Here is a 55,961-nt window from a genome sequence, read left to right as displayed (position 1 = left end):
CGGTGCGGTGCGATGATCTGTCCGTCCGGCAGCAGCTCACCGGTGTCCTCGAAGAGCAGGACGCCGTTGCACAGCAGGCTCCAGCCCTGTTCCGGGTGGCTCGCCGTGAGGAGCGCGGCTTCCCGGTCGGCGGAGTCGGCTGTCGGGCACGGTGGTTGGTGCTGGCACATGGAAGGGTTCTTTCGCTGCGATGAGATGGCTGTGACGTCGGTCCTGTGGCTCGATGCGGTGTTCATAACCGCCCCCCGTTGTAGTCGGTCCGGTCCCAGTGTTGCCCTCCGCGCGTCAATCCGCAGGGATTTTGCCGCAGCGGTTCCTACTGCTTGAGGACGTATCACCCGCGCGGACGGTTCAGCTCAACTCCACTGTCTTTTCGGGTGGTTCGGCGTGGCCCGAGTGGGCTAGTCCACCTGGGTGGGCAGCGCTGTGCCCCGCGGCCGGGGCGGCGGGGCACAGTGCGGACGTACGGGCGACCTCGGCCGGGTGCCTCAGGCGGGCGAGCTCAGCAGGGGTGCCGGGGTCAGGCGGTGGTTGAGCATCGGAAGGAGCTCGGCGACGCGGTGCGGACGGTGGGCCGCGATGCCGGGCGGTGCGGGCGCCAGGGGTACGAGCAGGTCGGTGGCGGCCAGCGTCCCCTCGGCGCCGTCGTCCGTGCAGTCTCGGTGCAGCCAGAGCGTGAGCATATAGAGCTCCGGCACCGAAAGGAGCCGGGGCTGATAGGGCACCGGCATGGCCTCCGCGTGCCGCAGTGACCGCTCCGTGGAGGTGATGTAGGGCCCCTCGAAGAAGTGCGAGAACGCCCAGCCGTCCGGCGTGAGCATCGTGTCGGCCGCGGCGACGGAGCGCTCGCCGCAGCGGATCAGGAAGCGCCAGCCAAAGAGCCGGGTGGTGGGTGACGTCCCCTCGGGAGTGATGCGGTCCAACACGTGGACCGGCAGCGGGAGTTCGGGACTCGTCGGTCCCTGCGCGGCACGCAGGGACGGGGTGCGGGCCTCGCGTACGGCCGTGGGGGAACCGAGTGCCGCGAGGACGCTGCGCAGGGCGGGCGCGGGAGCCGGGGGGACATGCAGCGGCATGGTGGGTCGCCTCTCTCGTTCGACAGGCACGGTGGAGCGGGGGCGGGTGCGTGACGGCGCTGTCAGGCTCTGGGTCAGAGGGGCGGGGGCTGGATACCGCGAGCGCCAACTCTCTGCCTAGATTGCGGAGTTTATACGAGGTGTGTTCGGACGGTGTTTCACCTAGACGCAGTGGATATTGCGGACAAGGTGCAAATGCGCCGTCCTTGTGAGACGTTTATCCTGATTTCGCAGGGGCGCTGCCGCCGTGACCTCGGATTTCCGCCGGTACGCGGTCGGCCGATTCCTGCCGGTACTTTTGACCAGGTGGTTCGGAACGGAATCTTCACTGTGCCGCATGCCTGGTGAATGTGCCGGACGGCAAGGTGTGTCGAGCGTAGCGCCCGACGGCGGTGCGTGGGGCGTTATCGATCACATTGCCGGGGCATCATCCCCCGTACACAGCGGTCCGACCCACGGCCGCCCGCTTCAGGAGGGACGCTTCGATGGGGGAGAAGGTCGCGGCAGGCACGTTCGACCTGGCCGATCGGCACCACTACCGAGGCAAGCTCCGCGAGTGCCTTGCGGGGCTGGAGCGATTGCTGGCGGAGGAGCGATTCGACCGGCCCAAGAATCTGATGGGCATGGAGATCGAGCTGAATCTCGTCGGGCCCGACGGGCTGCCGAGGATGTTGAATGCGCAGGTACTGGAGCGCATCGCGAGCCGGGATTTCCAGACCGAACTCGGAATGTTCAATCTGGAAGTGAACATTGCCCCGCACCGGCTCGGCGGCCGGGTGCTCGACCGGCTCGCCGAAGAGCTCCGCACCGGCCTCAACTACGCCCACAGAAAAGCCAACGAGGTCGACGCCGGCATTGTCATGATCGGTATTCTGCCGACGCTGAACCGCGCCGATCTGGTCTCCGCGAACCTTTCCGACGTCGATCGCTACGCCCTGCTGAACGACCAGATCGTGGCGGCGCGCGGGGAGCGTTTCGTCCTGGACATCGAGGGCGTGGAGCGGCTGACCTGCACCTCGGCGTCGATCGCGCCGGAGGCGGCGTGCACGTCGGTGCAGCTGCATCTGCAGGTCACGCCGGGACGCTTCGCCGATGTGTGGAACGCGGCGCAGGCCATCGCCGCGGCGCAGGTCGCCGTCGGGGCCAACGCGCCGTTCCTGTTCGGTCGCGAGCTGTGGCGCGAGTCGCGGCCGCCGCTGTTCCTGCAGTCCACCGACACCCGGACGCCCGAGCTGCAGGCGCAGGGGGTGCGGCCGCGCACCTGGTTCGGGGAGCGGTGGATCACCGGGCCGCTGGAGCTCTTCGAGGAGAACCTGAAGTACTTCCCGGCGCTGCTGCCGCTGCTCGACGAGGAGATCCCGCGCGAGGTCCTGGACGCGGGCGGCGTGCCGCAGCTCGGCGAGCTGGTGCTGCACAACGGCACCGTCTACCGCTGGAACCGCCCGGTGTACGGCATCGCCGACGGCGTCCCGCACCTGCGGGTGGAGAACCGGGTGCTGCCCGCGGGGCCCACCATCACCGACGTCATCGCCAACGCCGCCTTCTACTACGGCCTGGTGCGGGCCCTCGCCGAGGAGGCGCGGCCCGTCTGGACCCGGCTGCCCTTCGAGGCCGCCGCCCGCAACTTCGACACCGCGTGCCGCGACGGCATCGACGCCACGCTGCAGTGGCCGCGGCGCGGCAGGCTCGGCGGCACGGCGGAGGTGGCGGCCGTGGACCTCGTACGCGACGAGCTGCTGCCGCTCGCGGCCGCGGGTCTGGACGCGTGGGGCGTGGAGGCCGCCGACCGGGATCTCTACCTCGGGGTGATCGAGGAGCGGTGCCGGCTGCGGGTCAACGGGGCGTCCTGGCAGGCGACGACGTACCACCGGGCGCTGGAGGCCGGGATGGCGAGGGAGGCGGCGCTGGCCGCGACCACGCAGCGGTACGGGGAGCTGATGCACACGGGGGAGCCGGTGCACACGTGGCCCGTGGGGCTCAGGCAGCCGGCGGTGCCGCTCGGCGGGTGACGCCGCGTGCGACCCGGTGGGTGACGCCATGTGTGACTCGGCGGGTGACGCCATGCGTGGCTCGGTGGTCAGCCCTGGTTGCTGCCCGCCTCCATGATCGCCTTGAGGATGACCGCGTGGATCTGCGCCGGGTCGTCGACCTGGTGGCCGGAGCCGCCGGTCGCCTCGGCGATCTGCTGGACCTCGTCCTTGTCGGCCTCAGGACCGACGGCGATCGCGATGACCGGCACCGGCCGCCGCGGATCGGCGAGCTCCTCCAGCCGCGAGATGAGGGCGCTGCGCGAGATGCTGTCCGGGTCCTGGTTGGCGCCGTCGGTCAGGATCACCAGGGCGTTGAACTTGCCGCGCGCGTACGTCGACCGGGCCTCTTTGTACGCGGCGAGCGTGGTGTCGTACAGGCCGGTCGCCCCGCCGGGTACGGGCTGCAACCCGTTGAAGGCCTCGGTCAGGCGGTCCCGGTGGGTGGCGCCGCCCTCGCGGCCGCCGAGGCGTTCGGCCGGCTCCAGCTCGCGGTAGTCACGGTTGCCGTCGAGACTGGTGGCGAACTCCCACAGGCCGATCTCGTCCTCGTCCGTGAAGCCCGCGAGGGCCCGCAGCAGCGAGGACTTGGTGACCTCCATGCGCGACTGGCCCCGGCCCGGCACCAGTTGGCGCATGGATTCCGAGGCGTCGACGACCGTGTTGAGCCGGGCGCTCTGCACGGTGATCGTCCACATGCCCAGGGTCTCCTGGAGCTGCTTGTCGGAGGGCGGGTCGAGGGACTCCGCCGCGTAGGGCTGCGGGGTGCGGCCCCCGGCGGCGGTGATCAGCCGGTCGGAGGGCCGCTCGAGGTCGGTCCTGAAGCCGTGGTCGGCCAGGATCTTCTGGCCCTTCTCGTCGCTGAACATCGTCATGAAGCGCAGTGCCGCACGGCTCGTGTCGGTGGACATCCGGTCGTCCTCGACGAGCGTGTACGGGTAGTCCAGCCGGGGTGAGCCGTCCTTGGGGTAGAAGAGGTCGAGGCCGTTCTCCTCGCCGGCGCTCTCGTTGTGCGCGAAGGCGGCCTGCTCGGAGATGATCAGGGCCTGGTTGCGGCGCGGGTTGCCCTGTTCGGTGCCGGAGCCGTCGGGGGCCAGGGTCTCCAGGAGCCGGCCGTCGTTGTCGGTGGTGCGGGCGGACAGCGACTTCGCCAGTGCGGCGGCCTGGGTGTCGCCCTCGTCGCCGCCCTGCTTCTTCGCGGACGCGCCCAGTTCGGCGAGGGCGAGCAGGCCGGTCGCGCTGCGTGCGGGATCGGCGGCGCCCAGCCGGAGTTTGTCGCTCTTCATGGCGGCCGCCGTCAACTTCGGCCAGTCGTACGTCTTCTTGGGCCAACCCAGGGACTCCGCGGCGGAGGGGATCACGCCGATGGCGACGGGGGACGAGGCGATGTTGCCCGCGGGGGATATCTTGTGCTGCTTCGCGCCGAGGCCCACGCGCCGGACCCACAGGCCGGAGTCCGGCACCCACACGTCGTACTCGGGTTCGCCCTTGCCGGCGCGGAGTTCGGTGGCGACGTCGTACGAGTCGCGGGCGCTCACCCGTACGTCGATGCAGTGGCCGTCGGAGGTGAGCTCCTCCTCGCGGGCGGTGGCGGCGGCCTTGCGCAGGGCCGGGGCGATGGCGGGCGCGGCGACGACGTCGAGGTCCACCGCGTCGTCCGCGCAGGACCCGCCGAAGGAGAGCAGTCCGCTGCCGACCGCCGCCGCCGTGCCGCCCGCGATCATCAGGACGAGCGCCGTGGCCAGGGCGACCGTGCGGCCGCGGGCACGCGGCCGGGGGTCGGACGCGGCCGTCCCGTGCTCATCGGGCAAGCTGTGACGTCCCATGGCGGTGGTGCCCCTCCTTGATCGATGAAGCAAGGAAAGAGGGGGCTGTACGCCCGAAACCGGCGTCCGTCCCCCTCGGCCTGTCGCGCACGATCTTCGTAACTTCTTTCGAGACCCTAGCGGGACGAGGATGGGGATGAGGCGGGATTACTCAACTGGAGGCGTCAGTGCAAGCGGAGCCGGGGCCGATGGCCGGTTCTTTTCCAGCGGACGGGCCCTCGCGGCGCACTCTCCGGGACGAGACGTTGCTCGTCCTGGCCCTCTCCCTCGGGGCGAGCGGAGTGTCCGCGCTGATCAGCTTTGTCGGCTCGGTCACCAAACCGGGGGGTCTCAAGGACCAGGCCGCCACGCTGAACAGTTCGGCGGCGCCGGGACGTCCCTGGCTGGATCTCGCGTGGCAATTGTTCGGAATCGCCACGGCGTTGGTGCCGGTGGCGCTGGTCGCGCACTTCCTGCTGCGGGAGAGGGCGGGGCTGCGGACGATCGGGTTCGACCGGACGCGGCCGTGGCCCGACCTGGGGCGCGGCGCCGCGGTCGCCGCGGTGATCGGCAGCACGGGCATCGCCTTCTACCTGGCGGCCCGCGGCCTCGGCTTCAACCTCACCGTGGTGCCCGAGGACTTGCCTGACGTGTGGTGGAAGTACCCCGTCCTCGTGCTGTCCGCGGTGCAGAACGCGGTCCTGGAGGAAGTGATCGTCGTCGGCTATCTGCTGCGCAGGCTCGGGCAGTTGGGGTGGACGCCGATGGCGGCGCTGGTGGGCAGTTCGGTGCTGCGGGGCTCGTACCACCTGTATCAGGGCATCGGCGGGTTCTTCGGGAACATGGCGATGGGCGTGGTGTTCGTGCTGCTCTACCGCAGGTGGGGGCGGGTCGGGCCCCTGGTGGTGGCGCACACGCTGCTGGATGTCGGGGCGTTCGTCGGGTACGCGCTGCTCGCGGGGAAGGTGGACTGGCTGCCAACGCCTGCGTGAGGCGGGGGCGCGCGGCGGATCGACGGTGTCGGTGGTGGGGACGTACGAGTCGCTCGTACGTCCCCACCACCGTGTCCGTCGTCCCCATCGCCGTGTCCGTGGGTGTGGTCAGGCGAAGAGCTCGCCCTCGATGACCGTGACCGCGCGGCCGCTCAGCAGGGTGCGGTCGCCGCGCAGCTCCGTGCGGACCAGGCCGGTGCGGGGCGAGGCCTGCAGGCCGGTGAGCCGGGCGCGGCCGATGCGCTCGGACCAGTAGGGGGCGAGGGCGGTGTGCGCGCTGCCCGTCACCGGGTCCTCGTCGATGCCGACGCGCGGGAAGAAGCAGCGCGAGACGAAGTCGTAGGCACCGGAGGGGTTCTCGGCCCTGGCCGTGGCGATGATGCCGCGCTCGGAGTGGTGGACGAGGGCCTTGTGGTCCGGGGTGAGCGACCGGACCGTCTTCTCGTCGGCGAGCTCGACCAGCAGGTCGCCGACCTGCCGGCCCGTGTCGTACGCGGTGAGCGGCGCGGCTCCCAGGGCCTGGGCGATGCCGTCGGGGACGGCGGCCTCGGTGAGCGGGGCGGTCGGAAAGTCCAGGGTGAGGGAGCCGTCCTCGTGCGCGGTCGCCGTGAGGACACCGCCGCGGGTGGCGAAGCGGACTGTGCCGGACGCGGCGCCCGTGGTGTGCAGGACGTGGGCCGTGGCCAAAGTGGCATGGCCGCAGAGGTCGACCTCGGTGGCGGGCGTGAACCAGCGCAGCGCCCAGTCGGCGTCGGCGCCATCGGGCAGCGGGTGGGCGAAGGCGGTCTCCGCGTGGTTGACCTCGGTGGCCACGTGCTGCAGCCAGGTGTCGTCGGGGAAGGCGTCGAGGAGCAGGACACCGGCCGGGTTGCCGGCGAAGGGGCGGTCCGTGAAGGCGTCGACGACGCGGATGCGGTGGGACGTCGGGGGCGGCGTCGTGGTCTGAGGCGGAGTCGGAGTCGGCATGGGGTCGACGGTAGAGGGCCGCGCGGCGGGGAGGGTAAGGCCAATTGCGTGTCACTGGACTTGTCTTCGGAGTGGATTGGCTCCTGCCGTCGAGGACGTCGCCGCACCTGGACGGCCGCAGGCTCAGTCCTGGATGCCCGCAGCGTGCAGGGCGTCGACGATGAGCGCGTACTTCTGTGCGGCCTCCGGGAACCGCTCGGCACCTGCGCGGGCCTCGCTCAACGCCTTCGCCGTTGGCGTCGCACCCAGGGCGAGCAGCTGGTGCGCCATCTGCACCTGCCCGAAGGCGGCCGTCCACTCAAGGGGCGTCTTGTCCTTCATCACTGCGTTGATGTCCGCTCCATGACGTAGGAGCAAGGCCACGGTCTGCGGGTGCCCCTGCTCCACGACCGTCGCTGCCAGCACCAGCGGTACGTGGTTCAACCTGCCCTGAGCGTCGGTGGGGGCGCCGGCGTCGAGCAGGATTCCCACCACTGCCGTGTGCCCGTGCATGGCCGCCAGGCAGAGCGGCGTCAACTCGCCGTACTCGCCTGCCCGTTGCCGCGGATCGGCTCCCGCGGCGAGGAGCAAGCGAACAGTCTCGGTGTGCCCCGCGTACACCGCGAGATCCAGCGGGGTACGCCCGGTCGTGCTCACGGCATCCACCTCGGCACCGGCGTGCAGCCACCGTGCCACCGCAGCCGCGTCTCCGTCCCGTGCCGCCTGTGCAAGCCCCTCCGCCATGTCCACACCTCGATCATGCCCGGTCGCAGAAGCGCAGGTCAGGCGGAGGGTTGTCAGACGAACTATTCCGATATATCGTTGAGGCATCGCGACAGGTTCGCGACTGATCAAAGATCGGATCGTCCGGTCGACCACATCAAGGAGTGATCGCTATGCGTTCCCACGGTTTTGAACACGAGCACGGACGCGGCCATGGACATGGCCGTCACGGCGGCCCCGAGGGCCGTGAAGGATTCGGCCGCGAAGGATTCGGCGGCTTCGGTGGCTTCGAGGGGCGACGCGGTGCGTTCGGTCCCTTCGGCCCCGGCTTCGGCGGACCCGGTGGCCCCGGCGGTCCCTGGGGCGGGCGCGGCGGGCGGGGCGGCCCTCGTGGGCGGGCTCGGCGCGGTGACGTACGCGCGTCGATCCTGGCCCTTCTGAAGGACCGGCCCATGCACGGTTACGAAATGATCCAGGAGATCGCCGAGCGCAGTGGCGGGGCGTGGAAGCCCAGCCCCGGCTCGGTCTACCCCACCCTCCAGCTCCTGGAGGACGAGGGCCTGATCAGCAGCGCGAGTGAGGGCGGCAAGAAGCTGTTCTCCCTCACGGACGCCGGCCGCGAGGCTGCCGCCGAAGGCCCGGAGGCGCCCTGGGAAGAGGCCGGGCGCGGCGTCGACTGGGAGACGCTGAACGAGATCCGGCAGGCCGGCTTCGGTCTGATGGAGGCGTTCGGTCAGGTCTGGAAGACCGGCAGCAAGGAGCAGCGCGAGAAGGCGGTCTCCGTCATCAACGACGCCCGCAAGAAGCTGTACCTGATCCTCGCCGATGAGGACTGACGTGGCCGGGGCCGATGGCCCCGCCGCGAAGAGGCGCCCCGCACGTATGGTGCGGGGCGCCTCTTTCGTTCTGCCGGTGGAGGTGGAGGTGGAGGTGGAGGTGGAGGTGCGGGTGGAGATGGGGAGGTCACGTCACCAGGCCGTCCAGCCTCCGCAGGGACTCGTTCAGGGCGGCGGTCGCCGAGTCCTTCAGTTTGCCCGCCATCAGGGAGACGGCGGCGCCGGTGAACTCGCCCTCGATGCGGACCACCGTGCCGGAGCCCTCGGGTGCGAGGGAGTAGCGGGTGGTGACGTTGACGCCCATCGGGCCCTTGCCGGCGATGGCCAGGGTGCGGGCTGTCTCCAGCTCCTCGATGGTCCAGTTGACCTCGGCGGGGAAGCCCATCAGCTTCATGTTCTCCACGAAGGTGCCGCCCGTCTCCAGGGTGGTGGGGCCACCCTGCGGAAAGCTGGTGTGCGTGGAGTTCCACTCGCCGTACGAGGAGAAGTCGGTGAGCTGGGCCCAGACCTTCTCGGCGGGCGCCTCGATCCGTGCTTCCGCGCTGACTTCGGCCATGCGGCCACCCCTTCCCGTCGGGCGCTGCGACGGCCGCAGCTACGGTGTCGCGGAACGTAGCCGCAGGGTCCGGAACATTCAATACTGATGAACCGTCAGCTTTGCTGGGCTGCGGGTCGGCGTCTGGCCATGGGGTAGTGTGCTGATGCCCTGTGAGGGACACAGGCGGCGCGCTTTGGAGGTGAGACCCATTACCGCAGTGACAGGTCGGGTGCTCCCCCTTCGCGACCGCGCGGTTCACCCGGCATAGGTGACCGAGGGAGCCCCGTCGGGATCCCGAAAGGTTTTCTCCGCATGTCGGTTCCAGCTTTTTTTTCGGCTCACCCCCTCTCTCTCCCCTCAGTGGACCGCTCCTCCGTCGTCGGCACGTTGCGCGCAGCGGGCTGTGTCTTCGCCGAGGACGAGGCCGAGTTGCTTCTCTCCGCCGCCCGCACCCCGGCCGAACTGGCCACCATGGTCGAGCGCCGCGCGGGCGGCCTTCCGCTCGAACACGTACTTGGCTGGGCGGAGTTCCGCGGTCTGCGGATCGCCGTGGACCCGGGGGTCTTCGTGCCGCGCCGCCGCACCGAGTTCCTCGTCGGGCAGGCCGTCGCGCTCGCCGGGCGCGAGCCCGTCGTCGTCGACCTGTGCTGCGGATCGGGCGCGCTCGGCGCCGCGCTCGCCGCCTCGCTCGGCCCGGTCGAGCTGCACGCGGCCGACATCGACCCGGCGGCGGTCCACTGCGCCCGTCGCAATGTCGCCGGCGCCGGGGGCGAGGTCCACGAGGGCGACCTCTACGACCCGTTGCCCGGCGCCCTCCGCGGCCGCGTCGGCATCCTGCTCGCCAACGTCCCCTACGTGCCGACCGGCGAGGTCGGACTGCTTCCCGCCGAGGCCCGCGTCCACGAGGCGCGGGTGGCGCTCGACGGCGGGGCGGACGGGCTCGACGTGCTGCGCCGGGTGACCAGGGAGGCGCCCGAGTGGCTCGCTCCCGGCGGCCACCTGCTCTTCGAGACGAGCGAACAGCAGGTGCCCGCCGCCGTCGACGCCGTAGAGCGGGCCGGGCTCGTGGCGCGCGTCGTCGAGGACGATGAGCTGTACGCGACGGTGGTGATCGGGACGCGGAGCGTCTGAGGGGCGCTCGAGGGCTCAGGGGCCCAGGGGCTGAGGTCTGAGGGCTGCGCGGCGGACGGGCCGGCCCGCCTCACCCCGCCCGCCTCACCCGGCCGCCTCAGCCCACCCGTCGTATCACCGCCGCGTCGAAGAGGTCCGACGCCCGCGGGTACGGGCTCTCGTCGTGGCAGTGCCAGGCCTCCCAGAACAGGTCGGCGGGCAGCGCGTCGTCGGGTGCGTACACCCGGTAGACGTACTGCCTGCCGTCGACCGCCGGCAGGGCGACCATCCAGCACCTGTGCCCCATGCCAGTAAGACGTGTGGCGCCGGGCCGTGGTTGCCGAGCGATGGGGGACGGGACGGCGCGGGGCAAGGCGGCGCGCGCCCCGGAGAGCGGCAGGTCGGATCTCATCCGTAAGGAGGACAACCAACGCACGCTTGCCCAACCTGTGTCGGACGCCAAGATGCTTCCCGCCGCCGATGCATATGCCGCCGGGGGTTGATGAGGTGGGAGAGTGCAAAGCCGTACCCCGCCCGGCGCCGAACCCGGCCCGACCCGAGCAGAATCCGACTCCAGACTCAGCGCGGAGCTGGCGTCCGTCGTGGCCGGCGCGCGCCGGCGCGCGGTGCGGGACGGGGACCGGCAGATCGACACCGCGCACCTGTTGCACTCCCTGATGGAGACCGACCCCGAGGTGCGCGCCGTCTTCGAGAGCGGTGCGCAGGCGGTGCGGGTCCTCGGCTACCTCGTCCAGCGCAGCATCGGCTACGGCCTGCGGTGGCAGGGGACGGTGGAGGACTCCGGCGCGGTGCCGGTGGTGCCCTCCGTGGCGGAGGCGGGCTGGTCCCCCGCGGCCGGTACGGCGATGGACGTGGCCCTGGAACGGGCCGAACTGCGCGGCGAGGCGCGGGCGCTCGGCATGGACCTGCTCGCCGGCCTCGTCGCCGACCCCGACTGCCGCGCCGTCGAGGTCCTCGGGCGGGCCCGGGTCGACGTCGACGTGCTGCTCGGGCGCATAGAGGCGGGGTGCCGTCAGTACGCGTCCGGCGGCCATGGGTTCGCCGGGGGCCGGGCGGAGCCCGAGGGGCGGGACTGCGGCTGCTGACCGCGGCCGCGGTGTGCGGGACTGGCGGCGGTGAAGTTTCAGGTGGATGAGGTCGGTCCTGGTGAGGGGCCGGCCTTTCGCGGGTTCGGGGGCGGCGGCGTCCGCACCGTGAGACAGGGGTCTAAGAGGGTGACGGTCATGACGCCGCCTGCCATGATGTGCCGGTGCAAGCGTCTGACGGGATACAGGAGAGCCGGGCGAGCCTGGGCAGCCACGACGGCCGAAGGGGCCAGGGCGGTACGGGCGACCGCAGCGGTGAACGGAGCAGTGGTCAACGGAGCGGCGGCCAGGGCAAGAGCGGCAGGGGCGTCGGCCTCGCGCTGGCCCTGGTCTCGGCCGTCGCCTTCGGAGGCTCCGGTGTCGCGGCGAAACCGCTGATCGAGGCGGGACTCGACCCGCTCCACGTGGTGTGGCTGCGGGTGGCGGGCGCCGCCCTGGTCATGCTGCCGGTGGCCTGGCGCCACCGCGGGTTGTTGCGGAGCAGGCCCGCGCTCCTCGTCGGGTTCGGCCTCCTCGCCGTCGCGGGCGTTCAGGCCTGCTACTTCGCGGCCCTCTCCCGTATCCCCGTCGGCGTCGCGCTGCTGATCGAATATCTCGCCCCCGCGCTCGTCCTCGGCTGGGTGCGCTTCGTGCAGCGCCGCCCCGTCACCCGGGCCGCCGCGCTCGGCGTCGTGCTCGCCGTCGGCGGGCTCGCGTGTGTCGTCGAGGTGTGGTCGGGGCTGAGCTTCGATGCCGTCGGGCTGCTGCTCGCGCTCGGCGCCGCCTGTTGCCAGGTCGGCTACTTCGTCCTGTCCGACCAGGGCAGCGACGCGGGGGCGGACGCCCCGGATCCGCTCGGCGTCATCGCGTACGGGCTGCTCGTCGGCACCGCCGTACTGACCGTCGTCGCACGGCCCTGGGGCATGGACTGGTCCGTGCTCGCGGGCGACGCCGACCTGGACGGCTCGTCGGTTCCGGCCTGGGCGCTGCTCGCCTGGATCGTGCTGATCGCCACGGTCGTCGCGTACGTCACCGGCGTGCTGTCCGTCCGCAGGCTCTCGCCCCAGGTGGCGGGCGTCGTCGCCTGCCTGGAAGCGGTGATCGCGACCGCGCTCGCCTGGGTCGTCCTCGGCGAGCACCTCTCCGCGCCGCAGGTCGTCGGCGGCGCGATCGTGCTCGTGGGCGCGTTCATCGCCCAGTCCTCGGCGCCGTCCGAACCGGTCGTGCCGGGCGTGGTCCCGGACTCCGAAACGGAGTTGTCGCGCAGCTCGGGCCCGGCCTAGGGTGCCGGACATGCATTCGCGCGCACTCGTTCTTCCGCCCCCCGCCGCTTAGCGCGGGGCGCTCACGGATCTCGCCCGGGCCTGTGACGGCCGGGGCGGAACGGTGCTGCCCGCAGACGGAGCCAGTCGTCCCTCTCTGCTGCGGAGAATTCACGTGTCACATCTGCCGAGCACGTCCGGCGTGCCTGTCGGTTCGCCTGCCGTATCACCTGTCTCGTCCGGCTCATCTACCTCGTCCGGCTCATCTGCCTCCTCCGGCTCATCCGGCGTGCCCGTCGCGCCCGGGCTGTCCGTCGGGCGGGGACTGCTCTTTCTGATCGTCGCCGGTACCGCGTGGGGCACCGCGGGTGCCGCGGCCGCGCTGGTCTTCGGGGCCGGCGACATGGGGCCGATCAGCCTCTCCTTCTGGCGTTGCGCGGGCGGGTTCGTCCTGCTGCTCGCGGCCCGCGCCGCCGGGAGGTGGGGGCGGCGGGGGCGGCGGGGGCCCGGGAGGGCGGAGCCGGGTGCGGCGGCCGCTCGGGTGCGCCAGGTCGTCGTGACGGGCGTGGCCCTCGCGGTGTTCCAGACCGCCTACTTCGCGTCCGTCGAGGCGACCGGCCTCGCGGTCGGCACCGTCGTCACGATGGGATCGGGTCCCGTCCTCATCGCGCTCGGCGCGCGGCTGACGCTGGGGGAGCGGCTCGGGGGCGGCGGTGCCGTCGCCGTCCTGGGCGCCCTCGCCGGTCTCGTCGTGCTGGTGCTCGGGGGCGGCGACGGGGCGGGCGCGACCGTGCGGCCGGTGGGCGTGGCCTGGGGGCTTCTCTCCGCCGCCGCGTACGCCGCGATGACGCTGCTCACGCGGCGGTGGGGACGGGCCGGCGGGGCCGACGCGTCCGAGACCACGGTCTGGGCGTTCGCCGTCGTCTCGCTGCTCCTGCTGCCGCTCGCCTCGGTCGAGGGGCTGTTGCCGCACACCGCCGAACCCCTGCGGGTGGGCGCCTGCTTGCTGTACATCGCCGCCGTACCGACGGCGGTCGCCTACGCGCTGTACTTCGCCGGGGCCGCCGTCGTGCGCTCCGCGACCGTCTCCGTGATCATGCTCCTCGAACCTGTGGGCGCGGCGGTCGTCGCGGTCGTCCTGCTCGGCGAGGCGCTGACGGCTGCGACCGTGGTCGGCACGGCGCTGATGCTGGCCGCGGTGACGGGCCTCGGCGTCGCGGAGACGCGGAGCGCGGTGGCGGAACGGCGAGGGGCCGCGCCCGCGTAGGGGAGGGGCAGTTGGGGCCGCGCCTCTCGCGACGGTGTGACGACGCGAGGGCGCGGCGCCCCCCAGGAGCCGGTCGGTGTCACCGCTCGGTCAGGTAGGGCGGTACCTCGATGTCCGGGGCGAGGTCCTCCGACGGGATCAGGGCGTCGTACCCCTTGCGGAGGGGGACGACGCCGGCCCAGTGCGGCAGATCCATGTCCTCCGGCTCGTCGTTCGGGCCGCCGGTGCGCGCCTTCGCCGAGACCTCGTCGAGGTCGAGGCGCAGGACGGCGGTGGCGGCGAGTTCCTTGGCGTCGGCCGGGCGCGAGTCGGCCGCGCGGCCCGGCACGACGTGGTCGACGAGGGCGTCCAGGGCGGCCCGCTTCTCCTCCGGGTCCGTGACCTGGTGGGCGGTGCCGTGGACCACCACGGAGCGGTAGTTGATGGAGTGGTGGAAGGCGGAGCGGGCGAGCACCAGACCGTCGACATGGGTGACCGTCAGGCACACCTGCAGCCCCGGGTCCTCCTGCTCGGCGGCGGGGGCGGCGCCCGCCATCCGCAGCGGCCGGGACCCCGTCGAGCCGTGCACGTAGAGACGGTCACCCACCCGCGCGTAGAGCGTCGGCAGCACGACGGGGGCGCCGTCACGGACGAACCCGAGGTGGCAGACGTAGGCCTCGTCGAGTATCGCGTGCACCGACGCGTGGTCGTACGCGGCGCGCTCCCGCGAGCGGGTGGGGACGGTGCGGTCGGTGGGCGTGTAAGCGGCGCTGTCCTCCGGTCCGGGGGCGGTGCTGCTCGGCGTCGACGTCTGCATGGTGCTCTCCCTGTACTGGTACTTCTTGCTGCTGCTGAAGCCGTTGCTCCCACCCTGGAGCCGGTACCGCGTGGTACTGCGCCCACTTGCGAGGAGCTATTGCATTAGTGCATAATCTGCTTTGTGCTAGGAGAGTATCGGATCGAAGGTCGGCGCGCAGCCGAGATTGCCGCCAGCGTCGAGCGGGCCGTGGGGGAAGGCGGCCTTGAACCGGGCCAACTCCTGCCGCCCATGCGGGAGTTGGCGGCCAAGCTCGGGGTGAATCCCAACACCGTGGCGGCCGCGTACCGCACCCTGCGTGAGCGGGGCGTCATCGAGACGGCCGGGCGGCGCGGCAGCCGGGTGCGCCCGAAGCCCGCCACCACCACGCGCGAGCTGATCCGGGTGGACGCACCACCCGGGGTGCGCAACATCTCCCAGGGCAATCCGGACCCCGAGCTCCTGCCCCCGCTCACCGCCGCCTTCACGGCCGCCGCGGCCCAGGCCGACCTCCACCCCGTCCTCTACGGAGAGGCCGCGGTGGACCCGGAACTCGAACGCCACGCGCGAGCCGCCTTCGACGCCGACGGGGTGCCCCGCGCGCCCCTCGCCGTCACCTCCGGATCGCTCGACGCCATCGAGCGGGTGCTCGCCGCCCACCTGAGGCCCGGCGACGTGGTGGCCCTGGAGGATCCGGGCTGGGGGAGCCTGCTCGACCTGGTCCCCGCGCTGGGGCTGCGCCCGGTCCCGGTGGGCGTGGACGACGACGGGCCGCTGCCCGCCGACCTGGAGCGGGCGCTGGCTTCGGGCGCGCGGGCGGCCATTGTGACGGACCGCGCGCAGAACCCCACGGGCGCCGCCGTCACCGCGTCACGCGCGCGTGCCCTGCGCGAGGTGTTCGCCGCGCACGCGGACGTGCTGCTCATCGAGGACGACCACGGCCACGGCATCGTCGACCTGCCGCTGCACCCGCTGGCCGGGGCGACCCGCAGCTGGGCCCTCACCCGCTCGACCGCCAAGGCGTACGGCCCCGACCTGCGGCTCGCCGTCCTGACCGGCGACCCCGTCACCGTCGACCGGGTGCAGGGGCGCCAGCGGCTCGGCCCCGGCTGGGTGAGCCGGTTGCAGCAGCGTGCCGTGGCGCGGCTCTGGGCCGAGGGCGCGGTCGACGCCCGCGTGGTGGCGGCGTCCTACGCGCGGCGCAGGGACGCGTTGATCGCCGCGCTCGCCGAGCGGGGCGTGGTCGCGTACGGGCGCAGCGGCATGAACGTGTGGGTGCCCGTGCCGGACGAGACGGGGGCGGTCGCGCGGCTGCTGCACGCCGGCTGGGCCGTGGCGCCGGGCGCGAGGTTCCGGCTCGGGACGCCGCCCGGGGTGCGGATCACCGTGGCGGCGCTCGGCGAACACGACATCATCGCGGTGGCGGATGCCGTCGCCTCCGCCACCGGGCCCGCCCCGGCGCGGCGCTACGACTGACGTGGGGCTGCCCGTTCGGTGGGGGTCACCTTGGTGCGCTCCCGCTCCCGCTCCCGCGCCCGCGGCCTGGACTGGGTGAGCGCCGCGCCCGCCAGGATGATGACCGCACCCACCGGCGTCGACCAGCTCAGCGACTCGCCGAGCACGACGACGCCCGCCGCGGTCGCGATGACCGGCACGAAGTACGTGACCATTTGGGCGGTGGTCGGGCCGACCTCGGCGACCAGCGCGTACTGCAGGAGGAAGGCGACCCCGGTGCCGAGGGCGCCGAGCGCAGCGATCGCCAGCAGCGGCACGACGGGGAAGTGCGTCGGGAAGCTCGTGAACAGCGGGGTCACGACGGCCAGTTCGACGGTCGCCACGAGGAGCTGGGCGCCGGCCAGCGCGAGGCTGGAGTGTCCGGAGCCGGCCAGCGTGCGGCGCACGTAGATCCAGCCGACCGGGTAGCTGAGCGAGGCGAGCAGCGCGAGTGCCGTACCGCGCAGATCCAGCCCGCTGAAGCCCTGCCACGCGCCGAGCACCGTGAGCACGCCCAGGAAGCCGATGCCGAGGCCCGCGACGCGACGCCGGGAAGGCCGGTCCTCGGAGAGCGCGACGACGGAGAGGGCCATGCCCCACAGCGGCGACGTCGCGTTGCAGATCCCGGCGAGCGTCGAGGGGATGGTGAGCTCCGCGTACGCGAACAGCGAGAACGGCAGGGCGTTGAGCAGGAGGGCCGCCACCGTCAGATGCAGCCAGGTCCGTGCGTCGCGCGGCAGGCCCTGCCGCTTCACCGCGAGCACGGCGACGATCACGACCGTGCCGAACGCCAGCCTTCCCAGGGTGACTTGGAAGGGCGCGTACCCCTCCGTGCCCACCTTGATCAGCAGGAAGCTGAAGCCCCAGATGAGGGAGAGGGCGCCGAAGCGGATGCGCCAGTCGAGGGCGGGGGAGGCGGGAGGCGCGGGGGCCGCGGAGACGTCGGCGGCTGCGGCTGCCGCTGCGGTTGGGGCCGTAGCTGCGGCTGGGGCTGTGGCGTGCGGCGATCGGGGTGACGGGGGCGCGGTGGTCATGCGTTCACGATGGACCCCGGCGATCTCGTAGCACAAGCGAGATTCCGTGCCCGGTATCCCGTAGCATCGCTTACATGTTGAATCTGGAGCGGCTGCGCACGCTCGACGCCCTCGCCCGGCACGGTTCCGTCAGCGGAGCGGCCGCGGGCCTGCACGTCACGACGTCTGCGGTCTCCCAGCAGATGACGAAGCTGGAGCGCGAGGTGGGGCAGCAACTCCTCGCGAAGAACGGCAGGGGAGTGCGGCTCACCGACGCCGGGCGGCTGCTCGCCGAGCACGCGGCACGCATCCTCTCGCAGGTCGAGCTGGCCCAGGCGGACCTGGAGGAGCAGCGCGGCAAGGTGGTCGGCGAGCTGCGGATCTCCGCGTTCCCCACTGCCATGCGGGGTCTGATGCCCGCCACGCTGTCCGCGCTGCGCGCCGAGCACCCCGGGCTGCGGGTGGGCTGCCACGAGATGGAGCCGACGCCGGCCGTCGCGGCCGTGGTGCGCGGTGACATCGACATGGCGATCGTCCTCGACTGGTACAACAAACCGTTGCCGATCCCGGACGGACTCGTCAAGGAGCCCCTCCTCGACGACCCCGCGGACGTCGCGATGCCCGCCGCGCACCCGCTCGCCGACCGCGCGGAGGTGGATCTGGAGGAGTTCGCGGACGACGAGTGGATCACCTGGGCCGAGGGCGAGTTCTGCCACGAGTGGCTGATGTTCACGCTGCGCGGCAAGGGCATCGAACCGCGTGTCGCGCACCGCGCGGAGGAGCACCACACGCAACTCGCGCTGGTGGCGGCCGGGTTGGGCGTGTGCATCGCGCCGCAGCTGGGCCGCGACCCGATGCCGGCGGGCGTCCGCACGGTCCCGGTGCGGCACCGGGTGCGGCGGCATGTGTACGTGGTGTGGCGCGCGGACGCGGACCGCCGCCCCTCGATCAGGGCGGCGGCGGAGGCGCTGAGGGGAGCGGGGGCCGGGTTGCGGTAGCCGGCGGGGGAGGGGGGAGGCCGGAAGGGTGGCCGCCGCACCGGGGTGCGCCTCAGCTCGTCCCGCCACCCCCGATGGCGGCCAGTTTCCGGAAGTCCCACGACGCGACGGCGTCCGGCGTCAGCCGGATCCACGCGTGGCGGCCGTCGTGCGGCATCTCGGTCAGGCCGAAGACCTTCTGGGCGAACATCCGCTCCGGCGCGTCGAGTTCGGGGCACGGCACGCCCGTGCGCGGTACCTCGCCGACGAACTCCACCGTGCCCGAGAGCTCCACGCCGCGCAGCTCCCCGTACTCCTCGCCGGTGTCGACCACCACCGCGATCCGCGGCTCCTTGCGCAGGTCGGACCAGCGCTTGCTGCGGGTGATGGAGTACAGCCACATCGAGGTGCCGTCCCACGCGAACCACAGGGTGCTGACGTGCGGGGCGCCGTCCGGGGACACGGTCGCCACCCGGCAGGTGCGTTCCGAGGCGAGGAAGGCGTCGAGCTCCTCCGGCGTCATCATGATCCTGCGGCCCCGGCGCTGCGTGACGGCCATGTGTCCTCCCAAGTCTCGGCTGTTGCAGGCGTGCTGACTGAGCGTCAGGAAAGGATGCGGGCTCTTCCTTCGTGACGCAATGGCCGTTAGCCTCGCGCGGATTCCGCGACCAGGAGGAGCCATGCCGTCGTACGAACAGCTCAGGGAACTCCTCGACCCCGCCACCACGGTCCTGCTGACCGTCGAATGCCAACAGGGCGTCGTCGGTACCGAGAGCGCCCTGCCCGAACTCGCCGCGGAGGCACGGTCGTCGGGCGCGCTCGGCAACGTCGCCCGGCTGGTGACCGCGGCCCACCAGAGCGGTGTCCAAGTCCTGCACGCCGTCGCCGAGCGGCGGCCCGACGGGCGGGGCGCCAACCACAACGCCCGCCTCTTCCGCGCCGCCGAACGGCTGCCCGTGCAGCAGCTCTCGGGCACCGCGGCCGTACGGATCGCGCCGCCGATCGACGTGGCCGACGAGGACTTCGTCGTACGCCGACTGCACGGGCTCTCGCCCCTCGCGGGCACCGACGTCGACCCCCTGCTGCGCAACCTCGGCTGCCGCACGCTGCTGGTCACCGGGGTCTCCGCCAACGTGGCGATCCCGAACGCCGTGTTCGACGCCGTGAACCTCGGCTACGCCGCGTGTGTGCCGTCCGATGCCATCGCCGGTGTCCCCGCCGACTACACACCCGTGCTGATTCGCAACACCCTCGCGCTCGTCGCCACCGTCACCACCACCGAGGAGGTGCTGGCCGCCTGGAAACGCCCGGGCCGGACCGGTTAGGCGCCAGCGAGAGGCGTCAGGCGTTACGCATGACGCACGGCGCATGACGCATCAGGGCAGCAGGCATCAGGCCAGCTTGATGGAGCCGCCCGCCACCGTGATCCGCGCGGCGGGCAGCGGCTTCGGGGCGGGCCCGTCCTTCACGCTGCCGTCGGCCACGTCGAACTTGCTGCCGTGGCACGGGCAGTTGACGGTGCCGTCCGAGACGCTCGACACCGGGCAGCCCTTGTGCGTGCACCGGTTCGAGAACGCCTTGAACTTGCCCGCGGTGGGCTGGGTGACCACCACGCCCGCGTCCTTGAAGATCTTGCCGCCGCTCACCGGGATGTCCGACGTCGCGGCGAGCACGGACCCTTCGCCGGCCGCGTCACCGTCCGGTTTCTGCGCGCCCGCGGGTTCGGAGGCGTCCTTGTCGTCGCCCGCTCCACAGGCCGTGAGGGCGGCGGCGAACCCCGCGGCGCCGAGCGTGGCCACGACGGTTCGGCGACAGGGACCGCAGGCCGTCTCTTCGGAAGTCGTCATGGCCATGGGTACGGAGCCGCGGGTCCCGATGTTCACCCGCTCACCCGCTGACTCAGATGTGCGTCCAGGAAGTCCCGTTCGAGCCGGAGCAGGTTCGCCACCTGGTCCTCGCCGCTCACCCGGTGGCTCGCGCCGGACAGCGGCAGCACCGTGTGCGGGCGCCCCGCGGCCAACAGCGCCGAGGAGAGGCGCAGCATGTGGACGGGGAAGACGTTGTCGTCGGACAGGCCGTGCACCAGCATCAGTGGCCTGCGCAGCCGGTGCGCGTGCGCGAGCAGCGAGCACCTCTCGTACGCGTCCGCCCGCACGTCGGGATGGCCGAGATAGCGCTCCTTCCAGTGCGTGTCGTAGAGGCGCAGGTCCGAGGGGGCCGCGCCCGCCACCGCCGCGTGGAAGACGTCGGGCCGGTGCAGCACCGCGCCCGCCGCCAGATAGCCGCCGAACGACCACCCCCGGATCCCCACCCGCGTCAGATCCAGGTCGGGGTACAGCTCCGCGGCGGCGTGCAGCGCGGCCACCTGGTCGTCGAGCACCGGCGTCAGCTGGTCGCCGTGCACGGACGTCTCCCAGTCGGCGCCGCGCCCCGGCGTCCCGCGCCCGTCCGTGGCGAGCACCGCGTACCCCTGCTCGGCGAACCACTGGGCCACGACCGTCCACCACGCGCGCGCGTGCACCACGATCTGCATCCCCGGACCCCCGTACGGGGAGAGCAGTACGGGCAGCTTCCCGGTGCCCGGCTCGTACCAGGACGGCAGATACAGCGCGCTGCGCAACTCCCGTTCGCCGAGCGTGAGATGGCGGGGGCGCGGGGTCACGACCGGTTGCTCGGCGTGCACGGCGATCCGTCCGACCAGCTCGCCCTCGCGCAGCACGGTCACCGTCTGCCCCTCGGGGGTCCTGCTGTCCAGGACCACGGTGCCGCCCCCGACGGCCGCCGTGTGCACGCCGGGCCCCTCACTGATCCGTCGCGGGACCCCGGTCTCCTGCGCCCCGCGCCCCAGGTCGAGCGTCCAGACGTGGACCTCCGTGGGCTCGGTCGACGCGGTGAACCAGAGGCGTTCGTCCGTGACGGCGAGCACCTCACGTATCTGCAGACCGCCGGGCGTCTCGGTCCCGCCGACCTGAAGACCACGCGTGCCGACCGCCACGTTCCGGGGCAGCACGAGATCGCCGCTTCCCAGGCGTACGGGCGTGCCGGGCAGCAACTCCAGCCAGGCGGGGTCGTGTCGGTCCCCGCACCGCCGGGTCTCGCCGGTCTCCGGGTCGACCGCCAGGACGTGGATCGTGCGCTGGTCGCGGGTCTGCGCCGTGATCAGCGGCCCGTGGCCGTCCCACTGCGCCGTCGGGACGTAGTCGAAGGAGTCGTCCGTCCAGGCGTCGTCCGACCGCGGATCGTCCGTGCGCGCATCATCCGGCCGCGCGTCGGCGCCGTGATCCGTGGCGCGCTCCGGGAGGTTCACCCGGACCCGGGTGCCCGCGCCGGTGCCCGCCGTCCGCACGATGTGCAGCGACGTCTCGGCGTTCGCGGTGCCCGCCGCCGGATAGCGGACCGCCCGCGGCGGCGACTGCGGCCGGGCCGGGTCCGAGAGCCACCAGACCTGGACCGGCGTGACGTCCACCCGCGCCACCAGCAGCGCGTCGCTCCCGGGCGACCACCAGAAGCCGCGCGACCTGCCCATCGACTCGGCGGCCACATGGTCGGCGAGCCCGTACGTGACCTCCGCGCTCTCCGGCTCCGCGAGCGCCCTGTCCCCCGTGCCGTCGACGCCGACCACACGCAGGGCGCCCCCGCAGACGTACGCGACCAGGGACCCGTCCGGCGCGGGGCGCGGGTCGACCACCTGGCCCGCCGTACGGATCCGGCGCGGCGCCCCGCCGTCCGTGTCCACCACCCACAGCGCGCCGCCCAACGCGAACGCGGCCACGCGTGCGTGCCGGTCGGTCGCGAAGGACGCGACTCCTTGTGACGCCTCCCGCGCCCGCTCCCTGCGGATCCGCTCCGCCTCGGGCACCGGCCCCGTCGCGCCCAGGGACAGCGGGTCGGCCAGCAGGCGCTCGACCCCGTCCTCGTACACCCACAGCCGGGCCACCGGATCGTCCCCCGCGGTCGACCGCAGGAACAGCACGCGGGCGCCGTCCGGCGAAACCGTGAAGCCGCGCGGCACGCCCAGCGAGAAGCGGCGCGTGCGCGCGAACTGACGAGGAAGATCCAAAGCGTCCATGGCGGGCACTGTAGGCAGCTCCGCGCGTGATCGAACAGGGTGGAACCCGCAGTAATCTGGGGCGATGCTCAGCGAAGTCACCGCGGTCCGCTACGTCACGCCCCTGCGGGAGGGCGGCTCGCTGCCGGGGGTCGTCGAAGCCGACGACCACGGCACGTACGGGACGTACGTCATCAAGTTCACCGGCGCGGGGCAGGGGCGCAAGACGCTCGTCGCGGAGGTGATCTGCGGCGAACTCGCCCGCAGGCTCGGTCTGCGGGTGCCGCGGCTGGTGGGGATCCGGCTCGACCCGGTCCTCGGGCTCGGTGAGCCCGACGAGCGCGTGCAGGAGCTCCTCAAGGCGAGCGGCGGCCTCAACCTCGGGATGGACTTCCTGTCGGGCGCCCTCGGCTTCGATCCGCTCGCCTTCCACGTCGGCCCCGCCGAAGCCGGCCGGATCGTCTGGTTCGACGCCCTGATCAACAACGTGGACCGCTCCTGGCGCAACCCCAACCTGCTGCGCCTGCACGGCGACCTGTGGCTCATCGACCATGGCGCGAGCATGATCTGGCACCACAACTGGCGCACCGCCGAGACCGCCGCCACCAAGCCGTACGACGCGTCGGACCACGTCCTCGTCCCCTACAGGCCCGACATCGAGGCCGCCGCGGCCGAACTCGCCCCCCTCGTCACCGAGGAGCTGCTCACCGAGGTCGTCGCCGAGGTGCCGGAGGAGTGGCTGGCCGATGAGCCCGGCTTCGACGGCCCGGACGAGGTGCGCCGGGCCTACGTGGCGGCCCTGCTGCCGCGCGCCGGGACCATCCACGAGCGGATCACCCTGCCGAAGACGGGGCCGGACGCAGGGCCGAAGAGCGAGCCGAAGACCGAGCCGAGGGGCGCCGCCAAGTGACCGAGCAGACCACGCCCGCACGGGACGTCTTCGAGTACGCGCTGGTGCGCGTCGTGCCGCGCGTGGAGCGCGGCGAACAGATCAACGCGGGGGTCGTGGTCTACTGCCGCGCCCACTCCTTCGTGGCCGCCCGCACCCACCTCGACGAGGCCAGGCTGCGCGCCCTCGACCCGGCGGCCGACGTGGCCGGGATCCGGGCCGCGCTCGGCGCCGTCGAGCGGATCTGCGCGGGCGGCGAGGGCGCGGGGCAGGCCGCGGGCGACGACGCCGGACGGCGCTTTCGGTGGCTGATCGCGCCGCGCTCCACGGTGGTGCAGCCCGGCCCCGTGCACACCGGCCTGACCGCGGATCCCGGGGCCGAGGTCGACCGTCTCCTCGACCTGCTCGTGAGGTAAAGCGTCACACCTGTCCGGTGGGCCGTTGACACCCGGTGCCAGGGCTTCTAGCGTCTCGTCCAGCTGAAGGTACTAAGCGGTCGCTCACCCTCTGGGCGTACCGTGGGTCGCACCCCAAGAGCCGTATCCAAGGGCGAGGAGAACCAGCATGTCCACCACTGAGCAGCGCGTCGCTGTCGTGACCGGTGCAGCGCGAGGCATCGGAGCGGCGACCGCCGTACGGCTCGCCGCCGAAGGCCGCGCCGTGGCCGTCATCGACCTCGACGAGGCCGCCTGCAAGGACACCGTCGCGCAGATCACCGCGGCCGGTGGCAAGGCGATCGCCGTCGGCTGCGACGTGTCCGACGAGGCCCAGGTCGAGGCCGCCGTCGCCCGCATCGCGGAGGAGCTCGGCGCGCCCACCATCCTCGTCAACAACGCCGGTGTGCTCCGCGACAACCTTCTCTTCAAGATGAGCGCGACCGACTGGGACACGGTCATGAACGTGCACCTGCGCGGTGCCTTCCTGATGTCCAAGGCGTGCCAGAAGCACATGGTGGACGCCAAGTTCGGCCGCATCGTGAACCTCTCCTCGTCCTCCGCGCTCGGCAACCGCGGCCAGGTCAACTACGCCGCCGCCAAGGCCGGCCTGCAGGGCTTCACCAAGACCCTCGCCAAGGAGCTCGGCAAGTTCGGTGTCACCGCCAACTCCGTCGCCCCCGGCTTCATCGTCACCGAGATGACGAAGGCCACCGCGGACCGCGTCGGCATGGGCTTCGAGGACTTCCAGGCCGCGGCCGCGACCCAGATCCCCGTGCAGCGCGTCGGCCGCCCCGAGGACATCGCCAACGCCATCGCCTTCTTCACGGGAGACGCGGCCGGCTTTGTCTCCGGGCAGGTCATGTACGTCGCCGGCGGCCCGCTCAACTGACCCGGAAAGCTGGAAGGCGAAGATCATGGCTGTGCAGGACAGTGGGAAGGTCGCGCTCATCACGGGCGCGAGCCGCGGCATCGGATACGGCGTCGCCGAGGCGCTGGTCGCCCGCGGCGACCGGGTCTGCATCACCGGGCGCAACGAGGACGCGCTCAAGGAGGCCGTCGAGAGGCTCGGCTCGGAGCGGGTCATCGGCGTCGCGGGCAAGGCCCACGACGAGGCCCACCAGGCCGTCGCCGTCGAGCGCACGATGGAGGCGTTCGGCCGGGTCGACTTCCTGGTCAACAACGCGGGCACGAACCCGGTCTTCGGCCCGATGGCCGACCTCGACCTGAACGTGGCCCGCAAGGTGTACGAGACCAACGTCATCTCCGCGCTCGGCTTCGCCCAGCAGACCTGGAAGGCCTGGCAGAGCGAGAACGGCGGCGCGATCGTCAACATCGCCTCCGTCGCCGGCGTCGCCCCCTCGCCGTTCATCGGGGCGTACGGCATGAGCAAGGCCGCCATGGTCAACCTCACCCTGCAGCTGGCGCACGAGTTCGCGCCGAAGGTACGCGTGAACGCCATCGCGCCCGCGGTCGTCAAGACCAAGTTCGCCCAGGCGCTCTACGAGGGCCGCGAGGAGGAGGCGGCCGCCGCCTACCCGCTCGGCCGGCTCGGTGTGCCGGAGGACATCGGGGGCGCCGCGGCGTTCCTCACGTCCGTCCAGTCCGACTGGATCACGGGCCAGACACTCGTGGTCGATGGCGGCATCTTCCTCAATGCGGGCGTCGGCTGACGAAGGCCCCACACCCGTCCAGTACGCCGCTTTCGGTGACGTACGCACACATCAAGTGCCCTGTCGGCGTCCGTAGTTGGGCCGGCGGGGCACTGCGATATTGTCTCCCGATTCCATGGCATGGCCGATCGAGGAGCGTGCGCGTGTTCAGTGAAGTTCCCGCAGCCAGGCGGACCAGGGGTCTGCGACCGGTGGCGGCGATCGCGTCCATATCCCTGCTGGCCGGTTGCGGTGTGCTGTCCTCCGAAGGATCGGACGACGAGGAACAGATCACCGTCGGCACGATGAGCGCGCCCAGCACCCTGGACCCGGCCAAGGCCTGGGACAGCTCCTGGGAGCTGTACAGGAATGTCTTCCAGACCCTCCTGAGCTTCCCCTCGGGGGCCACCGAGCCCGAGCCGGACGCCGCGGAGTCCTGCGAGTTCAAGGACGCCACCAGCACGGTCTACGTCTGTGAGCTGCGTGAGGGCCTGACCTTCTCCGACGGGGACAAGCTCGACGCGGCGGCCGTGAAGTACTCCTTCGACCGGATGCGGACCATCGCGGCCAAGGGCGGACCGACCGGACTGCTCGGCTCGCTCGACAAGGTCGCGACCAAGGGCGACCGGACCGTCGTCTTCCGCCTCAAGAAGGCGGACGCGACGTTCCCGTTCGTGCTCGCGACGCCGGCCATGTCGATCGTCGACCCGGGCGAGTACCCGGCGGACAAGCTCCGCGAGGGCGACGAGATCACCGGTTCCGGCCCGTACACCCTCCAGTCGTACTCCGCGAACGACAAGGCCGAGCTGGTCAGGAACGACCACTACGAGGGCGCGGCGGACATCAAGAACGACGCCGTCACCATCCGCTACTTCCAGAAGTCGTCGGCCATGATCGACGCCCTGAAGAACAAGCAGATCGACGTGACCTTCCGCGGCCTCGCCTCCGAGGACATCGTCGCGATGCAGGGACGCGGCCGCCGCGAACAGGACATCGAGCTCGTCGAGGGCTCGGGCACGGAGATCCGCTACCTGGTGTTCAACACCAAGGACCCCTGGGCGCGCAAGCTGCCGGTCCGGCGGGCCTTCGCGCAGCTCCTCGACCGGGGTGCCATCGCCCACAAGATCTACAAGGACACCGTCGAACCGCTGTACTCGATGGTCCCGCGCGGGCTCACGGGCCACGCCACCGGCTTCTTCGACAAGTACGGCAACCCCAGCGTCACCAAGGCGAAGAAGATCCTGAACGACGCCGGCATCCACCAGCCGGTGCCGCTCACCCTCTGGTACACCACCGACCGCTACGGCTCGGCGACCGAGCCGGAGTTCGCCGAGATCAAGCGGCAGCTGGAGAGCTCGGGCCTGTTCAGGATCACGCTCAAGAGCCGCCCGTGGACGCAGTTCCAGGAGGGGTACAGCAAGGGCGAGTACCCGGTGTTCGGCCGCGGCTGGTTCCCCGACTTCCCCGACGCGGACAACTTCATCACGCCGTTCGTGGGCCCGAAGAACGTCCTCAACACGCCCTACCCGTCCAAGGAGATCACCGACGAGGTGCTGCCGCGCGAGCGCAGGGAGGCCGACCGGAGCGCGGTGATCGACCAGTTCGAGCGGGCGCAGGAGATCCTCGTCGACGACGTCAGGCTGCTGCCGCTGTGGCAGGGCAAGCAGTACATCCTCTCCAGCGAGGAGATCGCGGGCGGCGAGCGCGCCCTCGACCCCTCGGCGATCATGATGATGTGGGAGCTGCAGCGCAAGACCAGCTGGTGACGGGAGGGTACGGGCGGGCGGCCGGGCCGGTTGTCAGTGGGCGCCGGTAGGTTCTGGGGTGAGAAGTGATCGCACCCCGGAGGTTGTTGACGTGACCGACATCGCCATGCTGCCCGCGTCCTGGCGCGGAGTCCTCGGCGAAGAGCTGCAGAAGCCCTACTTCAAGGAGCTCACCGACTTCGTCGAGGAGGAGCGGGCGAAGGGCCCCGTCTACCCTCCGCGCGAGGAGGTCTTCGCCGCCCTCGACGCGACGCCGTACGACCGGGTGAAGGTCCTGGTCCTCGGCCAGGACCCGTACCACGGCGAGGGCCAGGGGCACGGCCTCTGCTTCTCCGTGCGCCCCGGCGTGAAGACGCCGCCCTCGCTGCGGAACATCTACAAGGAGATGCGGGAGGAGCTCGGCCACCCCGTGCCGGACAACGGCTATCTGATGCCGTGGGCCGAACAGGGCGTCCTCCTGCTGAACGCGGTGCTCACCGTCCGCGCGGGCGAGGCCAACTCCCACAAGGGCAAGGGCTGGGAGAAGTTCACCGACGCGGTGATCAGGTCGGTGGCCGACCGCCCCGACCCGGCCGTCTTCGTGCTCTGGGGGAACTACGCGCAGAAGAAGCTCCCGCTCATCGACGAGGAGCGGCACATCGTGGTCAAGGGCGCGCACCCCTCGCCGCTCTCCGCGAAGAGGTTCTTCGGCTCGCGCCCCTTCACGCAGATCAACGACGCCGTCGCCGCGCAGGGGCACGAGCCGATCGACTGGCGGATCCCGGACCTCGGCTGATCCGCCCGTCACCGGCCTGGCCCAGCGGCACGCGTGGGCGCCCCGCCCCCGAACGAGCCTGACCGTGATTGTCGGCGGGGGCGGCTAGCGTCGTGGGGGAGGGGGCGATGGCCGTACGACCACGGAGGACCCGGTGACGGAGCAGCAGGAGCACACGGCGGAAGACGCGATGATGACCCGGATCGGGCAGGCGGTCATGCTGCACCACGGCGGCGACCGCGAGGAGGCGCAGGACCGCTTCCTCGGCCTGTGGGGGGAGATCGGCGAGGACGGCGACCCGCTGCACCGCTGCACGCTCGCGCACTACATGGCCGACACCCAGCTGGACCCCTCCGACGAACTGGCGTGGGACCTGCGGGCGTTGTCGGCGGCCGACGAGCTCACCGGCGCGCGGCTCACCGACGTGCGGCTCACCGAGCACCACGGGGCCCTCGCGGTGCGCGGGTTCTACCCCTCCCTGCACCTCAACCTCGCCGCGGACTACGTGAAGCTCGGCCGTCCGGAAGCGGCCCGCAGTCATCTGCGCCGGGCGCGCGGCGCGGTGGGCGCACTGGAGGACGACGGATACGGGCGGGGCATCAAGCAGGCCATCTCGCGCCTTGAGGGTGAGGTGGGGGAGGGCAGCGAGGAGGAGTAGAGGGGGGGGTGTGGGGCGGCGGTGTGGGGCGGGGGTGTCCCGTGCCGGGGGTCGCGCTGGTCAACGCCCGTAGCTGCTCAACGCCCGTAGGTTGTGCGGCAGATGACGGCCTGCGGGCTGTCGGCGTGCCACTTCCCGTACGCCTCCCCCAGCGCGCACACGTCGGCGCCCGACACGACGGGGGTCGTACGCGGTGCGGGGCGGGTGGCGCCCGCGTCCGGCCGGGGCGCGGGGGGTCTGCGCGCCGGTGCCGGAGGTGGGGGCGGGGACGGCGCGTGGTGGCCGAGGGCGGGGGCCTGGGTTGCCGGTGTGGCTTCGGGGGTGGTGGTGCGGTGGGCGGGGTCCCGGGGCGGGTCCATGCGCTCCAGAGCCTCGCGGGCCGGGGCCTGCACCGCGCGCGGTCGGCTGCTTCCCTCGGCGCGGGGCGCGGGAGGTGAGGCGGTGGCCGCGGCGGCCCCCGACCTCGTCGGACGCTCGACGCTCACACACCCGGAGGCGGTGGCCGCGACGGCGGCCGAGACGGCGACGGAGACGAGGAGCGCGGTGGTGGTCGATCGATGCACTCGCGCAACTCTGCTGTCTCCGGCTCACGTTGGCGTACGAAGAGCGTGAGGTTGCCCCGCACGGGTGAGGGCGGGGAGGGCGACGTGGACCCGCCGGGCGGGCGTCGGGGAGGGGGCCGGGAAGGGGCCGGCGTGGGCTCGGGCCGAGCGATGAGGGCGGGTCCGGAGAGGGCGGGGGTCGGCGGCGACCCTCGCCGATCGGGGGGTGGCGGGGCCGTGCCGCCCGGCGCGGCGGGGCTCAGTCGTCCAGCATCCCCCGCAGCAGCTCCCCCACCCCCCGCCGGAGCTCCTCCCGCGTCGGCACCGTGGAGTGGTACGACCCCGCCACGCACGAGAACATCAGGCCGTCGCACCACGCGACCAGCGAGAGCGTGTGCAGCTCGGGGGCGGCCGAGCCCGCGGCCCGGAGCAGGGCCTCCAGGGGCTGCCTGAACTGGGTGCCCGCCGCGTCGTAGTAGGCACGCAGCTCGGGCCTGCGGGTCGCCTCCAGCGCCAATTCGTAGCGCGCCACGAGAAGGCGCCGGTGGTCGCCGGTCAGATAGCGGTGCAGGGCGAGCGCCAGGCCGGCGGCCAGCTGGTCGCGGCCGGCCGCCGGGGCCGGCATCTCGGCGGGGTTCAGCACCTCCGCCTCGCGTTCGGCCAGGCGCCGTACCGCCGTCTCCAGGAGGGCGAGCCGGGTGCGCGCGTGGTTGGACGTGGAGCCCTGCGGCAGCCCCGCCGCCTCGTCGACGGCGCGGTGGGTGAGACCGCGCATGCCGCGCTCCGCGAGCAGGGCGAGGGCGGCGTCGGCGATGAGTTCGGTGCGGGGGGCTCCCGTGCTGCGTGCGGCCATGACGGAAACCCTACCTCCTTCACTACGGATGTAGTACGGTCGTTCCATCGCCCACTACAGTTGTAGTGAGCGCGTCTCGCGGGGCGCGCCGGGCGCGGCACGTCGGAGGAGGAGCCATGAACCAGCAACCCCACGCGGTCGTCATCGGCGGCGGCATCGGCGGGCTCACCGCGGCCATCGGACTGCACGAGTCCGGATGGTCCGTCACCGTCCTCGAACGCGCCGCCTCCCTGAAGCCGGTGGGCTCCGGCATCGGACTCGCGCCCAACGGCCAGCGCGCCCTCGACGTCCTCGGCCTCGGCGACCGGGTGCGCGCCCTGGCCGCCTGGCAGGGCGACGGCGGCATGCGGGCCCAGCACGGCCGCTGGCTGGTCCGCACGCGCGCCGACGACGCCGAGGCGGCACACGGCGGGACCCTGGTGATGCTGCACCGCGCCACCCTCGTCGACCTGCTGGTCGCCGCGCTGCCCGAGAAGGCGCTGCGCACCGGTGTCCGGGCCCGCCTGGTGGATCCCGGCACGACCACCCGGTGCGCCGTGGTCGGCACCGACGACGGCGACATCGAGGCGGACCTCGTCGTGGGCGCCGACGGCATCGACTCCGCGGTGCGCGCCGCCCTCTTCCCCGCCCATCCACGGCCCGTGTACGCGGGCTTCACCGCGTGGCGGTTCGTCGTGCCGGCCCCCGCCGAGCCGTTCGCGCCGCACGAGACGTGGGGCCGCGGCGGCGTATGGGGCACACAGCCGCTCAAGGACGGGCGGGTGTACGCGTACTGCACCGCGCGGCTGCCCGAGGGCGGCAGGGCGCCCGACAGCGAGAAGGCCGAACTGGAGCGGCGGTTCGGCGACTGGCACGACCCGATTCCCCGGCTGCTCGCCGCCGTGCGGGAGGAGGACATCCTGCGCAACGACGTCCGTCACCTGACGGCGCCCCTCGCCGCACACCACCGGGGCCGCGTCGTCCTGGTCGGCGACGCCGCGCACGCCATGACGCCGAGCCTCGGCCAGGGCGGCAACCAGGCGATCGAGGACGCCGTCGTCCTCGCCCACCACGTGGCCCCGGGCACCGACCTCGGCGCGGGGCTCGCCGCGTACAGCGCGGCACGGGTTCCGCGCACCACGGACATCGTCCGCAGGGCGGCGCGCGCCGCCCGCGTCACCCACCTGACCTCGGCCCCGATGATCGCCGCGCGCAACACCTTCGTCTCGACGGCGGCGAGGATCGCCCCGGGCTCCGTGCTGCGCAGTTTCTCCACCATCACGAACTGGCGTCCACCGCAGGCCTCTTGCGCTGCCCCTCGGGGCAAGGGGGTCTGCCCCGGGGTCTCCTGACGGGGTGGACGTGATCTTCTACGGTCGAGGCGTGAGCCTTTGGACCTCCCTGGAACCCGCCTCCTCGACCGTCGACCCCGGCAGCAGCACCACCGTGCAGCTGCGGGTGCGCAACACCGGTGACATCGTCGACGAGTACCGCTTCGAACCGGTCGGGGATCTCGCCCCCTGGGCCAGAGTGGAGCCGCCCCTGTTGCGGCTCTATCCGGGGACCACCGGTGCGGTGGAGGTGACGTTCGCGCCGCCGCGTACGCCGGACGCGGTCGCGGGCCCCCATCCGTACGCGATACGGATCACGCCGGCGGAGCACCGCAGCGCCGTCGTCGTGGCGGAGGGGAACGTCACCGTCACCCCCTTCACCGAGGTGCGCGCCGAGATGGTGCCGCCGACGGTGAAGGGCTGGTTCCGCGGGCGGCCGCAGCTGGCCGTGGACAACCTCGGCAACACTCAGGTGACCGCGTCGCTCAGCGGCAGCGACACCGGCGACCGGATCTCGTACGACCTGCAGCCGGGCAACGTCCAGATCGAGCCGGGCCGGGCCGCGTTCGTGAAGGCGACGCTGCGGCCCCGGCAGATCACCTGGTTCGGCTCCAAGCAGGAGCACCCCTACTCGGTGGCCGTGCGGCGCTCGGGCACCGAACCGCTCCCCGTGGACGGCACGTTCGTCCAGCGGGGGGTGCTGCCGGGGTGGCTGACCGCCGTCGTCAGCGTGCTCCTCGCCCTGACGATCGCGTTCGTGGCGATCTGGATGACGAACCGGCCGCAGATGCGCACCCAGGCACAGGAGAAGCTGGAACAGGGCGGAAAGCTCAAGCCGGACAGCCCGCCCCCGCCCAAGGAGAAGGCGCCGCCCGCCCCCGAGAAGTCGGAGGAGCCGCCCGCGGAGTCGGATGGGGACGGCGGCGGCGACGCGAACGGCGACGGTGGAGGCGGCGGCGAGGAGAAGCAGCCCGAGGAGAGGACCGCCGCCGACGCCGTGCGCGAGGTCTCCGAGGGCAGCGAGGACCGTCACATCTGCTATCGCGCCTACGTCGGAGACAGCTGGCAGGAACCCGTCTGCGACGGGGAGGAGGCGGGCGAGGCCGGTCAGGGCACGCCCATCAAGTCCCTCGACATCGCGGTGACCAACACCCAGGGCGTCACCGGCACCGGCGCCTTCGTGGGGGAGGGCTGGCGCGAGGAGATCCCGTGGTCGAACGCGGACGACGGCAAGGACATGTACTTCGGCAGCACCGAAGAGGCCGACCCCGCCCTGGAGGGGTTCACCTACAAGGTCTTCGACGGTGCCGTGTGCAGCGACACGTACGTACAGGACAAGCAGTGGCTGGGGGAGGTGTGCACCGACCCCGGGCAGTTCAAGTACCACGGGTCGCCCATGGAGTTGAACCTGCCGCTGGAGGCGGTGCGGCTCACCGTCTGACGGCGCGCCTCGCCGGGCGGCGGCCGGTTCTGTCGTACGCGCGGTCGTCCTCGCGGCGGGCGCCCGCCAGCAGATCGTCCGCGCCGACCGGCTCGTTGCGGCCGGCCGCGCGGTACACGGCGGTGGCCACCGCGCGACGGATCGCGCCGCCGGCCAGCTCGAACTCCCGGGCGAGCAGGCCGACATCGAGGTCTTCGGCGTGCGGTACGTGGGCGAGGCCGTGCCGCCACAGCGCGAGGCGCTGCTCCACCTCCGGGAAGGGGAAGTCGATCACCTGGCCGATGCGGCGGACGGCGCCGTCACCCAGGGCCGCGCGGCTCGGCGTGGACAGCAGCGCGACGCCGTCGAACGACGCCAGGCGCGGCAGGAAGGCGACGTCATGGAAGAGGAGCACCGCATCTGTGCGCCCGGCCTCCGCGAGGATCCCTTCGAGGTCCGTGTGACGGCTCTGCGGCCGCACCACGTGGAGCTCCACGCCGAGGTCCGCGGCGATCACCTCGGCGGACAGGGTCTTGCCGGTGCCGGGCCCGCCCGCGAACAGCCCGAGGACCCCGCGGGCGCCGAGGCGGGCCCGCAGGGTGAGGTCGTGCAGCCGGGCGAGGGGCGCGGCGGGCAGGACCAGGTCGTGCCAGTCCACCGAGGGCAGGATCCGGCGGACGTGCCCTGGGCCGGGCGCGAGGGGGCTCTGCCCGGGAACGCCGGCGCCCCGCGGCCGACCGGCCGCGGGGAAGGGGTCGAAGTGGTCCTCGTCGAGGAACGAGACGCTCACGGTCCGGCCCCCGTCGTCAGCGCGGAGAGCAGGAACCACAGGAAGGCGTGCGGACGGAGGGCTGCGGAACCGGGCATCTCAGATGTAGCCCTCGCGCAGCGCGTACGCCACGACGTGCGCCCGGTTGCGCAGGTGAAGGCGGGTGGTGAGGCCGTGCATCACGTTCTTGACGGTGCGTTCGGAGTACGAGAGCTTCGTCGCGATCTCCGAGGTGTCGAACCCCTCGGCGACCAGCCGGACGACGTCCACCTCGCGCTTGGTGAAGCTCAGGAAGAACCCCGGCTGCTCGTTGCCGCCCCGGTGCAGGCGCCGCACCTGGCCGATGAGCTGGCCCAGCAGGTCGGCGGGCAGCTCGCCGCCACCCTTCGCCGCGGTGAGCACGGCGTGCACCAGACGCTGGGCGGTGGCTTCGCGGCGCCAGACGATGGCGCCGACCCCGCACTCGATGACGTCAAGGAGTTCGTGCTCGCGGACCGAACCCGCGATGAGGACGGCCCGGGCCCCCTCGCTGCGCACGGTGCGGCGCAGCCGGGTGAGCGCGGCGTCGTCGAGCTGGTCCTCGATGATCAGGGCGACCGTGGCGGGACCCGAGTCCTCGCACAGTTCGACCTCCGGGTGCCGGCGAAGCTGGCTGAGGACACCCTCGCGGCTGATCGGATCGGGGGCGCTGACGGAGACCCGCACCCGGTTCGTCCTCGGTACGGGCGGTGCGACGGGCGCGGGGAGAGCGGCCGTCGCGGAGACGGGGGCGGTCAGGACGGCCGGAGACGAGCTGGGCAAGGGATCTTCCTTACTTCTGTGAGCCGGGCGCCGCCCTGTAACGGGGGTGGGCGGCGCCCGGCGGTCAGGTGGTCCTGAGAACCTGTCTTGGGTGCGGACGGCCTCGCGGTTCGCGCGGCGACGCGGTTCGTACGGCGACGCGGTCAGGAGCAGGACGAGAAGAAGTGCTTCCAGCCGTCGGCGGGCATGGCCGGCGGCTCGGCCGGGGTGCCCGTCTCGCCGTACTTCTGCTGGGCGTCCTGGTCGTAGCTCCCGGGGCCGTCGCCCTGCGCGGCCAGGCGTACGCCGCGCTCCCACACGCCGTCACCGGCGTTGCCGAGGAGCGCGAGGTCGGGGTAGGCGTCGCCGTCGTAGTCGGCGATCCGCAGCTCCTTGACCTCGCGGGCGTCGCCGATGTCCAGGTGGCGGGCGTGGGCCGAGCCGAGATCGGCGCGCTTGAGCGGGCCGGGGCGGAAGTCGGCGACGCGCGCGGTGTTGGGGTCGTCCACGCCGGACGGCTCGACGACGTCGACGACCATGTCCAGGGTGCCGTCGTGCCGGAAGTCGGCGACGGCGGCGGTGGCGACCTCGCCCCGCTTGGCGCCGAGCAGCTTGCCGACGGACTGCTTGGCGCCGAAGGTGCCGCTCGCGGTGCCCCACTGGACGGTCATCTTGGTGCCGGTGTGCCCGGGGTTCGCGATCCTGTCCGGGTTGCCGTCGCCGTCGAGGTCGCCGACCAGCGTCGTGGCGTCGGTCAGACACGGGCCGGTCGCACGGGCCGACGCTGCGGCGGATCCGGCGCCGTTCGAGTCTGCTGATCCGGCCGCGCTGGCCTGGTAGCCGGCGACCGTCAGGGTCAGGGCGACCGCCGCGACCGGTGCGGCGATCAGACGTGAGCGCTTGCGAAGCATCTGCGAACTCCAATGTCGTTGCTGCCGAGCCGTGCCCGAGGCCGGGCTCATCCGGCTCGCCCCATGCGGTGGTGCATGTCGCCGTGGGGCGCGGAGAGGTCCCCGGTGGGCACGGATCGAGCTTGTGGGCTGAGCCGTCCCCACGGCCAGGAAAGTCGGTGACTTGGGGACGCTGGAACGCGGGAACGGCCTCTGAACAGGGAGAACATCAGGTGCCTGGAACGCGGAACTGGAACGCGGAACTGGAGGGCGCCGGGTCACGGGAGCGCCGGGAGGACCGGGGAAGGACGCGCGCGGGCCGACGATCCGCCCGCTTCCCGTCGACGCTCGGCCCGCGCGGCACGGCCCGCACCGCACATGGCAGAGTTGCGTGAGAAGACCATAGCTCCGCGCAAAAAACGAATGACGAGGTCAAACCGGTGGATACCAGCGGCAAGCGGGCCCTGAAGGTCGGCTGCATCGGACTCGGCGACATCGCGCGGAAGGCGTACCTCCCCGTGCTCACCACGCAGCCCGGCGTCGAGCTGCACTTGCAGACGCGCACGCCGGCCACCCTCGCCCGGGTCGCGGCCACCCACCACATCCCGGACTCCTGCTGCCACACCGACCTGGACGCGCTGCTCGCCGAGGGCCTCGACGCCGCCTTCGTGCACGCGCCGACCACCGTGCACCCGGAGATCGTCACCCGGCTCCTGGAGGCGGGCGTCCCGACCTACGTCGACAAGCCCCTCGCGTACGAACTCGCCGACTCCGAGCGGCTCGTGGACCTCGCGGAAGAGCGCGGCGTCAGCCTGGCCGTCGGCTTCAACCGGCGCCACGCGCCCGCCGTCGCCCAGTGCGCCGAGCACCCGCGCGAGCTGATCCTCCTGCAGAAGAACCGCGTCGGCCTGCCCGAGGACCCGCGCACCCTGGTCCTTGACGACTTCATCCACGTCGTCGACACGCTGCGCTTCCTCGCGCCGGGACCGGTCGACCACGTCGGCGTGCGCGCCCGCGTCGTCGACGGCCTCATGGAACACGTGGTGCTGCAGCTCGCGGGCGACGGGTTCACCGCGGTCGGCATGATGAACCGGCTCAGCGGCTCGGCCGAGGAGATCCTGGAGGTCTCCGGCCAGGACACCAAGCGGCAGGTGTGCAACCTCGCCGACGTCGTCGACCACAAGGGCCAGCCCAGCGTGCGGCGGCGCGGCGACTGGGTGCCGGTGGCCCGTCAGCGCGGCATCGAGCAGGTCGTCCTGGCCTTCCTCGACGCGGTGCGCGCCGGCGAGGTGCTCAGCGCCCGGGACGCACTGGCGACCCATGAACTGTGCGAACGGGTGGTCCGAGCAGCCCAGGAGCAGGCCGCCTGAGCGCCCGCGCCCCCTCGACCGCGCACAGCGCCACGAGGACCAGGAGCGCCCCGTGCACCGGCCAGTCGCCCCATCTGACGTACGCCGTGGTGCCGGTGGCCAGCGGTACGTCGTACACCGCCGCGGCGCTCGCCGACGTGCCGAGCCACGAGCCGACCCGGGAGCCGTCCGGGCCGTAGACGGCGGAGACCCCGGTGAGCGTGGCGTGCACCATCGGGCGTCCCGACTCGGCGGCCCGTACGGCCGCGAGCGAGGCGTGCTGCGGGGGCGCCCAGCTGTGCTGGAAGGACGAGGTGGCCGACTGGGCGAGGAGCACCTGGGCGCCGTCGCGGGTGAGGCGGCGGCTCATGTCGGGGAACGCCGACTCGAAGCAGACCAGCGGGCCGATCCGCAGATCGCGTCCGACGTCCATCACCACGCGCCGGTCGCCGCGCCTGCGGTCCTCGCCCGCCGCCTTGCCGACCGACGTCGCCCAGCCGAGCAGGGAGCGCGCCGGTATGTACTCGCCGAAGGGCACGAGCCGCATCTTGTCGTAGCGGTCGCCGGTCGGCCCGTCCGGTCCCACCAGGACGGAACTCTTGTATATGCCGGGCCGGTCGGAGCGGCGCGCGTCGACGTTCACCAGGATGTCCGCGCCGACCTCCCGGGAGAGCGCGGCGATCCGGCGCGCCACGTCCGGCCGGTCGGCCAGGTCGAAGCCGACGCTGCTCTCGCCCCAGACGACGAGGTCGAGGTCCCGGCCCGCCAGCGTGCGGGTCAGCTCCTCCTCACGGGCCAGCCGCCGCTCGGGGCCCTTGACCCCGTCGATGACGCCGGGCTGTACGACGGCGATCCGGGTGCGGCCTGCGGCCTCGGGGCGCGGCGCCCACGCCCAGGCGGCCGTGGCGGCGGCCGCCACGGCGAGGATGCCCGCGACGGCGGGGACGGCGGCCGCGGCTGCGGTCCCACCGGGGGAGAGGGACGAGAAGCCGCGGGCCCCGGCCGGTCCGGTCACGGGCCGGGTGGCCGGACGCGGGCCCGGCACGGCCGAGCGCGAGCGGGCAGGGGCGGAACGGTGCCCCGCGAGCCACGGCGACGCGGAGACGGTCAGGAGTGATGTCGGTGTGCGCAGCGCCGTCCGGGACGTCGCGGCGCGCACGGCGACGACCAGCAGCGCGACCCCGGTGTTCACGATTACGACCGCCGCGCTGACCAGCCACACCCCGCCCACCGATGCGAGCCGCAGCGCGGGCGCCACCTGCCACTGGCTGGACCCGAGCAGACCCCACGGCCCGCCGAGCCCCTGCCAGGACCTGACCAACTCGACCATCAGCCAGGCCGACGGCAGCACCACGAGCGCGGCGGCGGCCCGCCGCCTGGACGTCGGCGCTCCGCCGATGAACCGTCGTACGAGCCACCCCCAGGGCGCCCACAACAGGCCGAGGAGCGCGGCTATGACGACCGTGAACACGTGCAGGCTCGGCAGCAGCCAGTGGTGCACGGCCACCATGAAGCCGAGGCCGCCGAGCCAGCCGTCGCGGGCGGCGATCCGGCCGGTCGGGGCCGACGCGGCAAGCAGCATCCAGGGCACCAGCGCCACATACCCGAACCACCACAACGACGGTGCGGGGAAGGCCAGGGCGGGCAGCGCGCCGGCCGCCACGGCGACGACACCGCGCCACCGGCCCGACGCGAGCAGCCGCGCGGCGCGCCGCCCGTGCCGCTCCCAGCGGTCGTCGCCGTACAGATCCATGCAGCGCTCCCTCGGTCCCCGAAACCGGTCGTGCCTCCAGGCCGGCCGTGCCTCCAGTGTGCGCGCCCCGGACGATCTAGGACAGTGGGTGGGAGCGGGAGCGGCCGCCGGGGTGAGGGGGAGTCACGCGCCGGAGGCCGGCTCCCGGCGTCGCTGCTCACCGGCCAGCCGGCGCCACTTCTCCGTGACGACCACCCGGCGCAGCCGCCAGCCCGTGTGCGTACGCAGGACCGTGAAGGCGTAGCGGCCGCCGCAGACGAAGTCCGGTGCCGTGGACGGCTCCCCCGAGGCGGAGGCGGAGGCAGGGGCCGCGCCGGGGCGTTCGGCGAACCGCATGGGGTTCACGTAGTCGGCCTGGACCCGTGCCGTGTCGCCGGTGTCCTGCTCCAGCGTGCCGAACTCCAGCCTGCGGTTGGTGATCAGGTGCTGGCGCATGGGGAACATCCGCATCGTCTCCGCCAGCCACGCGGAAATCTCCTCGGCCCCTCCCTCGATGCCGCCCGCGGAGCGGTAGTCGGCGTTGCCTCCGGGGGCGAAGAGCCGCCGGTAGGCGTCCCAGTCGCCGTCGTCGACGGTCACCGCGTACTCGGTGATGAGGGCATCGATGGCCAACCGGTCCATCACGGCGGCGAGTTCCACGCGCTGCGTCATCGGCTCAGTGTTGGGCACGGGCGGTGCCGAGCCAAGGGGCGTGCAGGGCCCGAAAGTCGTCTCGGCGGAATACGGCGTGTCCCTGCCTGTCCCCTTCGGTCACGATTGAGCACGCCTTCAATGAACCTGCACATCGAATGTGCACCGCAGTCACGGAATTCCGCCCGCGAGGCCCCGGAATTTCGATGCACGAACCATCGGGTGGGCTCTTTGGCGGTGGAGTGTCCGATTTGTTGGAGGGAGTCGCTCCGCTTCCTTGATTTCCTTCTGTGAATCTTGTGAAGGAGCTGCCGCCACGCGGTGAAATCGCCTGCACGCAGCGGTGATTCAACGCCGCAACCGTGACCGGGCGACGTGCCGTCGATTGGATGTACGAGCTGCGAACGTGCTTTGATCCTGGCCGACGCGGAATTCGCCCCCCGAGTTCCGCGGAGTTGGAAACACCTTTGCAACATTCATGAGAAGGGCAGCTCACACCATGAACCACACCCCCCAGGTCGAGACCCTCGAGATTTCCGACGCTGACCTCGACAACGTCTCCGGTGGCCTCGTCGCCGGCGTCACGAGCAACGTCACCAGCACCGTCGACTCCATCGCCCCCGTCTCGGGCGTCGTCGGCGGCGTCGTCGGCACGGTCGAGGGTGTCACCGGCCTCAACACCGGCGCCGTCACCGGCCTGGCCTCCGGCCTGACCGCCGGTCTCTGAGCCTCCCGCTCACCGAGACGCCATGATGCGTGAGCCCCGGAACCTCAGGTTCCGGGGCTCACGGACGCCCAGGCACAGTCGCCTCAGGCGCAGTTGCCCCAGGCACAGTAAGGGAAGCGTTCCGTGCAGTTCCGCCAACAGGCCCTGTCCAAGCTGCAGTCGCCCGAGGAACTCGACCTGCCGGTGCGCTACGCCCGCCCCCAGGGCCTGCTCGCCCTCGCCGTCACCCTCGTGGTCATGGCCGCCGCGGGCGTCTGGGCGGTGACCGGATCGGTCGCCTCGACGCTCCGGGCGCCCGGCATCCTCACCCACGGCCAGGGCAGTTACGTCCTGCAGAGCCCCGTCACCGGACAGGTGACAGCCGTCCTCGCCGAGGAGGGCAAGCGCCTGTCCGCGGGCGCCCCCGTCCTCAAGGTCCGTACCGAGCGCGGCGACAAGGTCGTGCGCGCCATCGCCGCGGGCCGGGTGACCGCACTCGTCGCCAGGATCGGGACCGTGGTCACCACCGGCGCCGACGTCGCGACCCTGGAGCGCGTGGCGGGCGCCGACGACCCCCTCCTCGCCATGCTCTACGTACCCGCCGACAGCGCGGCCGGCATCCCCGTCGGCGCTCAGGTCGACCTCACCGTCCAGTCCGTGCCCAGCCAGGAGTTCGGCACGCTGCGCGGACGCGTGAAGGCCGTCGGCCGGGCCGCGCAGACCCGGCAGAAGATCACCGGCTTCCTCGGCGACAAGGACCTGGCCGGGCGGTTCACGAAGGACGGGCCACCCGTGGCCGTGCTCGTACGACTGGAGAAGTCCGCGGCGAACAAGTCCGGTTACGCCTGGTCCACCGCCGGCGGACCGCCCTTCACACCCGACTCCATGACGCCGGCCGACGGCGCCCTGCACCTCGCCGAGCAGCACCCGATCGATTGGCTGCTCCCGTGAGCGCACCGCACCCCTCCCCGGCCCACCAGCAGCAACTGCCGCCCCCCGGCGGCCGCCGCAGGCACCGCCCCGAACCCCAGCGGCGCGGCCGCCGCAAGCCGCCGCCCCGCCCCGCCGCCAAGGGCGGACGCCCCGGCACCGTCCGCACCCCCACCGTCCTGCAGATGGAGGCCGTGGAGTGCGGCGCCGCCGCCCTCGCCATGGTCCTCGCCCACCACGGACGCCACGTCCCGCTGGAGGAGCTGCGCATCGCCTGCGGCGTCTCCCGCGACGGCTCACGGGCCAGCAACGTCCTGAAGGCGGCCCGGAGTTACGGCCTCACGGCCAAGGGCATGCAGATGGAGCCCGCCGCGCTCGCCGAGGTCAAGGCGCCCGCGATCCTGTTCTGGGAGTTCAACCACTACGTCGTGTACGACGGTTCGGGGCGCCGCCTCGGCCGCCGCGGCGTGTACATCAACGACCCGGACAAGGGCCGCCGCTTCGTGCCCGCCGAGGACTTCGACACCAGCTTCACCGGTGTCGTCCTGGTCCTCGAACCGGGCGAGGACTTCCGCCCCGGCGGCCGCAGGCCCGGCGTCATGAAGGCCCTACCGGCCCGGCTGCGCGGCACCACCGGCACGATGCTCGCCGCGCTCCTGGCCAGCCTGCTGCTCGTCGCCGTCGGCGCGGCGCTGCCCGCGCTGAGCCGGACGTACATCGACCTGTTCCTGGTCGGCCATCAGACCTCGCTCCTCGGCGCCCTGTTCACGTCGATGGGTGCGATGGTGGCGCTCACCGTGGTGCTGACCTGGCTGCAACAGGCGAACCTGCTGCGCGGCCGCATCATCTCCTCCACCCTCGGCAGCGCCCGCTTCCTGCGCCATCTGCTGCGCCTGCCCGTCACGTTCTACGCCCAGCGCAGCCCCGCCGACCTGGTGCAGCGTCTCGCCTCCAACGACGCCGTCGCCGAGACCCTGGCCCGCGACCTGACGGCCGCCGGCGTCGACGGCGTCGTCGTGCTGCTCTACGCGGCGCTGCTGTGGACGTACGATCCGCAGCTCACCCTCGTCGGCGTCGGCATCGCCCTGCTGAACATCGTCGCGATGCGCGTCGTCATCCGACTGCGCGCCACCGGCACCCAGAAGCTGCGCGCCGACAGCGCCAAGCTCACCAACACCTCGTACACCGGCCTGCAGTTGATCGAGACCATGAAGGCCACCGGCGGCGAGAACGGCTACTTCCGGCGCTGGGCCGGCCAGCACGCCACCACCCTGGAGGAGCAGCAGCGCCTCGGTGTGCCGAGCGCCTGGCTCGGCGTGGTCGCGCCGACCCTGGCCACTCTGAACAGCGCCCTGATCCTGTGGATCGGCGGCCTGCGCGCCGTTGAGGGCCACCTCTCCATCGGTCTGCTCGTCGCCTTCCAGGCACTGGTGACCCGGTTCACCGCACCGATCACCCGCCTCAACGGCGTCGCCGGACGCATCCAGGACTTCGCCGCCGACGTCGCCCGCCTCAAGGACGTCGAGAACTTCCCCGTCGACACGCTGTACTCCCGCCCCGAACCGGCCGCGAGCACCCGCCGCCTCAAGGGTCACGTCACCCTGGAGGACATCACCTTCGGCTACAGCCCCCTCGACAAGCCGCTCCTGACCGGCTTCTCGCTGTCGGTCGGGCCGGGACAGCAGGTGGCGCTCGTCGGTGGCTCGGGCAGCGGCAAGTCGACCGTCTCCCGGCTGATCTCGGGGCTCTACAGCCCCTGGGAGGGCACGATCCGCATCGACGGGCAGCGCCTGGAGGACATCCCGCGCGGCGCGCTCGCCGCCTCCGTCTCCTTCGTGGACCAGGACGTCTTCCTCTTCGAGGGCACCGTCCGCGACAACGTCGCCCTCTGGGACCCCTCGATCACCGACGACGCCGTGGTGGCCGCCCTCAAGGACGCCTGCCTGTACGAGGTGGTGGCCCGCAGGCCCGGCGGCATCCACGGCCGCGTCGAGCAGGACGGGCAGAACTTCTCCGGCGGCCAGCGCCAGCGCCTGGAGATCGCCCGCGCCCTGGTCCGCCGCCCGAGCATCCTCGTCCTCGACGAGGTCACCAGCGCCCTGGACGCCGAGACCGAGCAGGTCATCATCGACAACCTGCGCCGCCGCGGCTGCGCCTGCGTCGTCATCGCCCACCGTCTGAGCACCGTGCGCGACAGCGACGAGATCGTCGTCCTGGACCACGGCCAGGTCGTGGAGCGGGGACGCCACGAGCACCTCGTCGCCGCCGGCGGGCCCTACGCCGACCTGGTCAAGGAGCACTGAGGTGACCTCGGTACCGCAGAGCCACGGGTACTCCGCAGACACGGCCGACACGGTCGCCGCCGCGTTCGGCGCTCTCGGCACACCGGTGGACTGCGCGGGCCTGCGCAGCGTGCACCTGGAGGGCCCGCAGGTGCTGTGGCTCGTGGTGGCCGGGGCCCTCGACCTGTTCGCCGTCGACGCCGTGCAGCAGGGCCACTGGCACTACCTCGGCCGCCTGGAACCCGGCACGCTGCTCCTCGGCCCGGTCGAGGGCCCGCAGCACACCCTCGTCGGCCGCCCTCTACAGGGCTGTGTGCTGCGCCGCGTCCCGCTGCGCGAGCTGTACCGCCCCGACTACGGCGACACCTGGTCCTACGAGCAGCAGCACCCCACCGGGTACGACACCCAGGACGCCGCCCTCAGCATCCTGGAGCACGCCTTCGCGCTCGGCATCGGCCGCGGCCACCGAGTCCTGTTCGAGGCGCCGCTGGACGGCCGCACCGTGGGCGACGAGGTGGTGGCCGACGACGACATCCTCTGGATGCCGGTGGCGCCGGGCAGCGTGCAGTACGGGTCCGCCTACAGCGCGGAGGCCACCGGCGACCTGCTCGTCGACGCGGCCATGTGGCAGCGGATGGTCAACCAGCAGTACCGGCTGCTCGCCACCCTCGACCGCTGGATCGAACGCCTGGAGCGGGCCCACGAGGACCGTACGGCGGCCGGCATCAAGGCGGGCGAGAGCGTCCGCGAGCAGGCCGACCGGACCCTGATCGCCTCCATCGGCCGCTCCGGCAGGCGCGGTGCGCGGCGCGCGGAGGCCGCGGGACACGACGCGACGTACGCCGCGTGCCGGCTGGTCGCCGAGGCGGCGGGCATCACCCTGGCCGGACCGTCGGAGGGCGGCGCGGTGAGCGAGCGGATCGATCCGGTGGAGCAGGTGGCGGTGGCCTCACGGGTCCGCAGCCGCGCCATCCGGCTCGACGGCCGGTGGTGGCGCGAGAACGCGGGCCCGCTGGTCGGGCACCGTGCCGCGAGCGGCGCGCCGGTCGCGCTGCTGTGGCGGCGCGGCGGTTACGAGTCGGTGCACCCCACGTCCGGGCGGCGCACCCGCGTCGACGCCTCCAACGCCGACGAGTTCGAACCGCAGGCCGTCATGTTCTACCGGCCGCTGCCCGACCGGCCGTTGACGCCGTGGCGGTTGTTCCGCTTCAGCCTGCGGGGCACCGGCGGCGACGTGCGCAACCTCGTGCTCGCCGGTCTGGTGACCGTCGCGATCGGCGCCCTGGTGCCGATCGCGACGGGGCAGGTCCTTGGGGTGTTCGTGCCGAACGCCGAGAAGAGCCTCATCGTCCAGGTCTCCCTGGCCGTCATGATCACCAGCATCGTCTCGGCGGCGTTCATGCTGCTGCAGAACCTCACCGTGCTGCGGATGGAGGGCCGCATGGAGAGCGCCCTGCAACCCGCCGTCTGGGACCGCCTGCTGCGGCTTCCCACCCGCTTCTTCGCGTCCCGTTCGACCGGTGAGCTGGCGAGCGCGGCCATGGGGGTCAGCGCCATCCGCCGGGTCCTCTCGGGGATCGGCCCGGTGGCGCTGCAGGCCGGTTCGGTGGGCGCGATGAACCTGGTCCTGCTGATGGTCTACAGCGTCCCGCTGGCGCTGGCCGCGCTCGGCATGCTGGCCGTCATCGCCGCCGTGTTCCTCTCCCTCGGGCTGTGGGAACTGCGCTGGCAGCGACGGCTCGTGGAGCTCGGCAACAAGCTCAACAACCAGGCGTTCCAGACCCTGCGAGGGCTGCCCAAGCTCCGGGTGGCCGGGGCGGAGAGCTTCGCGTACGCGGCCTGGGCGGGGGAGTTCGCGCGCAGCAGGGAGCTGCAGCAGCGGGCCGGCCGCATCAAGAACCTCACCACCGTCCTCAACTCCGTCTATCTGCCGCTCTGCACGCTCGTCATGTTCGTCCTGCTCGCGGGCCCGGCCCGGGGCAGCCTGACCGCCGGCGAGTTCCTCACCTTCTCCACCGCCGTGACCATGCTCCTGACCTCCGTCACCCAGCTGACCGGAGCGCTCATCTCGGCGGCCGCGGTGCTCCCGATGTTCGAACAGATCAAGCCCGTCCTCGACGAGGCGCCGGAGGTGCGCGCGGGAAGCACCCAGCCGGGCGAGCTGCGGGGTGAGATCGAGGCCCGCTCCCTGTCCTTCCGCTACACCGACGACGGCCCGCTGGTCCTCGACGACGTGTCGCTGGCCATCCGGCCGGGCGAGTTCGTGGCGGTCGTCGGCCCCAGTGGCTGCGGCAAGTCGACGCTGCTCCGCCTTCTGATCGGCTTCGACGAGCCGGTCTCGGGCAGCGTCCTCTACGACGGCCAGGACCTGTCGGCCCTGGACCAGTCGGCGGTGCGCCGCCAGTGCGGTGTCGTCCTGCAGAACGCGCAGCCGCTCACCGGCTCGATCCTGGACTGCATCTGCGGCGCCGAGTCGTTCACGCAGGAGGAGGCGTGGGAGGCCGCCGCGATGGCGGGCCTCGCCGAGGACATCAAGCGCATGCCGATGGGCCTGCACACGATGATCTCCGGCGGGGGAGCGGTCTCCGGCGGCCAGCGCCAGCGCCTGATGATCGCCCAGGCGCTGATCCGCCGCCCCCGCGTCCTCTTCTTCGACGAGGCGACCAGCGCCCTGGACAACGAGACGCAGCGCACGGTCATCGACAGCACCCGCGCCCTGAACGCCACCCGCGTCGTGATCGCCCACCGCCTCTCCACCGTCATGGACGCCGACCGGGTGATCGTGATGTCGGAGGGCCGCGTCGTCCAACAGGGCCCGCCCGCACAGCTGTTGGCGGACACGGGGGGCCGGCTGCACGAGCTGGTGCGGCGCCAGATGAGCTGAGGAACCGGTCGGCCCCGAGGGGCTGATTCCGGCCGACTCGTCGGGCCGGTGGAGGCGGTTCCCAGCGCTTTCCGGCTATTTCGCCGACGGATAAACGGACGCGCGGCCTCGGGCGGTGGACACGACAAGATATCGTTGACGAGCCGTGACCAACTGGCTGCTTTCCGATGTCAGTTGGCCGAAAGTGTGCCATGCAAGCTCGCCGTGAACCGAGGGAAGCCAGAAAGTGCTGATGCGTACGGTCAGACAGGTCGGGCCTCGCGGGCTGCCCCGACGCGCCCGCCGGCGCGACGCCCCCGCGACGCCCCGCCCCCGGGCCCACCGCGTCCTTCGCCGCCCACCCGTGCGGCACCTCCCCTAGCCGGCGCGGGACCGCGACACGGCGGACCCCCCCGCCGGTCGCGCGACCCACGCGCCACCCCGGACGGGCGGGCGGCCGACCGCACCCCGCCCGCTCCCGCCGCAGTCACCCCGTCCAGCCGGCGGCACCAGCCGCCTCGCCCCCTTTGACACCTGTAGAGGACGTGATGACAGACCTGATACAGGCCACCAGCGTGGTGCCCTCGGTTCTGGCCCTGGCCGCCGGCGGTGCCGCCTGGCGGTTCTGGGACCAGTACCGCGGTGAGCGCGCCACCAGCGGCCGCCTCCGAGCCCAGGCCGAGGAGATCGCCCTCCGGCAGCGCGCCACCGAGGCCGTACTGGCGCAGCTCGCCGAGGGGGTGATCCCCCGCCTCGGCGCCGAGGCCGAGCGCCAGGGCACCGGCCACGGCGTCGACATCGAACTCCCCGAAGCCCTGGCCGGCACGGCGCTCGCGGGGCGGCTCGCGCAGCTCGCCGACTCCGCCGCGCACACGGTGCGCAAGGCCCAGTACGACACCCAGGCCACCATGACCGCCCAGGTCGCCGAGGCGCGGGAATCCGCGGCCGAGGAGGGCGCCCGCGCACGGCAGGCCGCCGAGGAGTCCACCCGTGCGGCCGTCCGTGCCGTCTCCTCCGCGATGGTCGGCATGGCCTCCAAGCTGAGCCAGCGGGTCAGCCACGGCGTGCGGCGGCACGAGGGCGACGAGGCGTACGAGACGCTGGTCGGCATCGACCACCCCACCCAGCAGATGCTGCTCGTCGCCCAGAACTACGTGGTCCTGTCCGGCGGCAAGCTGTCGCGCCGCTGGCCCGCCACACCGCTGACCGACGTGGTGCGGGCGGCCATGGGCAGCATCGAGGAGTACGAGCGGGTCGAGCACCAGGAGCTCGCCGTCACGGTGACCAGCCGGGCGGTCGGGCCCATCGTCCACGCCCTGGCGGTGCTCCTGGACAACGCGGTCCGCTACTCGCCGTCCTCCGCCCGGGTGCACGTGGCCTTCCAGGAGGGCCACCACGGCGTCTCGGTCATCGTGGACGACGCCGGACTGCGCATGAACGAGGAGCAACTGACCTGGGCCCGGCGCATTCTGACGGGCGACCAGCGGGACGACATCAACCAGCTCGGCGCGCACCCGCAGACCGGCCTGCGGGCGGCCGCCGCCCTCGCCGGCGACTACGGGTTCCGCATCGACCTGGAGGCCCCGAACCCCTTCGGCGGCACCCGCGTCTACATGTTCATCCCCAAGAGCCTGCTGACGACGTCGGCGCCGACGCCCGTCCCCCGGTCCACCCCGGCGCCCGCCCCGGCCCCGGCCCCCGCCGCCGAGCCGGCCCCCGCACGGCGCACCACCGCCAGCGGACTGACCGTCCGTTCGCGGGCGACTCCGGCCGCCGCGCCGGCCGGCCGTACGCCGGCGGCCCGCACCCCGGCCGCCGACGGCCAGGCCGCGCCGGGCCGCCCCTCGATCGCCGCCGCCTGGGCCAAGGGGACGCGCAGCGCCCGTACCGAAGACCCGACCCCCACGCACGAAGGAGCCTGACCGTGACCACCGGCAACGAACTTGGCTGGCTGCTGGACCAGTCACTGGGGTCCCTCGAAGGCGTCCGGCACGCGGTGCTGATGAGCTCCGACGGTCTGCTGCACTCCCGTACGGCCGGGATCGGACAGGACGACGCGGAGAAGTTCGCCGCGATCACCGCGGCCGTACGGGCAGCCGCCCTCGCCTACGACGAGGAGACCGGCGGCGGGGGCACCCGGCAGGCCCTGATCGAACTCACCAACCACGTGGGCCTGATCACCCAGGCCGGCGGCAACACCATGCTGTCGGTGCAGACCACAGGGCCCGACGCGGACATCGGCCTGATCACCCATCACATGCTGGAGCTGGCGCAGCGCGTCGGCCATGAGATGAAGGTCGCCCCGCGGCAGCCTTCCGGTCTCGGCCTGCCGACGACGTGAGCGGGCCGCGGCGAGACCCGGACCTGGTCAGACCCTACGTCCGTACCGACGGGCGGGTCCGCGCCGACCCGGACGTGCGCCTGGAGACCGTGGTGCTCGCCGCGAGCGGCCCGACCGAGGGCCTGGGCGCGGACGCCCGGCGCGTCATGGGCCTGTTCACCCACGCCCAGGGCGGCGGCCTGGCGGTCGCGGACATCGCGGCCGCCCTGGAGTTCCCTCCCTCCACGGTGCGCATCCTCGTCTCCTCCCTCATCGACGAGGGCCTGCTGGCCCGCCCGGTCGCCGCCGGTGACGACCAACCCCAAACCGATCTGCTCCAGGAGGTACTGCGTGGTCTCCGCGCCCTCGTCTGACGGCCTCATCTATGTGCCACCCGGCGTCACCCGGTCCGCGAAGATCGTGATCTCCGGGAGCTTCGGCGTCGGCAAGACGACGTTCGTCGGCAGCGCCTCGCAGATCCCGCCGCTGCGCATGGAGGAGCGGATCACCCAGGCCAGCGCGGGCGTCGACGACCTGGCGCGCACGCCGCGCAAGACCACCACGACCGTCGGCATGGACTTCGGGCGCCTGCACCTGAGCGACGCCCTCGTGCTCTACCTCTTCGGCACCCCCGGCCAGGGCCGGTTCCGCCCCATGTGGGCGGGGCTGACCGAGGGGGCGCTCGGCGCGCTGGTCCTGGTCGACACCCGCAACCTGGAGGCGTCCTTCGAGATCCTCGCGCTGCACGAGGAACAGGGCACCCCGTACGCGGTGGCGGTCAACCTCTTCGACGGGGCGCCCCGCTACGACCTCGACGAGATCCGCCAGGCCCTCGACCTGGACGCGCACACGCCGCTGACGACCTGTGACGCCCGCGAGGGCACCTCCAGCGTCCTGGCCCTGATCACCCTCTGCGAGTACCTGTCCGACCTGCACGCACCCGTCTTGGAGCCCCGCCCGTGACCAGCCCGACCACGACCGACGCGGCCCCCGAGCACCGGGTCGCCCTGTACGAAGCCGAGTTCGCGGCCGACCCGCACGCCGCCTACGCGCGGATGCGGGCCACGTACGGCCCGTTCGTCCCGGTGGACCTCATTCCCGACGTCCCGGCGACCCTCGTCATCGGATACGCCCAGGCCCGGCGCATCCTCAACGACCCGCTGCGGTTCCCCGCCGACCCGCGCACGTGGGAGCAGTCCGTCCCCGAGACCTGCCCGGTGCGCCCGATGATGGAGTACCGCCCCAACGCGCTGCGCTCGGCGGGCCCCGCGCACACCCGCTACCGCTCGGCGAACACCGCCGCGATCGACGGCGTGGACCAGCACGCGCTGCGCACGGTCGTCGAGCAGGTGGCCGACGCCACCATCGCCGAGTTCCGCGACGCCGAGGGCGCCGACCTGCTCACCCAGTACGCCTGGCCCATCGCGTTCCGCGTCCTGAGCGCCCTGCTCGGCTGCCCGGACGAGATGGGGCGCCGGATCGCCGACGGCATGGCGAAGATCTTCGAGGGAGTGGACGCGGCCAGCGGCAACCAGATCCTCTCCCAGGCCGTCGCCGACCTCGTGGCCCTGCGGCAGCGCCGGCCCGGCGACGACGTCACCTCCCGGCTCCTCGCGCACACGGCCGCCCTCGACGACGTGGAGATGGCCCACCAGCTCGTCACGCTCTACGGCGCCGGCATCGAACCGCTGACCAACCTCATCGCCAACACGGTCCTGCGGATCCTCACCGACGACCAGTTCTCCGGCGACCTGCACGCGGGCGGCTCCTCGGTCCGCGAAGCGCTCGACACGGTGCTCTACACCGACCCGCCGCTGGCCAACTACTGCATCAGCTACCCGCCGCACCCCGTCGACGTCGACGGATTCCTGCTGCCCGCACACCAGCCGGTCGTCATCTCCATGGCCGGCTGCAACAACGACCCCGCCCTCGGGGACCAGCGCATCGCCAGCAACCGCGCCCACCTGTCGTGGAGCACGGGACCGCACGCCTGCCCCGCCCGGCCGCACGCGTATCTCATCGCCGAGACGGCCATCACCCATCTGCTCGACGCGCTGCCCGAGATGGATCTCGCCACCGCTCCCGAGGACCTGGTCTGGCGCCCCGGACCCTTCCACCGGGCGCTGACCGCTCTGCCCGTCCAGTTCCCCACCGCCGCGTCCGTCTGAAGGGACCCGCACCATGGACCTGTCCACGAAGCCGATCATCCTCGACCCCACCGGCGCCCACGCCCACGACGAAGACCGCCGGCTGCGGGAGCACGGGCAGGCGGTCCGTGTCGACATCCTCGGCGTGACCGCCTGGTCCGTCACCGACCCCGTCCTCCTCAAGGAGCTGCTGACCAGCCCGAGCGTCTCCAAGGACGCCCGCGCCCACTGGCCGGAGTTCGCCGACGCGGTCCAGCGCTGGCCGCTCGCCCTGTGGGTCGCGGTGGAGAACATGTTCACGGCGTACGGCGCCGACCACCGGCGGCTGCGGCGCATGGTCGCCCCCGCCTTCAGCCACCGCCGCGTCACCGCGCTGCGGGCGAGCATAGACACGGTCGTCACCGACATCCTCGACCGGCTCGACGCCCTCCCGCCGGGCGAGACCGTGGACCTGCGCGAGCACCTCGCCTACCCGCTGCCCATCGCCGTCATCAGCCGGCTGATGGGCGTGCCCGCCGAGCGGCAGGAGTCCTTCCGCCGGGTCGTCGACGGCGTCTTCGACACCACCCTGACCGCCGAGCAGTCCGAGGCCAACACCAAGGCGCTGTATGCGGCCCTGCACCAGCTCATCGCCGACAAGCGCACCGAGCCCGGCGACGACATGACCTCGCTCCTCATCACCTCGCGCGACGAGGACGAGGAGGCCGGCCTGACCGAGGACGAGCTCCGCGACACCCTGCTGCTGATGATCAGCGCGGGATACGAGACCACCGTCAACGTCATCGACCAGGCCGTCACACAGCTGCTCACCCACCCCGAACAGCTCGCGCTGCTCCGCTCGGGCGAGGTGGACTGGGCCGACGCCGTCGAGGAGACGCTGCGCCTCGAACCGGCCGTACGGCACCTGCCGCTGCGCTTCGCGGTCACCGACATCAAGCTGGCGGATGGCCAGACCATCGCTCAAGGGGAGGCGATCCTCGCCTCCTACGCGGCCGCCAACCGCCACCCCGACTGGCACGGCGAGAGCGCGGACGCCTTCGACGTCACCCGTACGGTCAAGGAGCACCTCGCCTTTGGCCACGGGGTGCACTTCTGCCTCGGCGCGCCGCTGGCCCGTCTTGAGGTCAGCACGGCCCTGAGCCTGCTCTTCGAACGTTTCCCGCAGATGGAACTCGGGGTGCCCGCAGGGGAGTTGCAGCCCTTCGGCTCGCTGCTCAGCAACGGTCACCGGACCCTGCCGGTGCGGCTGCGGCCCGAGTCCGCCTGAGGGCGCCCGGGGCTGCCTGAGGGGGGCCGGGGGCTGTTTGAGGGGCCCCCGGTCTTCGCGGAAAGCCGCGGCTACGCGGCTTTCACCATCTCCTCGCGGACCGCGGCGGCCCACTCCGTCACCAGGTGCTCGTACTCCCGGCGTTGTTCAGGGGTGAGCCGGCCGCCGGTGCGCAGCCACAGGTCGCGGATCCGCTCGTTCAGTTCCACCGAAGACCGCGCGGAACCAGGGGGTGGAGGGGTTAAGGGCATGCCTCAACCCTAGGGGATGCCCACGACAATCGGAACTGTCAGCTACCACACACCTCCGCCACGTGATCATCGCGCCCGGTCGCCGGGCGCGGACCCCTGTGGAACGGTGGAAACCGGCAGGAATGGCCTGTTCTCCGCAGAAAGGGGTGGCGGTATGTCCTCGAAGCGACGCCGCAAGAAGAAGGCGCGCCGCAAGCACGCGGCCAACCACGGCAGCCGTCCGCAGTCCTGAGGCGACGCCGTGGGGCGCCGCCCGACGCACACCACACACCGGACACCGGCGCGCGGCTATGAGGCCGCCGCCGGTGTTCCGCGTGTCGCGCCGCCGCTCAGGCTCTCGTGGCCCGGGCCGGCCTCGGTGTAGACGACGAGCGTCAGTTCCGGCTGTTCGGCCAGGTGGAACGCGGTGTAGGCGAACTCGGTGACCGCACGCCCCGGTGGCCGCAGCCGTTTGCGTCCGCTCTGGCGGACCTGCACGTCGTACCGCGGCCACCAGTCACGTACGTACGCGCTGCCCGCGTGCAGTTCGTCGATCAGCCGCGCCCAGCGGGCGTCGCCCGGGTGGCGTCCGTGCAGCGTGCGCAGTCGGGCGAGCAGGCCGCGCGCCTCGGGCTCCCAGTCGACCACGACGTCCCGTGCGGCCGGTTCGAGGAAGACCCAACGGGCGAGGTTCGCGGGCCGGTCCGCGGTGGGGGCGAGGTCCGGGAACAGGTCGCTCGCCGCCCGGTTGCAGCTGAGCACGTCGTAGTCGCCCGCGATGAGGTAGGCGGGCCGTGGCTGGAGCAGGTGCGGGATCTCCGCCACCTCGGCGGCGAGCGGTGCGGGCTCGTGCGGCGCGGGCGCGGGGGAGTGGCCGGCGAGCCGGAGGAGGTGCTCGCGTTCGTGGCGGCCGAGCCGCAACGCCGACGCGAGGGCGCCGAGCACCTGCGGTGACGCGCGGATGTCCCGCCCCTGTTCGAGATACGTGTACCAGGTGGCGCTGATCCCGGCGATCAGTGCGAGCTCCTCCCGGCGCAGGCCCGGGGTCCGGCGGCGGCCGGTCGTCGGCAGCCCCACCTGCTCGGGCGTCAGCAGGGCCCTGCGGCTGCGCAGGAAGGCGCCCAGTTCACGGCGCTGCTCGGCTGTGTGCTGCGGCACGGGTACCACCTCCAGTTCCAGAATAAACCGGCTCTGTATACCAGGCTGAGAATCCCGCAGGCTGAACCGGCAGGCCGCGGGGATCCCCGAGCGGCCGATTGCGACAGGTACGACAGCCGAGGGAGAACGAGCCATGACCAGGACCGATGAGGCGCAGAGGAAGACGACGGACGGGGCGGGGGCGGGGGAGTCCGGGACCGTCCGCGGCAAGGTGGTCGCCGTGACCGGCGCGAGCAGCGGGATCGGCAGGGCCACCGCGCTGGCCCTGGCGGAACGCGGCGCGCGCGTCGTCCTCGGCGCACGGCGGCAGGACCGCGTGGAGGCGTTGGCCGCCGGGATACGTGAGCGGGGCGGCGAAGCCCTCGCCGTACCGACCGACGTACGGCGCCGCGCGGATCTGGTCCGGCTCCTCGACGCCGCGGTCACCGCGTTCGGCCGACTCGACGTGCTGGTCAACAACGCCGGCATCGGCCCCATCTCTCCTCTGGAGGAACTGCGGGTCGAGGAGTGGGACGACATGATCGACGTCAATCTGCGCGGTGTCCTGTACGGCGTCGCCGCGGCGCTGCCCGTCTTCCGCCGGCAGGGGGCCGGGCAGCTGGTCACGGTGGCGTCGACCGCCGCGTACCGCACCGTCCCCGGGCAGACGGTGTACGCGGCGACGAAGACGGCCGTGCGCACCGTCTGCGAGGGGCTGCGGCAGGAGGCGGACGACGTGCGCGTCACCGTCGTGTCGCCGGGCTTCGTGCACACGGACTTCGTCGAATCGGTGCCCGACCCGGACGCCCGTGCGGCGCTGCGGGCCCGCCGCGACGCCATGGCGCTGGACCCCGCATCGATCGCGGACGCCGTCGTGTACGCCATCGCCCAGCCCGACTCGGTGGACGTCAACGAGATCGTGGTCCGGCCCACGGCACAGTGCTGACGGCGATGCGTCCGGGCGGCTGAGCGGGCCGGCGGCGTTAACACCGGCGCACGTCACGTACCCCGTGCTGTGACACCCCGGGGGTCCGACGGCCCCCTGCCACAGGGCCGTTGGGACGATGGGACGGCCGTCGCGCTTCCGGTCGTCCACCGGGCGGCGGTGACCGGCGTCCGCGCGGGCGGTAACAATATGCGGGTGCCCTGCCCCCGCACGCCAGGAGTTCTCCGATGTCCGACAGTGTCAGCAGCCCCGACCCCTACGTGGAGCAGTATTCCAGGGACGGCAGTTGGGTCGTCGTCGCGCGCGGCGACCTCGACATGCACACCGTGCCGCCCCTGCGCCGCGCCATGGAGACGGCGGCGGTGGCCCTTCCGGTCCTGGTCCTCGACGTCGGCGAGGTGACCTTCGCCGACTCGTCCGCGCTGAACCTGCTCCTGGTGATCCATCAGTCCACGACGCTGCGCATCGCCGCCCCGCAACCGCAGCTGCTGCGCCTGCTCGAGACCACGGGGGCCGACCAGATCCTCGACGTCTACCCCTCCACGGACCACGCCTGCGCGGCGCCGGCGTCGTGACCCCGGCACCGGATGGACGCCGCGGCCTCACAACATGATGAGCAGCCGCGTATTCGGCTTGAGTTTCCTGTTCACCGAGCGGCTCTGCACGTACACCTCCAGCTTGGGATTGTTTCCCGCCTTGACCGAGACCGTGCCCTGAATTCCCGTACCGAAAAGGAGACTCCGTGCCGCGTCGCCCGTGTAGGCGCGGTCGGTGTCCTTTTCGACCACGATGACTTCCTTGTTGGGCTGGACCTGGGCGCGGGCGCCCAATTGGTAGTAGCAGGAGCCGCGTTCGTACGTCACACCCGGGTGTGAATCGACGAAGGGGCGGATCTCGGCCTCCTTGTCGACCTTCAGGAGCCGGTACTTGTTCGCCGGAATCGGTTCGAGATGGGACCGCACCTCGTCGATGGATATGTCCTGGCCGACGGCGAACAGATTCTTCGTGCCGCGCACGCCCTGCTCGCGGGCGCGCAGGAAGCTGGTGGCCGCCGCGCGCACCGTGCCGATGGCCTCCTCGACGCCCTCCTGGGAGTCCGCGTCCCAGATGGCGATGTTGCCCGCGGGGAAGCCGTAGTTCTGGGCGGTGCGCTTGGCCAGGGAGTTCGGCACGAGGATCGCGGACGTCCAGTGACCGGGGAGGCCGCCCATCTTCGCCGTGATCCGGTCGAGCCAGGGGCCGAGGATGGTCATGTCGCCGTCGTGCCTGCGGTCGCCGCCGGAGGCGTTCTCCTCGCCGTCCGTCACGACGATCTGCAGGAAGCTGTGCTCGCCGTACTCCTCCCATATGTGTCCCAGGTCGTCCAGGGACTTCAGGGAGGCCTCGATGAGAGCGGTCGCGCCGTTGTTGACCTGATACAGGCCCCGCATGGACGGGAGGTGTTTCACGTCCATGTCCCACACCAGGTTCTCTACCCGGTGGTCGAATGAGTAGAGGCTTATCCGGGTCTCGTGGCCGAGGCTGTCAGATTCGGCTTTGAGGCCCGCCACGAACTCGTCCACAACGCGCACGAGTTGGTGCTGATGCGGACGCATGGAACCCGAACAGTCCACGACCAGCGCGACGTGATTCACCTTGTGCTGGATCCTTTTGGCGGACATGCTTCTGCTCCTTCTCCCGAGGCTTGCCGAGTGATTTCACTCTATGGGGAGGCACTGACAACGGCCCTTGATGAGCCGTCATCGGCGCCTCCCCACCCGGCAGATGCCGCGGCGCGGGGGCGAGGCCGCGGAGCAGTACGCGAAGCGCGTACGAAGCCGCGCTAGGCGCGGTCGGAGTGGGAACCCGGCTGCAGGATCTCGTCGAGCACGACGCAGATCGAGCGGAAGACCCGTGCCTCGACGTCCGCGTCACCCGCCTCGGTCCGCCGGTCCTCCCTGCGCAGGGTCTCCGTCAGGGCGGTTTTCCGCTCCGCCTCGCGCGCCGCCCAGTCGCGGGCCCCACGCATGCGGGTCAACAGCTCGTCAGCGTCCACAGGTTGCGTCATGCGCGCTGTCTACCCCGACGATCCCCACCGCACCCTCAGCGACTTGCCCCTGGTCCCTGAACCAGCGGCGGGCGGCGAGGGCGACATGGACCAGGCCGATCAGCACCGGCACCTCGATCAGCGGACCGACGACACCGGCCAGGGCCTGTCCGGATGAGGCGCCGAACGTCGCGATGGCGACGGCGATGGCGAGCTCGAAGTTGTTGCCCGCGGCGGTGAACGCGAGGGTGGTGGCCCGGGGATGGTCCAGGCCGACGGCCCTGCCCAGGGCCATGGAGCCGGCCCACATGACGGCGAAGTACACCAGCAGCGGCAGCGCGATCCGCAGGACGTCCAGGGGCCGCGAAGTGATCGCGTCACCCTGCAGGGCGAACAGTACGACGACGGTGAACAGCAGTCCGTAGAGGGCGAACGGGCCGATCCTGGGGATCAGTTCCGCCTCGTACCAGGCACGGCCCTTGGCCTTCTCGCCCAGTTTGCGGGTGAGGAACCCGGCGGCCAGGGGGATGCCGAGGAAGATCAGCACGCTGCGGGCGATCTCCCACACCGACACGTTCAGGCCGGTCGTCGCCAGGCCGAGCCAGCCGGGCAGGACGGAGAGGTAGAACCAGCCGAGCAGGCTGAACGCCACGACCTGGAACAGGGAGTTGAGGGCGACCAGGAC

At 72.3% G+C, this 55,961-nt stretch carries 55 protein-coding genes and 1 pseudogene (2 of these 56 running past the window's edge); 32 read left to right on the top strand and 24 right to left on the bottom strand.

Annotated elements, in window-relative coordinates:
• Both ACFYO9_RS38035 and ACFYO9_RS38030 read right to left on the bottom strand, forming a co-directional pair.
• Positions 1-170, bottom strand: the 5' portion of a protein-coding gene (locus ACFYO9_RS38035) for a DUF5999 family protein (RefSeq protein ID WP_150219870.1). The gene continues 37 nt to the left of window position 1, outside the view; 170 of the gene's 207 nt are visible here — the first part of the coding sequence; it begins with the start codon at positions 168-170; its stop codon lies beyond the left edge, outside the window.
• 318 nt (positions 171-488) lie between these two features.
• Positions 489-1,076: a hypothetical protein gene (locus tag ACFYO9_RS38030; RefSeq protein WP_358708061.1), complete on the bottom strand. Its 588-nt coding sequence runs from the start codon at positions 1,074-1,076 to the stop codon at positions 489-491.
• A 485-nt stretch (positions 1,077-1,561) separates the two neighbouring features.
• Between ACFYO9_RS38030 and ACFYO9_RS38025 the strand changes: the two genes are divergently transcribed.
• Positions 1,562-3,085 (top strand): glutamate--cysteine ligase, encoded by a 1,524-nt coding sequence (locus tag ACFYO9_RS38025; protein ID WP_355814840.1) that lies wholly within the window; start codon positions 1,562-1,564, stop codon positions 3,083-3,085.
• Between the two features lie 68 nt (positions 3,086-3,153).
• On the opposite strand, the gene ACFYO9_RS38020 is transcribed toward ACFYO9_RS38025, so the two are convergent.
• Positions 3,154-4,929, bottom strand: a complete 1,776-nt coding sequence (locus ACFYO9_RS38020) for a substrate-binding and VWA domain-containing protein (protein WP_358777203.1) — start codon at positions 4,927-4,929, stop codon at positions 3,154-3,156.
• 167 nt (positions 4,930-5,096) lie between these two features.
• Between ACFYO9_RS38020 and ACFYO9_RS38015 the strand changes: the two genes are divergently transcribed.
• Positions 5,097-5,900, top strand: a complete 804-nt coding sequence (locus tag ACFYO9_RS38015; RefSeq protein WP_358777202.1) for a type II CAAX endopeptidase family protein — start codon at positions 5,097-5,099, stop codon at positions 5,898-5,900.
• 108 nt (positions 5,901-6,008) lie between these two features.
• On the opposite strand, the gene ACFYO9_RS38010 is transcribed toward ACFYO9_RS38015, so the two are convergent.
• On the bottom strand, positions 6,009-6,866 hold the full coding sequence (locus tag ACFYO9_RS38010; RefSeq protein WP_358777201.1) for a PhzF family phenazine biosynthesis protein: 858 nt from the start codon (positions 6,864-6,866) through the stop codon (positions 6,009-6,011).
• A 123-nt stretch (positions 6,867-6,989) separates the two neighbouring features.
• Positions 6,990-7,589: an ankyrin repeat domain-containing protein gene (locus ACFYO9_RS38005; protein WP_358777200.1), complete on the bottom strand. Its 600-nt coding sequence runs from the start codon at positions 7,587-7,589 to the stop codon at positions 6,990-6,992.
• Between the two features lie 152 nt (positions 7,590-7,741).
• On the opposite strand from ACFYO9_RS38005, the gene ACFYO9_RS38000 reads away from it, so the two are divergent.
• A complete protein-coding gene (locus tag ACFYO9_RS38000) occupies positions 7,742-8,404 on the top strand; it encodes a PadR family transcriptional regulator (protein WP_358708049.1) in 663 nt (220 codons plus the stop codon).
• Positions 8,405-8,531: 127 nt separating this feature from the next.
• Here the strand turns inward: ACFYO9_RS38000 and ACFYO9_RS37995 are convergent, their stop codons facing one another.
• A complete protein-coding gene (locus tag ACFYO9_RS37995) occupies positions 8,532-8,960 on the bottom strand; it encodes an SRPBCC family protein (RefSeq protein WP_358777199.1) in 429 nt (142 codons plus the stop codon).
• A 294-nt stretch (positions 8,961-9,254) separates the two neighbouring features.
• Between ACFYO9_RS37995 and ACFYO9_RS37990 the strand changes: the two genes are divergently transcribed.
• A complete protein-coding gene (locus tag ACFYO9_RS37990; protein WP_358777198.1) occupies positions 9,255-10,073 on the top strand; it encodes a putative protein N(5)-glutamine methyltransferase in 819 nt (272 codons plus the stop codon).
• A 97-nt stretch (positions 10,074-10,170) separates the two neighbouring features.
• On the opposite strand, the gene ACFYO9_RS37985 is transcribed toward ACFYO9_RS37990, so the two are convergent.
• Entirely contained in the window at positions 10,171-10,359 is a 189-nt protein-coding gene (locus ACFYO9_RS37985) for a hypothetical protein (protein WP_355814872.1), read from the bottom strand.
• 208 nt (positions 10,360-10,567) lie between these two features.
• On the opposite strand from ACFYO9_RS37985, the gene ACFYO9_RS37980 reads away from it, so the two are divergent.
• The 3 genes from ACFYO9_RS37980 (at position 10,568) to ACFYO9_RS37970 (ending at position 13,666) form a co-directional block, all read left to right on the top strand.
• Positions 10,568-11,158, top strand: a complete 591-nt coding sequence (locus ACFYO9_RS37980) for a Clp protease N-terminal domain-containing protein (RefSeq protein ID WP_355814875.1) — start codon at positions 10,568-10,570, stop codon at positions 11,156-11,158.
• A gap of 320 nt (positions 11,159-11,478) precedes the next feature.
• Positions 11,479-12,420, top strand: a complete 942-nt coding sequence (locus ACFYO9_RS37975; protein WP_355815283.1) for an EamA family transporter — start codon at positions 11,479-11,481, stop codon at positions 12,418-12,420.
• 268 nt (positions 12,421-12,688) lie between these two features.
• Positions 12,689-13,666, top strand: coding sequence for a DMT family transporter (locus ACFYO9_RS37970; protein ID WP_358777197.1), 978 nt, complete (start codon positions 12,689-12,691; stop codon positions 13,664-13,666).
• Positions 13,667-13,745: 79 nt separating this feature from the next.
• Here ACFYO9_RS37970 and ACFYO9_RS37965 read toward each other — a convergent pair whose 3' ends face one another.
• Positions 13,746-14,462, bottom strand: coding sequence for a pyridoxamine 5'-phosphate oxidase family protein (locus ACFYO9_RS37965; RefSeq protein ID WP_358777196.1), 717 nt, complete (start codon positions 14,460-14,462; stop codon positions 13,746-13,748).
• Between the two features lie 123 nt (positions 14,463-14,585).
• Here ACFYO9_RS37965 and ACFYO9_RS37960 point away from each other — a divergent pair, with 123 nt between their 5' ends.
• Positions 14,586-15,917 (top strand): aminotransferase class I/II-fold pyridoxal phosphate-dependent enzyme, encoded by a 1,332-nt coding sequence (locus tag ACFYO9_RS37960; RefSeq protein ID WP_358777195.1) that lies wholly within the window; start codon positions 14,586-14,588, stop codon positions 15,915-15,917.
• On the opposite strand, the gene ACFYO9_RS37955 is transcribed toward ACFYO9_RS37960, so the two are convergent.
• Positions 15,908-16,969 (bottom strand): DMT family transporter, encoded by a 1,062-nt coding sequence (locus tag ACFYO9_RS37955; protein WP_358777194.1) that lies wholly within the window; start codon positions 16,967-16,969, stop codon positions 15,908-15,910. The two genes, ACFYO9_RS37960 and ACFYO9_RS37955, sit on opposite strands and share 10 nt — an antisense overlap.
• A gap of 74 nt (positions 16,970-17,043) precedes the next feature.
• Here ACFYO9_RS37955 and ACFYO9_RS37950 point away from each other — a divergent pair, with 74 nt between their 5' ends.
• On the top strand, positions 17,044-17,946 hold the full coding sequence (locus ACFYO9_RS37950) for a LysR family transcriptional regulator (RefSeq protein WP_358708036.1): 903 nt from the start codon (positions 17,044-17,046) through the stop codon (positions 17,944-17,946).
• Positions 17,947-17,998: 52 nt separating this feature from the next.
• On the opposite strand, the gene ACFYO9_RS37945 is transcribed toward ACFYO9_RS37950, so the two are convergent.
• Positions 17,999-18,484 carry a pyridoxamine 5'-phosphate oxidase family protein gene (locus ACFYO9_RS37945; RefSeq protein ID WP_358777193.1) on the bottom strand — a complete coding sequence of 162 codons (486 nt, stop codon included), beginning with the start codon at positions 18,482-18,484 and terminating at the stop codon, positions 17,999-18,001.
• Positions 18,485-18,605: 121 nt separating this feature from the next.
• On the opposite strand from ACFYO9_RS37945, the gene ACFYO9_RS37940 reads away from it, so the two are divergent.
• Complete coding sequence (locus ACFYO9_RS37940; RefSeq protein WP_358777192.1) at positions 18,606-19,250, top strand: cysteine hydrolase; 645 nt, start codon at positions 18,606-18,608, stop codon at positions 19,248-19,250.
• Between the two features lie 66 nt (positions 19,251-19,316).
• Here the strand turns inward: ACFYO9_RS37940 and ACFYO9_RS37935 are convergent, their stop codons facing one another.
• Positions 19,317-19,772: a Rieske (2Fe-2S) protein gene (locus ACFYO9_RS37935; RefSeq protein ID WP_358777191.1), complete on the bottom strand. Its 456-nt coding sequence runs from the start codon at positions 19,770-19,772 to the stop codon at positions 19,317-19,319.
• A gap of 32 nt (positions 19,773-19,804) precedes the next feature.
• Positions 19,805-21,994 carry a prolyl oligopeptidase family serine peptidase gene (locus ACFYO9_RS37930; protein ID WP_358777190.1) on the bottom strand — a complete coding sequence of 730 codons (2,190 nt, stop codon included), beginning with the start codon at positions 21,992-21,994 and terminating at the stop codon, positions 19,805-19,807.
• 64 nt (positions 21,995-22,058) lie between these two features.
• Here ACFYO9_RS37930 and ACFYO9_RS37925 point away from each other — a divergent pair, with 64 nt between their 5' ends.
• The 7 genes from ACFYO9_RS37925 to ACFYO9_RS37895 all read left to right on the top strand — a co-directional run bounded on the left by ACFYO9_RS37925 (position 22,059) and on the right by ACFYO9_RS37895 (position 28,126).
• The gene (locus ACFYO9_RS37925) at positions 22,059-22,883 is read left to right on the top strand and encodes a HipA family kinase (RefSeq protein ID WP_358777189.1); all 825 of its coding nucleotides are present in this window, start codon (positions 22,059-22,061) and stop codon (positions 22,881-22,883) included.
• Positions 22,880-23,278, top strand: a complete 399-nt coding sequence (locus tag ACFYO9_RS37920) for a DUF3037 domain-containing protein (protein WP_355814904.1) — start codon at positions 22,880-22,882, stop codon at positions 23,276-23,278. Before ACFYO9_RS37925 ends, ACFYO9_RS37920 begins: the two co-directional genes overlap by 4 nt.
• A gap of 148 nt (positions 23,279-23,426) precedes the next feature.
• Entirely contained in the window at positions 23,427-24,188 is a 762-nt protein-coding gene (fabG, locus tag ACFYO9_RS37915; RefSeq protein ID WP_356265885.1) for a 3-oxoacyl-ACP reductase FabG, read from the top strand.
• Between the two features lie 25 nt (positions 24,189-24,213).
• Positions 24,214-24,969, top strand: a complete 756-nt coding sequence (locus ACFYO9_RS37910) for an SDR family oxidoreductase (protein ID WP_355814909.1) — start codon at positions 24,214-24,216, stop codon at positions 24,967-24,969.
• A 137-nt stretch (positions 24,970-25,106) separates the two neighbouring features.
• A complete protein-coding gene (locus ACFYO9_RS37905) occupies positions 25,107-26,714 on the top strand; it encodes an ABC transporter substrate-binding protein (protein WP_388667317.1) in 1,608 nt (535 codons plus the stop codon).
• 91 nt (positions 26,715-26,805) lie between these two features.
• On the top strand, positions 26,806-27,489 hold the full coding sequence (ung, locus tag ACFYO9_RS37900) for a uracil-DNA glycosylase (RefSeq protein ID WP_355814915.1): 684 nt from the start codon (positions 26,806-26,808) through the stop codon (positions 27,487-27,489).
• Between the two features lie 133 nt (positions 27,490-27,622).
• Positions 27,623-28,126, top strand: a complete 504-nt coding sequence (locus ACFYO9_RS37895) for a hypothetical protein (protein WP_358777187.1) — start codon at positions 27,623-27,625, stop codon at positions 28,124-28,126.
• A gap of 77 nt (positions 28,127-28,203) precedes the next feature.
• Here the strand turns inward: ACFYO9_RS37895 and ACFYO9_RS37890 are convergent, their stop codons facing one another.
• On the bottom strand, positions 28,204-28,689 hold the full coding sequence (locus ACFYO9_RS37890; protein ID WP_358777186.1) for a hypothetical protein: 486 nt from the start codon (positions 28,687-28,689) through the stop codon (positions 28,204-28,206).
• Between the two features lie 238 nt (positions 28,690-28,927).
• The gene (locus ACFYO9_RS37885; RefSeq protein WP_358777185.1) at positions 28,928-29,521 is read right to left on the bottom strand and encodes a TetR family transcriptional regulator C-terminal domain-containing protein; all 594 of its coding nucleotides are present in this window, start codon (positions 29,519-29,521) and stop codon (positions 28,928-28,930) included.
• Between the two features lie 116 nt (positions 29,522-29,637).
• On the opposite strand from ACFYO9_RS37885, the gene ACFYO9_RS37880 reads away from it, so the two are divergent.
• Together ACFYO9_RS37880 and ACFYO9_RS37875 are read left to right on the top strand one after the other, a co-directional pair.
• Complete coding sequence (locus ACFYO9_RS37880; RefSeq protein ID WP_358777184.1) at positions 29,638-30,852, top strand: FAD-dependent monooxygenase; 1,215 nt, start codon at positions 29,638-29,640, stop codon at positions 30,850-30,852.
• A gap of 31 nt (positions 30,853-30,883) precedes the next feature.
• Positions 30,884-32,272, top strand: coding sequence for a hydrolase (locus tag ACFYO9_RS37875; RefSeq protein ID WP_358777183.1), 1,389 nt, complete (start codon positions 30,884-30,886; stop codon positions 32,270-32,272).
• Here the strand turns inward: ACFYO9_RS37875 and ACFYO9_RS37870 are convergent.
• The 3 genes and pseudogenes from ACFYO9_RS37870 to ACFYO9_RS37860 form a co-directional block, all read right to left on the bottom strand.
• Positions 32,262-32,933 (bottom strand): annotated as a pseudogene (locus tag ACFYO9_RS37870) (ATP-binding protein); the annotation flags it as partial. The gene ACFYO9_RS37875 and the pseudogene ACFYO9_RS37870 overlap by 11 nt on opposite strands.
• A gap of 186 nt (positions 32,934-33,119) precedes the next feature.
• Entirely contained in the window at positions 33,120-33,725 is a 606-nt protein-coding gene (locus tag ACFYO9_RS37865; protein ID WP_358777210.1) for a response regulator transcription factor, read from the bottom strand.
• Positions 33,726-33,964: 239 nt separating this feature from the next.
• On the bottom strand, positions 33,965-34,711 hold the full coding sequence (locus ACFYO9_RS37860; protein ID WP_358777182.1) for a VCBS repeat-containing protein: 747 nt from the start codon (positions 34,709-34,711) through the stop codon (positions 33,965-33,967).
• Between the two features lie 443 nt (positions 34,712-35,154).
• On the opposite strand from ACFYO9_RS37860, the gene ACFYO9_RS37855 reads away from it, so the two are divergent.
• Positions 35,155-36,060, top strand: coding sequence for a Gfo/Idh/MocA family oxidoreductase (locus ACFYO9_RS37855; RefSeq protein WP_358777209.1), 906 nt, complete (start codon positions 35,155-35,157; stop codon positions 36,058-36,060).
• Here ACFYO9_RS37855 and lnt read toward each other — a convergent pair.
• A complete protein-coding gene (gene lnt / locus ACFYO9_RS37850; protein WP_358777181.1) occupies positions 35,984-37,792 on the bottom strand; it encodes an apolipoprotein N-acyltransferase in 1,809 nt (602 codons plus the stop codon). The genes ACFYO9_RS37855 and lnt overlap by 77 nt on opposite strands.
• Before the next feature lie 123 nt (positions 37,793-37,915).
• Entirely contained in the window at positions 37,916-38,443 is a 528-nt protein-coding gene (locus ACFYO9_RS37845; RefSeq protein ID WP_358777180.1) for a nuclear transport factor 2 family protein, read from the bottom strand.
• A 478-nt stretch (positions 38,444-38,921) separates the two neighbouring features.
• On the opposite strand from ACFYO9_RS37845, the gene ACFYO9_RS37840 reads away from it, so the two are divergent.
• The 10 genes from ACFYO9_RS37840 to ACFYO9_RS37795 all read left to right on the top strand — a co-directional run bounded on the left by ACFYO9_RS37840 (position 38,922) and on the right by ACFYO9_RS37795 (position 50,937).
• Complete coding sequence (locus ACFYO9_RS37840) at positions 38,922-39,149, top strand: type A2 lantipeptide (protein WP_355814937.1); 228 nt, start codon at positions 38,922-38,924, stop codon at positions 39,147-39,149.
• Positions 39,150-39,272: 123 nt separating this feature from the next.
• Positions 39,273-40,079, top strand: a complete 807-nt coding sequence (locus ACFYO9_RS37835; RefSeq protein ID WP_358777179.1) for an HlyD family efflux transporter periplasmic adaptor subunit — start codon at positions 39,273-39,275, stop codon at positions 40,077-40,079.
• Positions 40,076-42,361 (top strand): NHLP family bacteriocin export ABC transporter peptidase/permease/ATPase subunit, encoded by a 2,286-nt coding sequence (locus tag ACFYO9_RS37830; protein WP_358777178.1) that lies wholly within the window; start codon positions 40,076-40,078, stop codon positions 42,359-42,361. Before ACFYO9_RS37835 ends, ACFYO9_RS37830 begins: the two co-directional genes overlap by 4 nt.
• 1 nt (position 42,362) lies before the next feature.
• The gene (locus ACFYO9_RS37825) at positions 42,363-45,224 is read left to right on the top strand and encodes an NHLP bacteriocin export ABC transporter permease/ATPase subunit (RefSeq protein WP_358777177.1); all 2,862 of its coding nucleotides are present in this window, start codon (positions 42,363-42,365) and stop codon (positions 45,222-45,224) included.
• Positions 45,225-45,751: 527 nt separating this feature from the next.
• Complete coding sequence (locus ACFYO9_RS37820; RefSeq protein ID WP_355814948.1) at positions 45,752-47,125, top strand: ATP-binding protein; 1,374 nt, start codon at positions 45,752-45,754, stop codon at positions 47,123-47,125.
• 2 nt (positions 47,126-47,127) lie between these two features.
• Positions 47,128-47,544 (top strand): roadblock/LC7 domain-containing protein, encoded by a 417-nt coding sequence (locus ACFYO9_RS37815; protein WP_355814951.1) that lies wholly within the window; start codon positions 47,128-47,130, stop codon positions 47,542-47,544.
• Positions 47,541-47,897 (top strand): DUF742 domain-containing protein, encoded by a 357-nt coding sequence (locus tag ACFYO9_RS37810; protein ID WP_355814953.1) that lies wholly within the window; start codon positions 47,541-47,543, stop codon positions 47,895-47,897. The genes ACFYO9_RS37815 and ACFYO9_RS37810 overlap by 4 nt, the downstream gene beginning before the upstream one ends.
• Entirely contained in the window at positions 47,875-48,486 is a 612-nt protein-coding gene (locus ACFYO9_RS37805; protein ID WP_355814955.1) for an ATP/GTP-binding protein, read from the top strand. The genes ACFYO9_RS37810 and ACFYO9_RS37805 overlap by 23 nt, the downstream gene beginning before the upstream one ends.
• Positions 48,483-49,691, top strand: coding sequence for a cytochrome P450 (locus tag ACFYO9_RS37800; protein ID WP_355814958.1), 1,209 nt, complete (start codon positions 48,483-48,485; stop codon positions 49,689-49,691). Before ACFYO9_RS37805 ends, ACFYO9_RS37800 begins: the two co-directional genes overlap by 4 nt.
• A 13-nt stretch (positions 49,692-49,704) precedes the next feature.
• Positions 49,705-50,937: a cytochrome P450 gene (locus ACFYO9_RS37795; protein ID WP_355814960.1), complete on the top strand. Its 1,233-nt coding sequence runs from the start codon at positions 49,705-49,707 to the stop codon at positions 50,935-50,937.
• A gap of 71 nt (positions 50,938-51,008) precedes the next feature.
• On the opposite strand, the gene ACFYO9_RS37790 is transcribed toward ACFYO9_RS37795, so the two are convergent.
• The gene (locus ACFYO9_RS37790) at positions 51,009-51,188 is read right to left on the bottom strand and encodes a hypothetical protein (protein ID WP_355814962.1); all 180 of its coding nucleotides are present in this window, start codon (positions 51,186-51,188) and stop codon (positions 51,009-51,011) included.
• A gap of 288 nt (positions 51,189-51,476) precedes the next feature.
• Positions 51,477-52,325 (bottom strand): helix-turn-helix transcriptional regulator, encoded by an 849-nt coding sequence (locus ACFYO9_RS37785; protein WP_358777176.1) that lies wholly within the window; start codon positions 52,323-52,325, stop codon positions 51,477-51,479.
• 133 nt (positions 52,326-52,458) lie between these two features.
• Here ACFYO9_RS37785 and ACFYO9_RS37780 point away from each other — a divergent pair, with 133 nt between their 5' ends.
• Positions 52,459-53,250 (top strand): SDR family oxidoreductase, encoded by a 792-nt coding sequence (locus ACFYO9_RS37780; RefSeq protein ID WP_358777175.1) that lies wholly within the window; start codon positions 52,459-52,461, stop codon positions 53,248-53,250.
• A gap of 227 nt (positions 53,251-53,477) precedes the next feature.
• Positions 53,478-53,825 carry an STAS domain-containing protein gene (locus ACFYO9_RS37775; protein ID WP_358707988.1) on the top strand — a complete coding sequence of 116 codons (348 nt, stop codon included), beginning with the start codon at positions 53,478-53,480 and terminating at the stop codon, positions 53,823-53,825.
• Positions 53,826-53,852: 27 nt separating this feature from the next.
• Here ACFYO9_RS37775 and ACFYO9_RS37770 read toward each other — a convergent pair whose 3' ends face one another.
• From ACFYO9_RS37770 to arsB, 3 genes are all read right to left on the bottom strand, one after another.
• The gene (locus ACFYO9_RS37770; protein ID WP_358707986.1) at positions 53,853-54,911 is read right to left on the bottom strand and encodes a vWA domain-containing protein; all 1,059 of its coding nucleotides are present in this window, start codon (positions 54,909-54,911) and stop codon (positions 53,853-53,855) included.
• A 161-nt stretch (positions 54,912-55,072) separates the two neighbouring features.
• Positions 55,073-55,297, bottom strand: a complete 225-nt coding sequence (locus ACFYO9_RS37765; RefSeq protein ID WP_355814978.1) for a hypothetical protein — start codon at positions 55,295-55,297, stop codon at positions 55,073-55,075.
• A protein-coding gene (gene arsB, locus ACFYO9_RS37760) for an ACR3 family arsenite efflux transporter (protein ID WP_355814980.1) crosses the window boundary here: on the bottom strand, positions 55,275-55,961 show its 3' portion. The gene runs 450 nt beyond the window's last position; 687 of the gene's 1,137 nt are visible here — the last part of the coding sequence; the start codon falls outside the window, past its right edge; it ends in the stop codon at positions 55,275-55,277. Before arsB ends, ACFYO9_RS37765 begins: the two co-directional genes overlap by 23 nt.

The organism is Streptomyces sp. NPDC005863, from assembly GCF_042871345.1.
Taxonomy (GTDB): domain Bacteria; phylum Actinomycetota; class Actinomycetes; order Streptomycetales; family Streptomycetaceae; genus Streptomyces.
This window is presented reverse-complemented; position numbering and strand designations above follow the sequence as displayed.

Coding starts and splice junctions, on each gene's coding strand:
- ACFYO9_RS38030 (WP_358708061.1), bottom strand. CDS start 1,076: ATGCCGCTGCATGTCCCCCCGGCTCCCGCGCCCGCCCTGCGCAGCGTC.
- ACFYO9_RS38025 (WP_355814840.1), top strand. CDS start 1,562: ATGGGGGAGAAGGTCGCGGCAGGCACGTTCGACCTGGCCGATCGGCAC.
- ACFYO9_RS38020 (WP_358777203.1), bottom strand. CDS start 4,929: ATGGGACGTCACAGCTTGCCCGATGAGCACGGGACGGCCGCGTCCGAC.
- ACFYO9_RS38010 (WP_358777201.1), bottom strand. CDS start 6,866: ATGCCGACTCCGACTCCGCCTCAGACCACGACGCCGCCCCCGACGTCC.
- ACFYO9_RS38005 (WP_358777200.1), bottom strand. CDS start 7,589: ATGGCGGAGGGGCTTGCACAGGCGGCACGGGACGGAGACGCGGCTGCG.
- ACFYO9_RS38000 (WP_358708049.1), top strand. CDS start 7,742: ATGCGTTCCCACGGTTTTGAACACGAGCACGGACGCGGCCATGGACAT.
- ACFYO9_RS37995 (WP_358777199.1), bottom strand. CDS start 8,960: ATGGCCGAAGTCAGCGCGGAAGCACGGATCGAGGCGCCCGCCGAGAAG.
- ACFYO9_RS37990 (WP_358777198.1), top strand. CDS start 9,255: ATGTCGGTTCCAGCTTTTTTTTCGGCTCACCCCCTCTCTCTCCCCTCA.
- ACFYO9_RS37985 (WP_355814872.1), bottom strand. CDS start 10,359: ATGGGGCACAGGTGCTGGATGGTCGCCCTGCCGGCGGTCGACGGCAGG.
- ACFYO9_RS37965 (WP_358777196.1), bottom strand. CDS start 14,462: ATGCAGACGTCGACGCCGAGCAGCACCGCCCCCGGACCGGAGGACAGC.
- ACFYO9_RS37955 (WP_358777194.1), bottom strand. CDS start 16,969: ATGACCACCGCGCCCCCGTCACCCCGATCGCCGCACGCCACAGCCCCA.
- ACFYO9_RS37950 (WP_358708036.1), top strand. CDS start 17,044: ATGTTGAATCTGGAGCGGCTGCGCACGCTCGACGCCCTCGCCCGGCAC.
- ACFYO9_RS37945 (WP_358777193.1), bottom strand. CDS start 18,484: ATGGCCGTCACGCAGCGCCGGGGCCGCAGGATCATGATGACGCCGGAG.
- ACFYO9_RS37940 (WP_358777192.1), top strand. CDS start 18,606: ATGCCGTCGTACGAACAGCTCAGGGAACTCCTCGACCCCGCCACCACG.
- ACFYO9_RS37935 (WP_358777191.1), bottom strand. CDS start 19,772: ATGACGACTTCCGAAGAGACGGCCTGCGGTCCCTGTCGCCGAACCGTC.
- ACFYO9_RS37930 (WP_358777190.1), bottom strand. CDS start 21,994: ATGGACGCTTTGGATCTTCCTCGTCAGTTCGCGCGCACGCGCCGCTTC.
- ACFYO9_RS37925 (WP_358777189.1), top strand. CDS start 22,059: ATGCTCAGCGAAGTCACCGCGGTCCGCTACGTCACGCCCCTGCGGGAG.
- fabG (WP_356265885.1), top strand. CDS start 23,427: ATGTCCACCACTGAGCAGCGCGTCGCTGTCGTGACCGGTGCAGCGCGA.
- ACFYO9_RS37910 (WP_355814909.1), top strand. CDS start 24,214: ATGGCTGTGCAGGACAGTGGGAAGGTCGCGCTCATCACGGGCGCGAGC.
- ACFYO9_RS37885 (WP_358777185.1), bottom strand. CDS start 29,521: ATGGCCGCACGCAGCACGGGAGCCCCCCGCACCGAACTCATCGCCGAC.
- ACFYO9_RS37880 (WP_358777184.1), top strand. CDS start 29,638: ATGAACCAGCAACCCCACGCGGTCGTCATCGGCGGCGGCATCGGCGGG.
- ACFYO9_RS37860 (WP_358777182.1), bottom strand. CDS start 34,711: ATGCTTCGCAAGCGCTCACGTCTGATCGCCGCACCGGTCGCGGCGGTC.
- lnt (WP_358777181.1), bottom strand. CDS start 37,792: ATGGATCTGTACGGCGACGACCGCTGGGAGCGGCACGGGCGGCGCGCC.
- ACFYO9_RS37845 (WP_358777180.1), bottom strand. CDS start 38,443: ATGACGCAGCGCGTGGAACTCGCCGCCGTGATGGACCGGTTGGCCATC.
- ACFYO9_RS37840 (WP_355814937.1), top strand. CDS start 38,922: ATGAACCACACCCCCCAGGTCGAGACCCTCGAGATTTCCGACGCTGAC.
- ACFYO9_RS37820 (WP_355814948.1), top strand. CDS start 45,752: ATGACAGACCTGATACAGGCCACCAGCGTGGTGCCCTCGGTTCTGGCC.
- ACFYO9_RS37795 (WP_355814960.1), top strand. CDS start 49,705: ATGGACCTGTCCACGAAGCCGATCATCCTCGACCCCACCGGCGCCCAC.
- ACFYO9_RS37790 (WP_355814962.1), bottom strand. CDS start 51,188: ATGCCCTTAACCCCTCCACCCCCTGGTTCCGCGCGGTCTTCGGTGGAA.
- ACFYO9_RS37780 (WP_358777175.1), top strand. CDS start 52,459: ATGACCAGGACCGATGAGGCGCAGAGGAAGACGACGGACGGGGCGGGG.
- ACFYO9_RS37775 (WP_358707988.1), top strand. CDS start 53,478: ATGTCCGACAGTGTCAGCAGCCCCGACCCCTACGTGGAGCAGTATTCC.
- ACFYO9_RS37770 (WP_358707986.1), bottom strand. CDS start 54,911: ATGTCCGCCAAAAGGATCCAGCACAAGGTGAATCACGTCGCGCTGGTC.
- ACFYO9_RS37765 (WP_355814978.1), bottom strand. CDS start 55,297: ATGACGCAACCTGTGGACGCTGACGAGCTGTTGACCCGCATGCGTGGG.